Source organism: Teichococcus aerofrigidensis (genome assembly GCF_054073225.1).
On the sequence record NZ_JBSXMU010000026.1, the window covers coordinates 1 to 43,996 of the forward strand.

Genomic DNA, 43,996 nt, shown 5'->3' on the forward strand with positions numbered 1-43,996 from the left:
GGCGAAGCCCGGCCGCAGGGCATGATGGCCCCAGGCCGCGGGCGCCCCGGGCGCCCCGCCGGCCCCGGGCCGGCGGGGCATCCGCCGCCCGCCTCAGTCGGCGCGGGCGCCGGACTCCTGGACGACCTGCCGCCACATCGGCCGTTCCCGCGCGACGCGGGCCGCGGCCTCCTCCGCGGTGCCGGACAGCGCCAGGGCGCCGCCCTGGAGCAGCCGCCGCTGCATCGCCTCGTCCCCGCCCACCTGCCGCATCGCCGCGTTGATCCGCTCCACGATGGGTGCCGGCGTGGCGGCCGGGGCGACGAAGGCGCCCCAGACGCTGATGACGAAGCCGGGCACCCCGGCCTCGCTGATGGTGGGCACCTGGGGCAGGGTGGGCCAGCGCCCGGCACTGGTGACCGCCAGCCCGCGCATCCGGCCCTCCTGGATCAGCGCGATCTGCGAGGCGAGGTTGTCCAGCACGATATCGACATCCCCCGCCAGCAGCGCCGGCACCGTCTGCGCCGCGCCGCGATAGGGGACATGCGTCGCCTTCATCCCGGTGCGGCTGAACAGCATGCTGCTGGAGAGATGCGTGGTCTGCCCGATCCCGGTCGAACCGTAGGTGATGCCCTCGGGCTTCCTCCTGGCCCAGTCGAGGAACTCGCCGAGCGTCTGTGCCGGATTGTGCTGCGGCGCGACGACGGCGACATTCGGCGTCTCCCAGGCGAGGCCGACCGGCATCACGTCCTTCTCCGTATCGAAGGGCATGCTGCCGAACAGATACTGGTTGATGGCGAGGATGCTCACCGTGGCGGCGCCGAGGGTGTGTCCGTCCGGCGCGGCCTTGGCCACGGCGTCGATGCCCAGATTGCCGCTCGCGCCCGGTCGGTTCTCCACCACCACCGGCTGCCCGAGCAAGGCGCCCATGCGCTCGGCGTAGAGGCGGCTGATGACATCGGTCGAACCGCCGGGCGGGAAGGGGACAATCAGGCGGATGGGCCGCTGCGGCCAGCCGACCTGGGCCAGGCCGGGGCGGACCAGGGCGGGGCAGGCGAGGGCCAGGGGCGCGGCGAGGCTGGCGCGCAGCAGCGCGCGGCGTTGGGTCATGATCCGTCTCTCCCGTGCCGCGCCGTCGTTGCGGCGCGGAGAGGCAGGATCGGTCAGAGCGGAGAGGGCGTCCAGCCCTCGCGCTCAGGGGCGGCCGAGGGCGCCGCCATCCGCACGGAAGAGGTGGCATTCGGCAGGCGGAAGTTCGAGCGCGCCCGTCTCGCCCTCGCACGGCGCCGTGCCGGATTCGAGCCGCGCCGTGATCAGGCCGCCATCCGGCAGGCGCAGATAGGCAAGCTGCTCGTCGCCCAGCTCCTCCACCACCTCGACCGGACCGGAGAGATCCGGCGCGCCGCCGGCCAGGCGCAGATGCTCCGGCCGGATGCCGAGGGTCAGCGCCTCTCCGGCCCGGGCACCCTCTCCGGCGACCGGCACGGCGAGGCGGCCGCCGCCCGGCAGGAGGACCTCCACCGCGCCGTTCCGCATCCCCTCGGCCCGGACGGGCAGGAAGTTCATCCGCCGGCTGCCGATGAAGCCGGCGACGAAGAGGTTGCGGGGATGGCGATAAAGCTCCGTGGGCGCGCCGGCCTGCTCGACGCGGCCCGCGTTCAGCACGACGATCTTGTCGGCCAGCGTCATCGCCTCGACCTGATCGTGGGTGACGTAGATCATCGTCGTTCGCAGCGACTGATGCAGCCTGGCGATCTCGATCCGCATCTGCACCCGCAGCGAGGCATCGAGATTGGAGAGCGGCTCGTCGAAGAGGAAGACGCGCGGCTCGCGCACGATGGCCCGGCCGATGGCGACGCGCTGGCGCTGCCCGCCGGAAAGCTGCTTCGGCAGGCGCTCCAGCAGCCCTTCCAGCTCCAGCCGCTTCGCCACCGCCTCGACCCGCGCGGCGATCTCCGCCTTGCGCGCGCGGCGCGTCTCCAGGCCGAAGGCGATATTCTCGCGCACGGTCATGTGCGGATAGAGCGCGTAGGACTGGAAGACCATGGCGATGCCGCGCGCGCGCGGCGGCGCCGCGGTCACGTCCTCGTCACCGATCAGGACGGCGCCGCCGCTCACCGTCTCCAGCCCGGCGACCAGCCGCAGCAGGGTCGACTTGCCGCAGCCCGAGGGGCCGACGAAGACGCAGAACTCCCCGTCGGCGATGTCGAGGTCGATGTCGCGGATGACCGTCTGGCCATCGAAGCTCTTGCGGACCCGGCGCAGGGACACTCCGGCCATGTGATGATTCCCGATCCTTGGTGTCAGCCCTTCACCGCGCCGGCGGTGAGGCCCGAGACGATCTTGCGCTGGAAGGCGAGCACCAGCGCGACGATCGGCAGGGTGACGATGACGGAGGCGGCCATCACCAGCCCCCAGGGCAGTTCCTGGCGGCTGCCGCCGCTGAGCAGGGCGATGGCGACGGGCACCGTGCGCGTCTCCGCCGAGAGGGTGAAGGTGAAGGCGAAGAGGAACTCGTTCCAGGAGACGATGAAGGCCAGCAGGGCCGTCGGCACCATGGCGGGCCAGAGCAGCGGCAGGAAGACCCGGCGCACCACGGTGAGCGGCGAGGCGCCGTCGGCATAGGCCGCTTCTTCCAGCTCCTTCGGCAGTTCGCGCATGAAGGTGGTGAGCACCCAGACGGTGAAGGGCAGGGTGAGGACGAGATTGGCCAGCATCAGACCCGGAAGCGTGTCGTACAGGCCGAGGGCGCGGATCAGCTCGAACATGCCGGACAGCACGGCGACCTGCGGGAACATCGAGACGCCGAGGATGGTGAGCATCAGCGCGCCGCGCCCGCGGAAGCGCACGCGGCCCAGCGCATAGGCCGCGGCCACGGCGAGCAGCATGGAGAAGCCGACAACGGCCACCGCCACCAGCACCGAGTTCAGCACCGTGCGGCCGAAATTCTGCTGGGTGAAGACCAGCGCGTAGTTGCGGGGGTCGAGCGCGGCCGGAAACAGGCCGGGGATGAAGAGCTCGCTGCCCGAGCGGAAGGAGGTGACCAGCGCGTGGTAGAAGGGGAACAGCGCGAAGAGGATGATGGCCAGCAGCAGCAGGGCGAAGGCCAGCCGGCCGGCGAGGCGGGCGGCGTTCATCGGCCCGCCTCCCCATCCAGCCGAAGCCGCCCGAGCACCACCACCGACAGCGTCAGGAGGGCGATGACTAGGAACAGGAGGGTGGAGGCGGCGGAGCCGTAGCCGACATCCTGGAAGTCGACCAGCTGCTGCCGCGCATAGACCGACATGGACATGGTGCCGGCGGAACCCGAGGTCAGCACATAGACCAGGTCGAAGACGCGCAGCGCGTCGAGGGCGCGAAAGATCAGCGCGACGACCAGCGCCGGCCGGATCAGCGGCAGCGTGACGCGGAAGAAGACGCGCACCGGATGGATGCCGTCGACGCGCGCCGCCTCGTAGCAGTCGCCGGGCAGCATCTGCAGCGCGGCCAGGATCAGCAGCGCCACGAAGGGCGTGGTTTTCCAGACATCGACGATGACCACGGCCCAGAGGGCGAGGTCGGGATCGGCCAGCCAGGCCACGGGCGCGTCGATCAGGCCGAGGGCCAGCAGGGCGTGGTTGATGACGCCGAACTGGTCGTTCAGCATCCAGGCCCACATCCGGGCGGAGACGATGGTCGGGATGGCCCAGGGGATCAGGATGGCGGCGCGCACCAGGCCGCGCAGGGGGAAGCGGGCGTTGAGCGCCAGCGCGACGATCATGCCCAGCACGGCCTCCAGCGAGACGGAGACGAGGGCGAACCAGATGGTCCGCCGCACGGCGCCCCACCAGGCCGGATCGGCGAGCAGGCCCAGCCATTCCCCCTCGTAGCGCTCCAGGTAGTTGGCGAAGCCGATGAAGCGGTAGCCGGACAGGTTGCCAAGCTCGGCATCGGTGAAGCTGAACCAGATGGTGCGGAGCAGCGGCCAGCCGGCCACCGCCGCCAGCACGATCAGGGTCGGCGCCAGGAACATCCAAGCGGCGCGGATGCGGATGCGCGCCAGGCCCAGGGCATCGTCGTGCCGCGTCATCACCAGCCCCGCCGGCTCAGGCGCCGCAGGTCATGCCGCATCGCCGCCACGGCGGCCGCGGCCGTCATCCGGCCCGAGAGCGCCTCATGCGCGCGTGTCCAGAAGGTGTGGGACACCCGGTTGTACTTGGTGCCGGTGACGCGGGAGGGCCGCGCGGCGGACTGGCTGAAGGTCGCGTGAAGCGTCCGGAAGAAGGGATTGGCCGCCAGGATCTCGGCATCCTCGTAGAGCGCGGGGAGGGTCGGGTTGTAGGCGGCGACGATGGCGCGGCGCTTCTGCTCCTCCGGCCCGGCCAGTGACATGACGAGGTCCGCGGCCTCGTCCGGATGCCGCGAATAGCGCGAGACGGCGAGATTCCAGCCGCCGAGGATGCCGACGGGCCCACCCCCCTCGCCATGCGGCAGGGCGGCGATGCCGGTCCGGCCGCGCACGGGGCTGTCCTCGCCCTGGGCCAGGGCCCAGGCATAGGGCCAGTTGCGCATGAACACGGCGTGGCCGGACTGGAACACGCCGCGCGCCTCCTCCTCGGTGTAGGTCAGCGCGCCTTCCGGCGTGATGTCGCCGATCCAGCTCGCGGCGAGCGCGAGTGCTTCGGCGGCGCGCGGATTGTCGATGGTGATGCGGCCTTCCGCGTCGACGATGGTGCCGCCGCCGGAGCTGGCGATCCATTCCAGCCCGTTCACCGTCAGCCCCTCATAGGCGCGGCCCTGGAAGACATAGCCCCAGAGCCCGGCCTCTCCCCCGGCGCGCTCGGCGCGCTGGATCAGTCGCGCCGTTTCGGTCATCTCCTGCCAGGTGGCGGGAACCGGGCGGCCGTGCTTCTCCAGCAGATCCTTGCGGTAGTAGAGGACGCCGGCGTCCGTGTAGAGCGGCATGGCGATCAGCCGGCCGTCCACGGTGTTGTTCTCGACAATGGCGGGGAAGTGGTTCTTCTCTGCCCCCCCGCTGTAGGGCTTCAGATCGATGAAGTGGTTGGCGAGGATGCCGGGCCAGACGACATCGATCTGATAGACGTCGATCTGCGAGGCGCCCCCCGCGAGCATCATCTGGTAGAGCGCCAGCCTCTCGCTCGCGGAATTCGGCACCGAGACGATCTTCAGCGTGTGGCCGGTGCGCTTCGCCCAGGCCTCGGCGCCGTCGCGGCACAATTCCAGTTCCTGGCCGAGCGCGCCGCAGGCGATGGTGATCTCCGCGGCGGCGGCGCGGTGCGCGGGGCCTGTCACGCCAAGGATACTCAGCAGCAGGCCCGAAAGGATGGCAGCGCGGATGCGCGGCATCGGGGCTCCTCCCTGGATCTTTGCCGGATGGTCGCGGCAGGACCGAAGGAAGGTGTTGCCCATCCGGAAGCGGGGCGGCGACGCCACGCCCGTGCCCAACGGCTAGCCGCGTCGCGGCGAGGATGCAACCCCGCCGCAACGCCGCCTGGCTCAGTCGATGCGGATCTGCGCCTTGCGCGCCACCGCACCCCAGCGCTGGGTCTCGCTGGCGACGAACTTTCCGAAGATCTCGGGATCGCTGCCGACCGGCGTGATGCCGAGTTCCTGGAAGCGTGCCGCGACCGTCGGCGTGGCCAGGGCCGCCTTGGCCTCCTGCTGCAGCCGCGCGACGATCTCGGGCGGCGTGCCGGCCGGCGCGAAGAGGCCGTGCCAGGACAGGCTTTCGAAGCCGGGCAGGGTTTCGGCGATGGCCGGGATGTCCGGCGCGGCCGGGCTGCGCTGGAGCGAGGTGACGCCGAGGATGCGCAATTTCTGGTCCCGTGCGAAGGGCCAGACGGAGGAGAAGTTGTCGAAGGCCATTGGCAGCTCGCCGCCGAGCAGCGCCGTCACGATCTGCCCGCTGCCGCGATAGGGCACGTGTTCGGCCTCGGTGCCGGTCATCTGCGCGAAGAGCGCGCCGGCGAGATGCACCGAGGTGCCGACACCGGAGGAGCCGTAGTTCAAGTCGCCGGGCTTCTTCTTCATCATCTCGATCAGCTCGGCCACCGTCTTCGCCGGCAGGTCCATGCGGACGGCGAGGGCGTTCGGCTGCGCGGCGAGCTGGGTGATCGGCGCGAAGTCCTTCAGGTTGTCATACGGCATCTTCGCATAGGTGGCGGGGTTGATGGCGTGGCTGCTGATCGTGCCGAGGCAGATGGTGTAGCCATCGGCGGGGGCGCGCGCGCAGGCCTCGCTGCCGATATTGCCGCCGGCGCCCGGCCGGCTCTCCACCACGAAGGGCTGGCCGAGCGCCAGGCCCATGGGCTGTGTCACCAGCCGCGCCACGGTGTCCGAGGTGCCGGCGGAGAAGGGCACGATGACGCGGATCGGCTGGGTGGGATAGGCGCGCTGCTGGGCCTGTGCCGGCCACGCGGCGGCGCCCAGGAGGGCGGCCAGCGCCAGGGTTCTGCGGGACAACAGGGCATTCATGGACTTGCTTCCTCCATCGGTCCTGCCGCCGGGCGGACTTGCCCGGGGCGAAAGCCGGGAGGCGCCGGTGCGCCGAAATGTCATCGGCCTCGCCGGCATCGCTTCCTCCCGCAACGGTTGCAATTCTCCGCTTTACAAACCTGGCGGACTTGGCGCCGGGCCGGATGGGCGGGTCGCAGGGCGGTGATGCATAGGCGAGTTGTCAGACATCATGCAAGACGATGCATGAAAGAATGTCGGCGGTTCGGTGACGTCATCAGGCCGCGATCAAAAAAAACTGAGACGAAGACGAATTTTCTTGCTCAACGGTCGACTTCAATTTACCTTGTGCAAACTGCATGGCATGCGCTTATAGTGCCGTTGGCGATCGAACCGTTCGCTGACCCATCGTCACGCAGGATGCAGGGCCTTCATGCTCCGCTTTACCCCTACGACGCGCCGGCTCTCCGACAAGATCCTCCTCGCCTTCCAGCAGGCCTGTGCCCAGGGCGAGATCGCGGTCGCGCGTCAATTGCTGGAAGTGCTGGAGCACAGCCTTCACCGCAACCCTTCCGACATCAACCGCCGCCAGGGGCTGGAGGCGCTGGTCGAAGCGCATCACCAGCTCTGGTTGATCCAGCATGGCGGAGGCAAGGCCGTCGCCGACATGGCGGCTGGCTGACAGCCCTCTCCGGGCATCGGGGGTAGGGGCAGGGAGGAGAAGCCCTCCCTTTTGCCCCCGATAATCGCTCCGATCTAGAACTGCGGCATCGGCGGCAGCGGGTCCATCGCCGCGCCGAACCAGCGCTCATAGATCCGGCCCAGCTCGCCGCTGTCCACCAGCCGCTTGATGAAGTCGTTGCTGAAGTCGCGGAGCGCCTCGTCCTGCTTGCGGAAGGCCATGCCATTGGCCTGCGCGCGAAGCGTGAACTTCGGCTCGATCTCCAGCTTCGGATAGTTCTGCCGAAGCTGCGCCAGCACGGTGCTGCTGGCGCCGATCGCCTGTGTCTGGCCCGAGATCAGGGATTGCGTGGTCGTCGCATCGTCATCGAAGCGCATGATGCGGATCTCCTTGGGCGCGATCGCCATCACCGCGAGATCCTGCGTGCTGGCCCGCGCCACGCCGACGCGCACGCCCTTCAGGTCGTCGGGGCCGGAGATGGCGGCCGACTTCGGCGCCAGGATGTAGGTGGTGAAGGCGCTGTAGGGGTGCGAGAAGAGCACCTGCTTGGCGCGTTCCTCGGTGATGCCGAAGGTGGCGATCAGCATGTCCACCTTGTTGGTCAGCAGGAAGGGGATGCGGTTCGGGCCCGTCACCGGCACCAGCTGCAGCTCGACGCCGAGTTCCTTGGCGAAGAGCCGCGCGACATCCACGTCGTAGCCCGCCGGCTTCTGCTCGGCATCCGTGCCGCCGAAGGGCGGGTAGTCCGTGAGCACGCCGACGGAGATGCGGCCCCGCTGGCGGATCTCCGCCGGCGTCGCGGCCTGCGACGGCCGCGTGAGGGCGGGCAGCAGCGCCACGCTCCCGCCCGCCGCCAGCAGGCTGGCCAGGCGGCGGCGGCCGATCCGAAGCGTCACGTCCATGGCTCGTCTCCTTGTCCCTGTTGTACCGCTCACCGTGTCGCCACGGCGAGCTTCCTCTCCATGCGCCGGCTGTAGGCCGAGAGCGGCCAGCACAGCAGGAAGTAGATCAGCGCCACGAGCCCGAAGATGATGAAGGGCTCGAAGGTGGCATTGTTGATCACCTGCGCCGCGCGGGTCAGCTCGACGAAGCCGATGATCGAGGCGAGCGAGGTCGCCTTGATGAGCTGCACCAGGAAGCCCACGGTCGGCGGGATGGCGATGCGGAAGGCCTGCGGCAGCACGATGTGCCGCATCTGGTTCCAGTAGCGCAGGCCGAGCGCGGCCGAGGCCTCCCATTGCCCGCGCGGCACCACCTCGATGCAGCCGCGCCAGATCTCGCCCAGGAAGGCGCTGGCATGCAGTGAGAGGCCCAGCACCGCCGCCCCCCAGGGATCGACGTCGAAGCCGAAGATGCCGGGCACGAAGAAGGCCAGGAAGAGCTGCATCAGCAGTGGCGTGCCCTGGAACAGCTTGATGTAGCCGATGGCGAGCCAGCGCAGCGCGGCGAGGTGGCTGGTGCGCATCAGCGCGATGGCGAGGCCGCCGAGGCAGCCGCCGAGGAAGGCGGCGACGGAGAGCAGCAGCGTCCAGCGCACCGCCAGGAGGATGAACCAGAATTCGTTGAGGCCGAACTCGCGCATGCCCGCCGCCTCAGCGCGTCGCCGGGCGGCGCAGGAAGGCGCGCTCGATCACGGCGAAGATCCCCCAGAAGATCAGCGACATGGCGAAGTACATGCCGGTGACGACGAAATAGACCTCGAAGCTGCGGAAGTTGCGCGCCTGGATGTCGTTCGCCGCCGCGGTCAGCTCGCTGGCCGCGATCGCCGAGCAGACGCTGGAATTCAGCATCAGCAGGATGAACTGGCTGGTGAGCGCCGGGTAGATCGCCTGCAGCGCCGGCTTGAGGATGATGTGGCGGAAGATCTGCATGGAATGCAGCCCGAGCGCCCGTCCGGCCTCGATCTGCCCCTTGCCGATGCTCTCGATGCCGGCGCGGATGATCTCGATGCCGTAGGCCGCGACGTTGATCACCATCGCCAGCAGCGCGGCCTGGTCGGCCTCCAGTCGCAGGCCGATGGCCGGCAGGCCGAAGAAGACCAGGAAGATCTGGATCAGGAAGGGGGTGTTGCGGATCAGCTCGATATAGGCGTCGAGCAGCCAGCGCAGCCAGGTGGGGCCGCTGGTCTTGCCGAGCGCGCCGAGGATGGCCAGCACCAGGCCGATGGCCATCGAGGCGGCGGAGAGCCAGAGGGTGCGCAGCGCGCCGGCCAGCAGCTCGTCCCAGGCGGCGAAGACCTGACCGAACTCGAAGACATAGGTCATCCGGCCGCCTCTGGCCGTGGGGCCGCCGCCCCTGGACTCTGGCCTGGCATCGGCCGTCCCTCCTGATCCGTTCCCGTGCCGGCCTTCGGGGAGCCGGTCCGCCGCCGAGGCTGGACCGGAACGCGGCGGCTGGCAAGGCGGCCGCATCGGCTGTTGGCGGAAGGGGGGGCGAGGCGCTAATCCGCTCGGCATGACCCTGCGCATTCGCCTGCTGGCCGATGACCTCGCCGGAACCCTGGAGACCGCCGCGCGGTTCACGGGCGCGGCCGGCCCGGTGAGCTGCGGCTGGAGCACCGCGGCCCTGCCCGAGGCCGCCGGACTTGACGCCCGCACGCGGGACCGCGCGCCGCATCTGGCCGCCGCCCGCTTCCGGGCATGGGCGCCGACCCTGGCGGAGGGCGAGCTGGCCTTCCACGTCCTGGACGCGCGGCTGCGCGGCAGTCCGGCGGCGGAGATCGCGGCGCTGTTCGGCAGCGGCCCGTTCCGGCGCGCCATCCTGGTGCCGGATGCCGGGCCCGGCCTTCAGGCCGTGGCGGGGCTGCGCGACGCCCTGGCCGGTGCCGGGCTGTCCGCCGCCCTGGCCATGCCGGGCGATCCGGTGCCGGAGGGCGCCAGCCTCTGGCTGGTCAGGGACGCCGCGGAGCTGCAGCAGGTGGTGGCCGCCGGGCGCGCGATCGAGGGACCGGTGCTGTGGTCCGGCGGCCTCGCGCTGGCTGCCGCCCTGGCCGACCTTCCGCCTTGCCCGGTCCGTCCCGTCCTGCCGCTGCTCGGCCTGCTCGGCGCCCTGCATCCGATGAGCACGGCGCAGTTCGCCGAGGCCTCGCCCATGTCCATGACGCTGGCCGACAACGAGAAGCCGGAACGCGTGCAGCGGCGCCTGGAGCGGCACGGCGCCGCCTTCCTGCGCCTGAACCTGGCGGCCACGACCTCGCCCGGCGAGGCGGCGCGGCGCGCCGAGCTGGCCTTCGGCGCGCTGCTGCGCCGCCTGCCGCCGCCCGCCACGCTGCTGGTCAGCGGCGGCGATACGCTGCGCGGACTGGCCGGCGTGCTGGGGGCGGAGTCGCTCCGGGTCGAGGGGCTGATCCCGCAGGGCCTGCCCTTCCTGCGGCTGCGCGGCGGCCTGCTGGACGGGACCGGCGTGATCTTCCAGCGCTCCGGCGTGGGGCAGCCCGGCCTGCTGCGGGAACTGGCGACCGCGGCGGAGCCGCCCAGCTAGACGACGGCGGAGCCGCCCGGCTGAACAACCGCGGAGCCGTCCGGCTGAACAGCGGCGGAGCCATCCGGCCGGGCGATCAGAACGGCGACACGCCGAGGAAGGACATCAGCCCCCAGGTCGCCGCGCCCAGCATCAGCACGCCCAGCAGGTAGTCGGCGACCTGCCGCCGCAGACCGCCGCCCGGCGGCCTGGCGGGTGGCCTGGCCGCTGCCGGCTTGCGCCGGCCCGCCTTGGCGGGCTGTGCGGCCTTCTCGGTCCCGGCGGCGCGGCGTGGCGCCTTCGCCGGCGACTTGGCGGAAGCGGCGCGGCGGCGCGGCGTGGTGGAACGGGCCTGGGCCTTGCCACTCATCGGGGACGGTCGCTCCGCGTTGTCAGTCTCGGCATGGCAAGCTCATCGATCCGGTTCGCGGCGGCCCGGCGGCCTGCCGCCATCAGGGGTGGCCGGGGTTCTACGCGCAGGATTCCAACCTGTTAAGGGTCCGCGGGCCGGGCCTTCCGGGCGGCCGCCCGGAGTGCCATGGCGAAGGCCTCGGCCGCCGGGGAGAGTGAGCGGCCGGCGGCAGCAGGACCCGCCGCGCCATCCCCGGCTCCGGGGTCAGGCGGGCCAGCGCCTTGGTGGCGCGGACCGGCTTGCATGGGGACAGTCTGAGGAAGGATCGGATCATTTCCATTGTACGATGACCGGCCGCTTGGCATGTCTGAAGTCCCGCCGAGACTTCCGGCGTGGCAAAACGGGAGGATCGCGATGCGACGGATCATCGGCACGCGCCGGCTGCTGCTTGGCGCGACCGCGGTGGCCCTGCTGCCCGGACGGGCCGACGCCCAGGCGGAATGGCCGGCCCGGACCATCCGCATGGTCGTGCCCTTCGGCGCCGGCACCAGCACCGACATCATGACCCGCCTGGTCTCGCCGCAGATGTCGCGCGGCCTCGGCCAGCCGGTGGTGGTGGAGAACCGGGCCGGGGCCGGCGGGGTGGTCGGCAGCGACGCGGTCGCGAAGTCCGCGCCGGATGGCTACACCCTCTGCATGGGCAGCATCGCCTCGCATTCGGTGAACATGTCGCTGATGCCCTCGATCCCCTACGACGTCCTGCGGGACTTCACGCCGATCTCGCTGGTGACGACGGCCCCGAACCTGCTGGTCGTGAATCCCTCGGTCCCGGCCAGGACCCTGCCGGAGTTCCTCGCCTGGGCGCGGACGCAGCGCGGCGTCAGCTACGCCTCGGCCGGGAACGGCACCTCCTCGCACCTGGCCGGAGAGCTGCTGAAGCTGCGCAGCGGCGCGCCGCTCGAGCACGTGCCCTACCGCTCCGGCGCGCAGGCGGTGACCGATGTCATCGCCGGCAACGTGCCGATGACCATCTATCAGGTGACGGCGGTGCTGCCCTTCGTGCGGGACGGCACGCTGCGCGCCCTGGCCGCCACCTCGGCGAAGCGGCTGGAATGGACGCCGGATGTGCCGACCGCGATGGAGCAGGGGGTCGAGGATTTCGACGTCAGCGCCTGGCACGGTCTCTTCGCGCCTGCCGGCCTGCCCGGCCCGGTGCGCGACCGCATCTTCGCCGCGCTGCAGGCTGCGCTGGCCTCGCCCGAGGTCCGTCCGCGCCTGGTGGAGCAGGGGCTGGAGCCGGTCGGCCTGCCGCCCGACGACTTCGTGCCCTTCCTGCGCGCCGACATCGCCAAATGGGCCGAGGTGGTGCGCATCTCCGGCGCGCGGGCGGATTGAGCGCCATGGAGATGCTGAGGATCGGCTGCGGCTCAGGCTTCTCGGGCGACCGGCTGGACGCGCCGGTGCCGGTGGTGGCGGCGCTGGTGGCGGCCGGCGGACCCGCGGCGCTGATGCTGGAGGTCCTGGGCGAGCGCACCCTGGCCCTGGCCCAGCGCGACCGGCGGCACAATCCGGAGGGCGGCTACGAGCCGGCCCTGGAGGCGCTGTTGCGGCCTGTCCTGCGCGACTGCGTGGCGCATGGCATTCCCATCGTCACCAATGGCGGCGCGGCCAATCCGGCCGGCGCCGCGCGCGCGGTGCTGCGCCTCGGCCGCGAGCTGGGCCTGGGGGCGTTGCGGGTCGGTGTCGTCGAAGGCGACGACCTGCGCGGCACCGATGCGCTGGATGACCTGGAGCCCTGGGAAGGCGACGAGGGGGCGGTGCTGGACCCGTCGGCGGTCATCGCCGCCAATGTCTATCTGGGCGCGGCCCCGATCGCCGAGGCGTTGCGCGGCGGCGCGCAGGTGGTGATCACCGGCCGCGCCGCCGATCCGGCGCTGGCGCTCGGTCCGATGCTGGCGCATTTCGGCTGGGCCGAGGACGACTGGCCGCGCCTCGCCGCCGGGACCGCCTGCGGCCACCTGCTGGAATGCGGCAGCCAGGTCACCGGCGGATACTTCGCCGATCCCGGTCTGAAGGAGGTGCCGGAGCCGCACCGGATCGGCTTCCCTATCGCCGAGATGCGGGAGGATGGCGGCTTCGTCATCACCAAGCCGCCGGGCAGTGGCGGGCTGGTCGATCTGCGCACCGTGAAGGAGCAGCTGCTCTACGAACTGCACGACCCCGCCGCCTATCTCACCCCCGATGTCACGCTGGACGTGACGGCGGTGGAGCTGGCCGAGGAGGGCCGCGACCGGGTCCGGGTCAGCGGCGCGCGGGGCGGGCCGCGGCCGGAGCGGCTCAAGGCCACGGTCAGCCTGCCGGGCGGCTGGCTGGGCGAGGGCGAGATCTCCTATGCGGGGCCCCATGCCCGCGTCCGCGCCGCCCTGGCCGGCCGGACCCTGCGCGACCGGCTGGCGCTGCTCGGCATCGAGGGGCGCGTGCGCGTCGACCTGATCGGTGTGGTCAGCGTTCTGGACGGGGATGCCGGCGTGCTGCGTGAGGCTGCGGCCCTGGCGCCCAAGGATGTGCCGGAGGATGTCCGGCTGCGCCTCGCTGTCGCCACCGACACGCGCGAGGCCGCGGAGCGTGCGGCGCGCGAGGTGCTCTCCCTCCTGTGCTGCGGGCCGGCGGGCGGCGGCGGTGCCAGGACCCGCGTGGTGGACCGCATCCGCACCCTGTCCTTCATGGTGCCGCGCGAGCGGGTCCGGCCACGGGTGTCGTTTCTCGGGCTGGAGGATGTGGCATGAGCCGGCGGGTGGAGGTGCCGCTGCACCGCGTCGCGCATGCGCGGGCGGGGGACAAGGGCAATCGTCTCAACGTGGCGGTCTTCGCCTATGATCCGGCGCTGTGGCCGGTGCTGGCGCCGCAGCTGGACGAGGCCAGGATCCTGGCGCTCTTCGCGCATCGGGGCGCGACCCGCGTGCGGCGCTACGACCTGCCGCGCCTTGGCGGATGCAATTTCGTGATCAACGACGTGCTGCAGGGCGGCGTCAACGGGGCCCTGAACCTGGACGGGCACGGCAAGACGCTCCCCTTCCGGCTCCTGGGCCTGACGGTCGAGGTGCCGGAGGCGGCCCTGGGCGGAGGGGAAGTCTCCCGGCCCGGCCCCTCATGAGCAGGGGCGAGGTGGTGTAAGCCGGAACAGGGTGGAGTTTGGCTGGGGAACCTGGATTCGAACCAAGACTGCCCGAGTCAGAGTCGGGAGTTCTACCGTTAAACTATTCCCCAACGGGTCCGTCGGAGCGGGTCCGGCGGCGTGGCGGGGCACTTAGCATTGCCGTCCGGACGGATCAAGTCGTGTGGGCGCGTGTTTCGCGGCGGGGAGCAAAATCGCTTGCCCCCGGGGCCGGCTCGCCGGATCATGGGGCAGCTGGCCCGGGCGCTGCCGCCATGGCGGCGCCAGGGAAGCCCCGAACACCATGCCAGATCTCATAGCCAATCCTGCCGTCGCCTCGACCCGCCCCTCCTGTGGTACCGCCGGGGGTGTCTTCGCCGCCCTGGATCTCGGCACCAACAATTGCCGGCTGCTGGTGGCGACGCCGACCCCCGCGGGCTCCTTCCGGGTGCTCGACAGCTACAGCCGGGTCGTCCGGCTGGGTGAGGGGCTGGCGCAGCAGGGTCGCCTCTCCGAGGGCGCGATGGAGCGGGCCCTGGCCGCCTTGCAGGCCTGCGCGCAGAAGCTGCTGCGCCGGCCGCTGCGGCGGTTGCTCGCCGTCACCACCGAGGCCTGCCGCCAGGCCGCGAATGGCGCCGCCTTCGTGGCCCGCGCCCGCGAGACCACCGGCCTGCCCATCCGCGTCATCTCGGCGCGGGAGGAGGCCGAGCTGGCGATGGAATCCTGCGCGCCCTTGCTGCGCGCGCAGGATCGGCGGGCGCTGCTTTTCGACATCGGCGGTGGCAGCACCGAGATCGCCTGGATCCGTGGCGCTCCGAACGGCCTGCCCGAGCTGATCGGCTATGTCTCGCTGCCGATCGGCGTCGTCACCCTGGCCGAGCGCGCCGGCCTCTGCTGCTACACGCCGGAGGGCTTCGACCGGGTGGTGGAGGAGGTGGCGGCCGAGCTCGCCCGCTTCGACCGGGTGCATTGCATCGGCCAGGAAATGCGCGCCGGCGGCGTGCGGCTGATGGGCACCAGCGGCACCGTCACCACCCTGGCCGGCGTCGCGCTGTCCCTGCCGCGCTATTCCCGGCCCCTGATCGACGGGCGCGTGCTCGATATCCAGGAGGCCGATCAGGCGTTGCGGGACCTCTTCATGCTCGGGCGGGACGGCCTACGCGAGCATCCCTGCGTCGGGCCGGAACGGGCGGATTACGTCCTGCCCGGCTGCGCCATCTATGCCGCCATCCGCAGGGTCTGGCCCTCCTCCTGCGTCACCGTGGCCGATCGCGGCCTGCGGGAAGGCATGCTGCTGCGCATGATGCGGCAGGAGCGTCTCCCCTCGCGCCGCGTGGCGGCACAGGCCCATCCTTTCAGGCCGGCGGCATACCCGGCCTCCTGATCCCCGTCGTTCCAAGGACTGGACATACCGTGAAGTCGCCGACCGAGGGCGCCCGTGGCCTGACCACCCGCCTGCGCACAGCCAAGGGCCGCAGCACCGCCAGCCAGCGCTGGCTGGAGCGGCAGTTGAACGACCCCTATGTCCGCGCCGCCAAGGCGGCCGGATGGCGGTCCCGGGCCGCGTTCAAGATCCTGGAGCTGGATGAGAAGTACCGGCTGTTCCATCCGGGGCAGCGTGTGGTGGACCTCGGCGCCGCGCCGGGCGGCTGGACGCAGGTCGCGGTGCAGAGGGTGGGGGAGGGCGGCAAGGTGGTGGGCCTCGACCTGCTGCCGATGGACGAGATCGCCGGCGCCATCCTGCTGCAGGGCGACTTCCAGGAGGCGGAGGTGGAGCAGCGCGTGCTGGAGGCGCTGGACGGGCCGGCCGATCTGGTGCTGTCCGACATGGCGCCCAACACCACCGGCCACAATGCCACCGATCACCTGCGCATCCTCGGCCTGATCGAGCTGGCGCTGGACTTCGCCGGGAAGGTGCTGACGCCCGGCGGCGCCTTCGTCGCCAAGGTCTTCCAGGGCGGCACCGAGCGGGAGTTGCTGAACCGCATGAAGCGGGACTTCGCCACGGTGCGGCACGCCAAGCCGCCAGCCAGCCGGAAGGACAGCGCCGAGATGTATGTGGTGGCCCAGGGCTTCCGCGGCGCCGGTGGCGGCTAGGGAGAAGGCCGGCCTCCGGCGCGGCCATGCCCCGGCGCAGGGCAGGGCCGCGCCGGCGACGGGCGCGCCGCGCTTGCAGCGGGGCGCGATTCTGGTCTAGGGGGACGCGCCAAGGCTGCGGAACGCGCCTCAGAGTTCTGCGAAAGGCTCCGCCATGGCATCCGAAACGACCACGACCAACGGCCCCGCTCAAGGCGGCGCCGCGCCGCGCCGCACCCTGATCGCGGAGGCCTATGCCTTCGACGACGTCCTGCTGGTGCCGGCCTATTCCACCGTCCTGCCCAGCCACGCCGATGTCCGCACCCGGCTGACCCGGGACATCTCGCTGAACATGCCGGTGATCTCCGCCGCCATGGACACGGTCACGGAAGGGCCGATGGCCATCGCCATGGCGCAGGCCGGCGGCATCGGCGTGATCCACAAGAACCTCTCCCCCGAGGAGCAGGCGGCCGCCGTGCGCCAGGTGAAGAAGTTCGAGAGCGGCATGGTGGTGAACCCGGTCACCATTCATCCGGACCAGACCCTGGCCGATGCCCAGGGGCTGATGGCCACCCACCATATCAGCGGCATCCCCGTGGTGGAGCGGGAGAGCAAGCGCCTCGTCGGTATCCTGACCTATCGCGACGTGCGCTTCGCCACCGACCCCGGCACCCGCGTCTACGAGCTGATGACGCGGGAGAACCTGGTGACGGTGACGAGCGACGTCTCGCCCGCCCGCGCGCGGGAACTGCTGCACAAGCACCGCATCGAGAAGCTGCTGGTGGTCGATGACCAGTACCGCTGCACCGGGCTGATCACCGTCAAGGACATGGACAAGGCCCAGGCCAACCCCAACGCCGCCAAGGACGCCATGGGCCGGCTGCGCGCCGCGGCGGCCACCGGCACCGGCGAGGACGGCCTCCGCCGCGCCGAGCTGCTGGTCGAGGCGGAGGTGGATGTCGTCGTCGTCGACACCGCGCATGGCCATTCCGCCGGGGTGCTGAAGGCGGTCGAGACGATCAAGCGCCTGTCCAACAGCGTTCAGGTCATCGCCGGCAACGTGGCGACGCCCGAGGCGGCGCGGGCGCTGGTGGAGGCCGGGGCCGACGCGGTCAAGATCGGTATCGGCCCGGGCTCCATCTGCACCACCCGCATCGTCGCCGGCGTCGGCGTGCCGCAGCTCACCGCGGTGATGGAAGCCTCCGCCGCCGCGCACGAGAAGGGCGTGCCCGCCATCGCCGATGGCGGCGTGCGCTCCTCGGGCGATCTCGCCAAGGCCATCGCGGCCGGCGCCGATTGCGTCATGATGGGCAGCCTCTTCGCCGGCACGGACGAGGCGCCGGGCGAGGTGTTCCTCTACCAGGGCCGCTCCTACAAGGCCTATCGCGGCATGGGCAGCCTCGGCGCCATGGCGCGCGGCTCGGCCGACCGCTATTTCCAGGCCGAAGTGCAGGATCAGCTCAAGCTCGTGCCCGAGGGCATCGAGGGGCGCGTCGGCTACAAGGGCCCGGTCGGCAATGTCATCCATCAGCTGGTGGGCGGCCTGAAGTCCGCCATGGGCTATACCGGCAACGCCACCATCGCCGAGATGCAGCAGAACTGCACCTTCCGCCGCATCACCGGCGCCGGCCTGCGGGAATCCCACGTGCATGACGTGGCGATCACGCGCGAGGCGCCGAACTATCGCCAGGATGGCTGATCCCCGCGCATGACACCCGCAGCGCGGATCGCCGCCACGGTGGCCTTGCTGGGAGAGGTGGCGGCCGCGCCACGCCGCCCGGCGGACGCCACCGCCAATGCCTTCTTCCGGGAACGCCGCTACATCGGCAGCGGCGACCGCCGGTCCGTGGCCGAGCGCGCCTGGGGTGTGCTGCGCCAGCGCCTGCGGCTGGACTGGCATCTCGCCGCCGGCGGCATGCCGGCCACGCCCCGCCTGCTGGTCATGGCCTATCTGCTGCTGGTGGAGCGCTGGGACCGCCAGGGCGTGCTGCAGGCCTTCCCCGGCGGCCGCTTCCACGCCGGGCCGCCCGATCCGGGCGAGATGAGTGTCATCGAAGCCCTGGACGGCCACCCCCTCATCGACCCGGAGATGCCGGAGGGCCCGCGCCACAACCTGCCCGATTGGGCCCTGCCGGGCTACCGCGCGCGCTTCGGCGACGAGCTGCCGGCGGCGGCGGCGGCGATGGACGAAGCCGCGCCGCTCGACCTGCGCGCCAACCTGCTGCGCGGCACGCGGGAGGAGGCGAGGGCGGCACTCGCCGCCGAGGGCATACCGGCCGAGCCGATGCCCTGGTCGCCCTGGGGCCTGCGCGTGCCGGACCGCCGCCCGATTCTAGCCAGCAAGGCCTTCACCGAGGGCCTGATCGAGATCCAGGACGAGGGCAGCCAGCTCATCGCCCTGCTGACCGGCGCGAGGCCCGGCATGCGCGTCGCCGACTACTGCGCCGGCGCCGCGGGCAAGACGCTGGCGGTGGCGGCGATGATGGGCAATCGTGGCCGCATCACCGCCTGCGACGTCTCGGCCACCCGGCTGGAGGGCGCCGCGCGCCGCCTGCGCCGCGCCGGGGTCGACAATGCCGAACGGCACCTCCTGGCGCCGGGCGATCGCTGGGCCCGGCGCCGCGCCGGCCAGTTCGACCGTGTGCTGGTGGATGCTCCCTGCACCGGTGCCGGCACCTGGCGCCGCAACCCCGACGCGCGCACGCGGACCACGTCGCGCGATCTCGGGGAACTGATCACGAAGCAGCGCGCGATCCTCGATACGGCCGCCGAACTGGTTCGCCCCGGCGGCAGGCTGGTCTACGCTACCTGCTCGGTTCTCCCGGAGGAGGATGGGATGCAGGTGCAGGAGTTCCTCTCCCGCCATGCGGGTTTCGTGGCGGTGCCGCTCGCCGAGGCGTGGCGCGAGACCATGCCGGAGGCGGGGCCGCCACCCTGCGAGGGGCCCTGGATGGAACTGGCCCCTCACAGCCACGGCACGGACGGCTTCTTCGCCGCCGTCCTGCAGCGCCAGGCCTGACGAGGCATCGCCGATAGGAGAGGAGGCAAGCGGGATGATCAACATCCGCCGTGCCCGCCCGGCCGATGCCGCCGCCATCGCCGCCGTGCACGTCGCCACCTGGCGCACCTCCTATCCGGGGCTCCTGCCGGACACCTACCTCGCCACGCTCTCCGTGCAGCGCATCCTGCCCTTCTATCAGCGGGCGCTGGTCGAGCGGCGCGATGGGGAGGCGATGTTCGTGGCGGTCGCGACGCCGGCCGAGACGGGAAGCGCGCCGGCCGTCGTCGGCTTCGCGCTCGGCGGCCGCTGCCGGCACCCCGGGCTGGCACAGGGCGAGATCGAGTTGCTCTACGTCCTCGATGACTGGCGCGACCTCGGGCTGGGGCGGCGCCTGATGCGCGCGACGGCCGCCCATCTTTCCGCCATCGGCTGCGGCTCGGCCATGCTGTGGGTTCTCAGCGAGAATCCCTCGCGCTGGTTCTACCGCCATCTGGGCGGCCGCAACGTCGGCGCGGACGAGATCCACTTCGCCGGCCGATCGGTGCGCCGGACGGCCATGCTCTGGGACCCGATCGAGCTTCTCCTCGCCGCCACGGCCCGTGCCGACCGAGCTTAGGCCTGGGGGCGGCGCCGGTCCGGCCGAGTGGGCCTGTGGCATATCCGCATCACTCCTTTGAAGCTTTTGCGCCACACCCTCCGTCATGGTTGACGCTGGGCCTCGCTGCCGGTTCTCTTGCAAGAAGAAGGGGTTGCGAGGAGTCTCACCGCCATGGGCCGCGCCTGACCATGAACACGATCACGCGCGCGCAACTGGCCGAGGCCATCTATGCGCAGGTCGGTTTGTCGCGAAACGAAAGCGCCGCCCTGCTCGAGGACGTGCTGGAGCGCATCTCCGCCGCCCTGGAGGGGGGGAAGGCCGTGAAGATCTCGGCCTTCGGGACCTTCTCGGTGCGGCAGAAGGGCATGCGCGTGGGCCGCAACCCGAAGACCGGGGTCGAGGTGCCGATCATGCCGCGCCGCGTGTTGTCCTTCCGGCCAAGCCAGGTGTTGAGGGCCCGCCTGAACGGCGAGACCGTGTCCGCGATTGACGAGTCCTGATCCCGCTTCGCCCCGCCGGCCCTTGGCCGCGCCGAAGCGCTGAGGAATGCCAGCGATGAACGATGGGGTGACGCCGATGCGCGAGGATGCCGACACGCCGGGCCGCCTGCGTAAGGCGCCCACGGCTTTCCGCACCATCAGCGAGGTGGCCGAGGATCTGCAGATCCCGCAGCATGTCCTGCGGTTCTGGGAGACCAAGTTCCCGCAGCTCAAGCCACTGAAGCGCGGCGGGGGCCGCCGTTACTATCGTCCCGAGGATATCGCGCTGCTGCGCCGGATCGGCGATCTGCTCTACACGCAGGGCTACACGATCAAGGGCGTGCAGCGCCTCCTGCGGGATGCCGGGAGCGATCTGCCCGAGGCCGACCTGCCCGAGGGCGAGGGGCCGGGGGACTCCGCCGCGCCGGGCCTGCGATCGATCCTGGCCGAGCTGGAAGGCCTGGCGGAGGAGTTGCGGACCCTGGCCACGCCGCCTCGCTGAGGGCAGCAGGGCCCGACGCCATTTTTCCCCGGCGGCGAGGCTTGAGGCAGCGGGGCGCCGATGCTATGCCCGGCCGCAACGGAACGTAGCGCAGCCTGGTAGCGCACTTGTCTGGGGGACAAGGGGTCGTGGGTTCAAATCCCGCCGTTCCGACCATTCCCCGCCATCCCGACCACATCAGGATCCGGCCTGCCGCCGCCGTCAGGCGACCAGATCGCGGGCCGCTGTCCTCGCGATGCTGGCGGCCCGGGCCGCATCGGCCACCGCCGTATCGATCGCGCGGATATTGCCGGCCACCATCGCCACCGCTTCCGAGGCCTGGCGAATGTTGTCCGACACATCGCGGGTGACCGCGTTCTGCTCCTCCACCGCCGAGGCGGTGACGGCGACGGATTCCCGGACCAGGCCGACCGAGTCGCGGATGGTGCCGATGGTCGCCGCCACGTCCTGCGCCGTTCCCTGGATGGAATCGATTTCCCGGCTGATCTGCTCGGTGGCGCGTGCGGCCTGATTGGCCAGGTTCTTGACCTCGCTCGCGACCACCGCGAAGCCCTTGCCGGCTTCTCCGGCCCTGGCCGCCTCGATCGTCGCGTTCAGTGCCAGCAGGTTGATCTGCCCCGCGATGTCGCGGATCAACCCGACGATCCCGTTCATGGCCTGCGAGGCGCTGGCCATCGCCTCCGTGCTGCGGCTGACCGCGACGGTCTGGTCATGCGCGTTCTCCGCCGCCTGGCGGGACTGGCTCATGCTGCGCGCGATCCCGGCGATCGAGGCGGCGAGCTGCTCCGCGCTGGCCGCCACCATCTGGACATTGCCGAAGGTCTGGCCGGCGGCCTGCCCCGCCGAGCCGGCCTCGCCGTTGCCGCGGCGGATCGCCTCCTCCACCTCCTGGAAGTTCTGCTCGATCAGCGTCTTCAGCCGGCCCAGCAACTGGCGCTGGGCGCTGATGTCGCTGGCGAACTTGACGACCTTCGTGGGCTTTCCGGCCTCGTCCAGGATCGGGTTGTAGGCGCCGTTGATCCAGATGTCCCGGTCGCCCGCGCCGATGCGGCGGAACTGGCCGGCCTGGGGGCGGCCCGCGCGCAGCGCATCCCAGAGGGCGGCGTAGGCGGGGCCGGCGCTCTCCGAGGGATCGACCAGCAGGCGGTGCGGCTTGCCCCGGATCTCCTCCAGCCGGTAGCCGACCAGCGCGAGGTAGTTCTCGTTGGCGTCCACCACCGTGCCGTCCAGGGACAGCTCCACCACGCATTGCGAGCGCCGGATGGCCTCGAGCTGGCCGCGGTAGTCGAGGTTCTGCAGGCGGATGGACGCATCGGCCCATTCGACGACATAGCCGGCATTGGCCTCGCCACCCGGAAGCGGCGAGACGATGAGGTCGAAGCGCCAGGAGGCCACGCTGATCGTCGCGCGGTGGCGCTGCCGCAACTGGCCCAGCAGCTGGCGCTGATGCGCCGGATTCCTGTGGAAGACGTCGATACTGCTGCCGACCAGCCGGTCCAGGGCGAAGGCCGGAAGCGCCTCGCGGAGTTCGGCCTCGGCCCGGGACAGGAGGGCCTTCAGCGCCGGGTTGATATGGAGGATCCTGAGATCCCGATCGGCAACCATGACATTCTGCTCAAGGGCGTCGAGGGCCATGAGCCGCAGATGGTCGCCCTTGTGCTGGCGGGACCGGAACATCGTAGCGGATCCTTCGTGGGGGCTAACTCCCGATGCCCCGGTATGGACCCGCACGGGTTAAGGAAGGACTTCGCGGCCCCCGGTCACAGGCCGGAAAACAGATCCGTCGACAGGTAGCGCTCGGCGAAGGACGCGGCGATACCCACGATCAGCCGTCCCTCCATCTCGGGCGCCTCGGCGAGTTCCAGCATGGCGTGCAGCACCGCGCCGGAGGAAATGCCGATGGGCAGTCCCTCGGTGCGAGCGCAGAGCCGCGCCGCGGCGAAGCTCTCGCGCTCGGTGACGCGGCGCACCGTGTCGATCTGCGCCAGGTCGAGCACGGCCGGGCGGAAGCCGGCGCCGATGCCCTGGATCTCGTGCGGGCCGGGATCGTCGCCCGAGAGGACGGCGGATTCGGCCGGCTCGACGCCGATGACGCGCAGCGCCGGCCGTCGCGGCTTCAGCTGGCGGCTGATGCCGGTCAGGGTGCCGCCGGTGCCGACCCCGCCCACCACCGCGTCCACCTCGCCCGCGGTGTCGGCCCAGATCTCTTCCGCCGTGGTCGCGGCATGGATGGCGGGGTTGGCCGGATTGTCGAACTGCCGCGGCATCCAGGCCTGCGGCGTGCCCGCGACGATGGCCTCGGCGCGGGCGATGGCGCCGGTCATGCCCTGGCCGGCCGGGGTCAGCTCCACCTCGGCCCCCAGCAGGCGCAGCATCTTGCGCCGCTCCACGCTCGCCCCGTCCGGCATGGTGACGATCAGCCGATAGCCGCGCGCGGCGGCGACGAAGCCGAGGGCGATGCCGGTATTGCCGGAGGTCGGCTCGACCAGCACGGATTCGCCCGGCCGGATCAACCCGTCCCTCTCGGCCTGCTCAACCATGGCGAGGCCAATCCGGTCCTTCACCGAGCCCAGCGGATTGAAGAATTCCAGCTTCATCGCCAGCCGCGCGCGCAGCCCCCGCGCCGCCTCGAGGCGGGGCAGGCGGACCAGCGGCGTCTGGCCGATGGTGTCGAGGATGCTGTCATAGATGCGGCCCGGCTTCGGCGAGGTTGCGGCGCCGGTGCCAGGGAGGGTGTTTCCTTCGGGCATAAGCGGATTATATCACGGATCGGAAGCGTGGTTCAGGGGTGATTCGATGCTGCTGCGGCGAGATCGGGCGATGACGGCTGTCTCCATCGTATTGGACGTTGCATTTCACGCGGGCCGGGGCAGCACGGTGCCCGCCGGCGACATCGCCGACCGGTTGAGCGAGGCGCGGCGCGGCATCGAGCCGGTGCTGCAGGCCCTGTCCCGCGCCGGCATCCTGGGCAGCACGCGCGGGCCGAAGGGCGGCTACCGGCTGGGCCGCGCCGCCCGCGACATCACCCTCGCCGATGTCGTGGCCGCCGTGCTGGCGCCGGACGGAACGCCGGAGCCGGAGGCGGCGCCGACCTCGCCGCTGCAGGCCCGGGTCATGCTGCCGCTCTGGACCGAGCTGGAGGGCGCGGTGATGGAGGAGCTGTCGCGGCTCAGCGTGGCGGAGCTGCTGCGACGGGCCGCCGCGGCCGGCCTGCGCCGCCCGACCCCCGAGGCGCTCAATTTCGCCATCTAGGTCCGCCCGGGAGAAGGCCTTCCGGCTCCCCAAGCTTTTCTTGCGCTGCCGCCAAGGCCTCGTCATGCTCCGCAGCAACAGGATCGAAATTGATCCACGGAACGGACGAGAAAGCGGAGAGAGCCTCGGGTGCACGAAACCATCCTGGAGACGACAGGCCTGTCCAAGGAGTTCCTTGGCTTCAAGGCCGTCAGCGATGTTTCGCTGAAGGTCAGGCGCGGCAGCATCCATGGCCTGATCGGCCCCAACGGTGCCGGCAAGACCACCTGCTTCAACCTGCTCACGAAGTTCCTGCCGCCAACCCACGGGGCCATCCGCTTCGACGGCCGGGACATCACCAGCCTGAAGCCGGCCGATGTGGCCCGGCTCGGCCTGGTGCGGAGCTTCCAGATCTCGGCGGTCTTCCCGCACCTGACCGTGCTCGAGAACGTTCGCGTCGCCCTGCAGCGCGAGCGGGGGGCCAGCTTCGACTTCTGGCGGTCGGATGCCGTCCTGCGGCGCTACGACGCCCGGGCGCGCGAACTGCTGGAGGATGTCGGCCTGTCCGGCTATGCCCACCTGACCGCCGGCCAGCTTCCCTACGGCCGCAAGCGCGCGCTCGAGATCGCCACCACCCTGGCCCTCGACCCGGTGATGATGCTGCTCGACGAACCCACCGCCGGCATGACGGCCGAGGACGTGGACCGCATCGTCGCCCTGGTGAAGCGGGTGGCGGAGGGGCGCACCGTGCTGATGGTGGAGCACAACCTCAAGGTCGTGGAAGGGCTGTGCGACACCATCACCGTGCTGACCCGCGGCCGCGTCCTGGCCGAGGGCGGCTATGCCGAGGTTTCGCGCAACCCGGAGGTCATCGCCGCCTATCTCGGCGCCGATCCCGGCATCTCGGGAGGACAGGCGCATGGCTGATCCGTTGCTGAAGGTTGAGAACCTGCAGGCCTGGTATGGCGAGAGCCACATCCTGCACGGTGTCGGCATCGAGGTGCGCGAGGGCGAGGTGGTCACGCTGCTCGGCCGCAACGGCGCCGGCAAGACCACCACGCTACGGTCCATCATGGGGCTGGTCGGCCGGCGCAGCGGCAGCGTGCGCTTCGAGGGCCGGGAGATGATCGACGCGCGCAGCGACCGGATCGCCCGCGCCGGAATCGCGCTCTGCCCCGAGGAGCGCGGCATCTTCGCCAGCCTCGACGTGACCGAGAACCTCCTGCTGCCGCCGGTGGTCCGGCCGGGGGGGATGGATCTCGAGGCGATCTACACGCTCTTTCCCAACCTGAAGGAGCGGGCCCGCAGCCCGGGCACGAAGCTGTCCGGCGGCGAGCAGCAGATGCTGGCGATCGCGCGGATCCTCCGCACCGGCGCGCGGCTGCTGATGCTGGACGAGCCGACCGAGGGCCTCGCCCCGGTCATCGTGCAGCAGATCGGCCGCACCATCCGCGAGATCAAGCAGCGCGGCTTCACGGTGCTGCTGGTGGAGCAGAACTTCCGCTTCGCCCAGACCGTGGCCGACCGCCACTACGTCATGGAGCATGGCCGGGTCGTGGACGCCGTCAGCAATGCCGAGCTCGCCTCGTCCATGGACCGTCTGCACGAGTATCTCGGCGTCTGAGTGCCCGGCGCCGGGGCAGAGGTTCCCGCCACCAGAAGTATGGACGATGCCGTGCCTGACGGGCCGGAGATGCCCCATGCCACCCGCCCCGCGGGTCTCAACAGGGGAAAAAAAGGGAGAGTCCGATGACACAAGACCGCCGCAGCCTGCTCAAGACCGCCGCCGCGGCCGCGCTGTTGCCCGGCCTCGGCGCCGGGCTGGCCGCCATGCCCCGCCCCGCCCGGGCGCAGCCGACGACGCTGAAGATCGGCGTGCTGAACGATCAGTCCGGCGTCTACCGCGAGGTGTCGGGCCCCACCTCGACGGCCTGCGTCCGCCAGGCCATCCAGGACAGCGGCATCGCCGCCAAGGGCGTCACGGTCGAGGTCGTGCAGGCGGACCACCAGAACAAGGCCGATGTCGGCTCGACCATCGTGCGCCAGTGGATCGACCGGGACGGCGTCGATGTCATCGTCGACGTGCCGAATTCGGCGGTGGCGCTGGCGGTCAACGGCATCGTCCGCGAGAAGAACAAGGTCTATCTGAATTCGACCGGCGGCACGACCGAGCTGACCGGGCGCCAGTGCAGCCCGAACACCGTCCACTGGACCTACGACACCTACATGCTGGCGCGGTCCACGGGCGGCGCCATGGTCAAGACCGGCGCCGACAGCTGGTTCTTCATCACCGCCGACTACGCCTTCGGCCACGACCTCGAGCGCAACACCACCGGCTTCATCCAGGCCGCGGGCGGCAAGGTGCTGGGCTCCGTGCGGCATCCGCTGCAATCGACCGATTTCTCCTCCTATCTGCTTCAGGCGCAGCAGAGCCGGGCCAAGGTGATCGGCCTCGCCAATGCCGGCACCGACACCATCAACAGTGTCAAGCAGGCGGCGGAGTTCGGCGTCACCCGGCGCGGCACCAAGATCGCCGTGCTGCTGATGTTCATCAACGATGTGCACAGCCTCGGCCTGAAGGCGGCGCAGGGGCTGGTCTGCACCGAGAGCTTCTACTGGGACCTCAACGACCGCACCCGCGCCTTCACCGAACGCGTTCGCGGGAGCCTCGCCGGCAACTACCCGGCCATGTCGCATGCCGGCTGCTACGCCTCGGTGCTGCACTACCTCAAGGCCGTGGCCGACATGGGCGCCCCGGCGGCCAAGGCCAGCGGCACCGATGTGGTCGCGCGGATGAAGGCCATGCCGACGGATGACGACGCCTTCGGCAAGGGCCGCATCCGCGAGGACGGGCGCAAGCTGCACCCGGCCTATCTCTTCGAGGTCAAGACCCCCGAGGAATCCCGCGGCCCCTGGGACTACTACAAGCTGCTGCAGACGACGGAGGCCGAGGAGGCCTTCCGCCCCCTCGCAGAGGGCAGCTGCCCGCTGGTCCGTAGCTGATCCTGCGGCCGGGCGCCCGCGCGGCCGGCCATCCCGCTCTCTTCTCGCCCAGGAAGCCCACCGGTGTTCGAAGATCTCCTGTTCCAACTCGAACTCGGCTTGCCGCAGGTCGTGCTCGGGCTGGTGAACGGCGCCTTCTACGCGCTGCTCTCGCTCGGCCTCGCCGTCATCTTCGGCATGCTGAACGTCATCAATTTCGCGCACGGCGCCCAGTTCATGATGGGTGCCTTCGTCGCCTGGATGCTGCTCAACTGGTTCGGCATCGGCTATTGGCCGGCGCTGATCCTCTCGCCGCTGATCGTCGGCGCCTTCGGCGTGCTGCTGGAGAAGACGATGATCAGCCGACTCTACAAGCTCGATCATCTCTACGGCCTGCTGCTGACCTTCGGCCTGGCGCTGATCATCGAGGGGATCTTCCGCAACGAGTTCGGCTCCTCCGGACTGCCCTATTCGCCACCCGCCTCGCTCGCCGGCCCGCCGGTCGATCTCGGCTTCATGTTCCTGCCGAAGTACCGCCTCTGGGTCGTCGCCGCGGCGCTGGTCCTGAGCCTCGCCACCTGGCTGGTGATCGAGAAGACGCGGCTCGGCGCCTATCTGCGCGCGGCGACCGAGAATGCCGCGCTGGTCCAGGCCTTCGGTGTCAACGTGCCGCGGATGGTCACGCTGACCTATGCGGCGGGCGTGGCGCTCGCCGCCTTCGCCGGCGTGCTGGCGGCGCCGATCTACTCGGTCAATCCGCAGATGGGCTCGAACCTCATCATCGTCGTCTTCGCCGTGGTGGTGATCGGGGGCATGGGCTCGATCCTGGGCTCGGTGCTGACCGGCTTCGGCCTCGGCCTGGTCGAGGGGCTCACCAAGGTCTTCTATCCCGAGGCCTCCTCCACCGTGATCTTCGTCATCATGGCCATCGTGCTGCTGGCGCGGCCGGCCGGCCTGTTCGGGAGGGCCTGAACCATGGCCAGCCATGCCAGCACCATCGCCGCGCCGGTGGCGCAGGACGCGCCGGGCCTGCCGGGCCTCTCCGCGCTCGGCTTCAACCGGGCGCAGAGCATCGCCTTCCTGATCCTGCTCGCCCTGCTGATCGCCGGGCCGTTCTTCCTCTACCCCGTCTTCCTGATGAAGTTGCTCTGCTTCGCCCTCTTCGCCTGCGCCTTCAACCTGCTGATCGGCTATGTCGGGCTGCTCTCCTTCGGCCATGCCATGTTCTTCGGCATGGGCGGCTATCTCGCGGCGCATGCGGCCAAGGTCTGGGGCTTCACGCCGGAGCTGGCCATCCTGACCGGCGGCGCGGTGGGGGCCGGGCTCGGCGTGGTCGCCGGCTGGATCGCCATCCGGCGGCAGGGCATCTACTTCGCCATGATCACCCTGGCGCTGGCGCAGATGGTCTACTTCTTCTGCCTGCAGGCGCCCTTCACCGGCGGGGAGGACGGCATTCAGCGGGTGCCGCGCGGGGCGCTTCTCGGCGTCATCGATCTCGGCCGGGACATGAGCCTCTACTGGGTCGTCGCCGCCGTCTTCCTGGCCGGCTTCCTCTTCATCAACCGCGTGGTCCATTCGCCCTTCGGCCAGGTGCTGACCGCGATCCGCGAGAACGAGCCGCGTGCCATCTCCCTCGGCTACCGGGCGGACGACTACAAGCTGATGGCTTTCACCCTCTCGGCGACGCTGGCCGGCATCGCCGGTGGCACCAAGGCGCTCGTCTTCGGGATCGCCACGCTGACCGATGTCTACTGGGCCATGTCGGGCGAGGTGGTGCTGATGACGCTGCTGGGCGGCCTTGGCACGGTCTTCGGCCCGGTGGTCGGTGCCGCCGTCATCGTGACCATGCAGAACTACCTGGCCGAGTTCGGCGCCTGGGTGACGGTGATCCAGGGCGGCATCTTCGTCGCCTGCGTGCTGGCCTTCCGCGCCGGGATCGTGGGTGAGCTGGCGCGGTTGCTCAAAGTCCGGCTCTAACACTTAGCGCGGAGGGGCGAGACCGAGCCGCAGCGCCTGGTCGGCGATCAGCGCCAGCCAGGCGGTGAAGACCGCGCCCTGCAGCACCCAGGCGGTGTTGCCGTTGGCGAGGCCGGTGACGATCGGCGTGCCGAGGCATTGCGCCCCGGCCACCGCGCCCACCGCCGTGGTGGCGATGGCGAGCACGACCGCGACGCGCAGCCCGGCCTGGATGACCGGCAGGGCGAGCGGCAGCTCCACCCGCGCCAGGATGCGCCCCGGCCCCATGCCGAGGCCGCGCGCGGCGTCCAGCACGGTGGCCGGCACGGCATCCAGCCCGGTCACCGTGCTCCGCATCACCGGCAGGGCGGAGTAGAGCACCAGGGCCAGCAGCGTCGGCGCCGCGCCGAAGCCGAGCAGGGGCAGGGCGAGCGCGATGACCGCCACTGGCGGGATGGCCTGGGCCAGCGCGAAGGCGGCGTCGAAGACCGGGCGCAGCCGGCGCCCCGCGCCGCGGGTGCAGGCGATGCCGGCGCCGAGCCCGATCAGCGTGGCCAGGGCAGCGGCGCCGAGCGCCAGCAGCAGATGTTCGAAAAGCAGCGCGAACCAGCCCTGGCTCTCCCAGACGGGCCGGGCGATCTCCGGGAACAGGGCGCGCCACAGGCCCGGCAGGCGCGGCGCCGCCCAGAGGGCGAGAAGAAAGCCCGCCAGGTTCACGCCCAGCCCCGTCAGCCCCGGCCGCCTCATGCCGCCCGCACCAGATCGGCCCAGTACAGGGTGCCGCCGCCATGCGGGCCGTCGGGGAGGACCGCCACCCGGTCGGCGCCCAGCTCCAGCATCAGCAGCAGCGCCTGCTTCAGGCTGGCCCCGGCCGGCAGCACGGGCAGGTCGTCCTCCGCGTCCTCCGGCTGTGCCAGGGCCTGGGCCGGGAGGGTGGCGAGGCGGTGGAAGGCCATGCTCTCCTCGCCGAAGAGGCGGCGCACGCTGCGCTCGCCGTCCTGCTCCATCACCTGGGCGGGCCGGCCCTGCGCGATCAGCCGGCCATCCTCCAGCACGGCCAGGAGGTCGGCCAGCGCCAGCGCCTCCTCGACGTCATGGGTGACGAAGAGGATGGTCTTGCCGGTCTCCCCATGGATGCGGCGCAGCTCCCGCTGGAGGTCGCGCCGGGTGCCGGGATCGAGCGCGGAGAAGGGCTCGTCCATCAGCAGCACCGGCGGATCGGCGGCGAGCGCCCGGGCCAGTCCCACGCGTTGCGCCTGGCCACCGGACAGCTCGTGCGGATAGCGGTCGCGGAAGCGGGCCGGGTCGAGCCCGACCAGCGCCAGCAGCGCATCCACCCGCGCGGCGATGCGCCCCGCCTCCCAGCCCAGCAGGCGCGGCACGGTGGCGATGTTCTCCGCCACCTGCCAGTGCGGGAACAGCCCGACCGACTGGATGACATAGCCGATCCCCCGGCGGAGCGTTTCCGGCTCGATCCCCGCCACGTCGCGTCCGCGCAGCAGCACGCGGCCGGCCGAGGGCTCGGCCAGCCGGTTCACCATCCGCAGGAGCGTGGACTTGCCCGAGCCGGATTCGCCCAGCAGCACGCAGAGCCTGCCCTCGGCCACCTCCAGCGTGACATGGTCCACCGCCGCCCGTTCGCCATAGCGCCGGGTCACCCCCTCGAAGCGGATCACCGGCCCGGACTCCCCGCCGCGCCGAGCCGGGCCTGCAGCGCCGCCAGCCCCGCATCCACCAGCAGGGACAGGGCCACGACCGGCATCACGCCGAGCAGGATCAGATCCGTGGCGAGCTGGCCGATGCCTTGGAAGACCAGCCGTCCCAGCCCGCCGCCGCCGATCAGCGCCGCCAGCGTGGCGAGGCCCACCGCCTGCACCGCCGCCAGGCGCAATCCGCCGAGGATGACGCCGAGGCCGAGCGGCAGGCGCAGGCGCAGCAGGATCTGCCATGGCGTCATGCCCTGGCCCCGGGCGGCGTCGACCAGCGCGGGGGGCGCGACCCGCAGCCCCGCCAGCAGACCGCTGGCGAGCGGCAGCAGGAGATAGGCGGCGATTCCGAGCGTCGCGGGGGCGGCGCCGATGCCGCCGATGCCCCAGCTCCGCAGCGCCGGCCAGGTGGTGGCGAGGCTGGCCAGGGGCGCCATCAGCAGGCCGAAGAGGGCGATGGACGGCACCACCTGGAAGCCGTTGGCCAGGGTCATGAGCGCCATCTCGAGCCGCGGTCGCCGCAGGGCCAGGAGCCCGAGCGGCAGTGCCACCAGCAGCGCCAGCCCCAGCGCACCCCCGGCCAGCGCCAGATGGCCGACCAGCGCCGTGCGCAGCTCCTCGCCCCGCGCCTGACCCTCGCGCACCACCGACAGGCCGTCGAGCAGGCCGAGCGCCAGCAAGAGGCCGCCGCCGACCACCGCCAGGGCCAGGAAGCGGGACGGAGTCGCGCCCCGCCCGGCGGCGCAGCTTCCGGCACCGAGGGCCAGCAGCAGAACGGCCAGCCAGAAGCCCGCCGCCGGCATGGCGCGGGCCATGCGGGGCGCCTCCCCGAGCACCGCGCCGGCGCCCAGGCCGATCGCGCCGAGCAGCCCGGCGAAGGCCAGGGCGGCGGAAAGCTCGGCCCAGGGCAGGCCGCGCCCGCGCCGCGAGAGCAGCACCATGCCGAGGCAGCCTGCGAGGAAGCAGGCCACCGCGATGCCGGTGCCCGCCTGCATCGGCAAGGCCACGGGCCGGGGGCTCAACAGGCGGTTGGGCGCGAGGGAGATCCAGCCCAGCAGGAAAGGGCAGAGGGCGGCGAGCGCGGCCAGGATGGCCACCGCCAGGGCCTCGCGCGGCGGCGCGGGCCGGGCGCGGTCTTCCGGCACCGCCAGCGCCAGGGGGCGCGGCATCTCAGCGGGCCGGGCCGAGGCCGCCGAGATGGGCGCGCGCCACCTCCTGCGCCGGCTGGCCCTCGACCACGATGCGGGCATTCAGCGTTTGCAGGGTCTCCAGGCCGAGCGAGGCGAAGACCGGATCGAGCCAGGCGGCCAGCTCCGGCAGGCGCTCGGCCACCGGGCGGCGCACCACCGGCGCCGGCCGGTAGACCACCTGCGCCCCCTTCGGATCGTCCAGCACCACGAGGTCGAGCGCCTGGATGGCGCCGTCCGTGCCGTACACCATGGCGGCGTTGACGCCGTTCAGCCCCTCCGCGGCGGCGCGCATGGTGACGGCGGTGTCGCCGCCGGAGAGAACCAGCAGCCGCTCCGGCGGCAGGGTGAAGCCATAGGCCTTCTGGAAGGCGGGAAGAGCGGCCGGACTCTCGACGAACTCGGCCGAGGCGGCCAGCTTGAAGGCCCCGCCGGCGGCGAGATGCCGTGCCAGATCCGCCATGCCGGCCAGCTTCGCCTGCCGCGCCAGGTCACGCCGCACGGCGATGGCCCAGGTGTTGTTGGCCGCGGCCGGGCGCAGCCAGACGAGGTTGTTGCGCTCGGCATCCAGGGCCCGGACCTTGGCCGCACCCTGCTCGGCGTCGTGCCAGGCCGGATCGGTTTCCATCTGGAAGAAGAACGCGCCGTTGCCGGTGTATTCCGGATAGATGTCGACCTCGCCGGCCAGGATCGCCTCGCGCAGGATGCGCGTCGGGCCGAGCTGAAGGCGCCGCCGCACGGCGACCCCCTTCGCCTCCAGAACCTGCGCGATCATCTCACCGAGGAGGGCGCTTTCCGTGTCCAGCTTGGAGGCGACGGTGACCGGCCGCCCGGTCTGGCCCCGGGCGGAGCGTGACATCGGGGTGAGCAGCCCCAATGGTAACCCGGCGGCCAGCGCGGCGGTCAGGAGGGTGCGGCGGGCGGGGCGGGAAGGGTTCACCGGGTGCTCTCCGATCGTTGGCCCACCGGTCGGCCTCCTTGGGGGACCCTCTTGGGAGGCCGATGGGCATCATGACAGCGGCAACGCCTGAGCCGCCCGATGGTGGCGGCCCGTCATGCTGCCGGCTGGACGCGGCCGCTGCCAAGCCCGCGCGGCGGTGCGCCCTCCGGGGCGCGGCACACGTTTCCGGCACCGATGGGCACCGTGAGAGGCGGGGTTTTCCCTTGCGCTTTCCGGCGCCTGCGGCCTCAAACTGGCGGTATGCGCGCCAGTCCGCTTCTGTGCTCCCTGCTGCTGTCCGCCCTTTGCCCGGTACTGGCGCCGGCTCAGACGCTCGTCCAGACACCCGCGCCGGAGGCGCGACGGGGCGAGGTGGAGCGGCTGCTGGACGCCCTGCCAGCGGCGCCCGACGAGACGGCGGGCCGGGCGCTGGAGGCCCGCATCCGGGGGCTCTGGGCCCAGCAGGCCTCGCCGACGGTCGCGCTGCTGATGCGGCGTGGCCAGCGCAACCTGGAGACCGAGGCCGCCGGCGACGCCGTCGAGGATTTCGATGCCGCCCTGGTGCTGCAACCGACCTATGCCGAGGCCTGGCTGATGCGGGCGCAGGCGCTGCTCGTCCTGGGCGACCTCGCGGCGGCGACACAGGACCTGCGCCAGGCCCTGGTCCTGCAGCCGCGCCACTTCGGCGCCCTGACCCTGCTCTCGATGGTCCGGGAGCAGGCCGGCGATCGGGAGGGGGCGCTGCGGGCCATGCAGGAGGCCGTCTCCCTGCATCCCTGGATCAGCGGCGGGGCCGAGCGGCTGCGCGCCCTGCGCCGGCGGGCGCTGGGCGAGGACGCCTGAGCCGCCTGCCCCCTACTTCACCGTCGCGACCCGCAACGCATTGGTGGTGCCGGGCGTGCCGAAGGGCACCCCGGCGGTGACGACGATCTCCTGACCGCTCTGCGCGAAGCCCTCGGTCTGCGCCGCGCGCACCGCCTTCTGCACCATGTCGGTCATGCTGTGCGGCTCGTGCGAGAGCAGCGGATGCACGCCCCAGATCACCGCCATCCGCCGCGCCGTGGCCTCGCTCGAGGTCAGGCCCAGGATGGGACAGGCGGGGCGCTCGCGCCCGACGCGCAGCGTCGTGGACCCGGTGGCGGTGAAGGTGGCGATGGCCTCGGCGCCGATCGTCTCCGCGACCTGCCGTGCCGCCGCGGCGATGGCGCCGGCGGAATTCTTCTCCGGCGCCGGCCGGGCGGCATCGGTGATCTGCCGCCAGCCGCCGTCCTGCTCCACGCGGGAGAGGATGCGGTCCATCATGTTGACGGCCTCGTAGGGGTATTGCCCGGCGGCGCTCTCGGCCGAGAGCATCACCGCATCGGCGCCGTCGAACACGGCCGTGGCGACGTCCGAGGCCTCGGCGCGGGTGGGCGCCGGCGCGGTGATCATGCTCTCCAGCATCTGCGTCGCGACGACGACGGGCAGGCCACGCGCCCGCGCCTCGCGCACGATGCGCTTCTGGATCAGCGGCACCTCCTCGGGCGGGCATTCGACGCCGAGATCGCCGCGCGCCACCATCACGCAGTCGGTCTCGCCGAGGATGCCCTCCAGGTTCTCGACCGCCTGCGGCTTCTCCATCTTCACCATGACCCAGGCACGGCCATCGGCGATGCGCTTCGCCTCGGCGACATCCTCCGGGCGCTGCACGAAGGAGAGGCCGATATACTCGATGCCGAGCGGCAGCACGAAGTCGAGGTCGGTGCGATCCTTCGCGGTCAGCGCCGGGATCGGCAGCGCCACGTCCGGCACGTTGACCCCCTTGCGGTCGGAGAGCGGGCCGCCGACCAGGATCTCGGTCTCCAGATGATCGTCCCGCTTGTGCAGGACGCGCAGCCGGAGCTTGCCGTCGTCCAGCAGCAGGGTGGTGCCGATGCGGGCGGCATCGATGATCTCGGGATGCGGCAGCTGCACGCGGCGCACGTCGCCCGGCGTGGCGCTCAGGTCGAGGCGGAAGTGCTGGCCCGATTGCAGCTGCACGCGGCCGCCCTGGAAGCGGCCGACGCGGAGCTTCGGCCCCTGGACGTCGGCCAGGATGCCAATCGGGCGCCCTACCTTCTTCTCCAGCGCGCGGATCATCTGGATCCGCTGGGCGTGGTCCTCATGGCTGCCATGGCTGAAGTTGAGCCGGAAGACGTCGGCGCCGCCACGATAGAGACGCTCGATCACCTCCGGCGTGGAACTGGCGGGGCCGAGCGTGGCGACGATCTTGGTGCGGCGGCGGCGGCGAAGCGGAATGCGCGGCGGCAAAGGCGGAAATCCTTCTGGAAGTCGGGCCGGAGGCGGATCGGGGCCTCAGGCGATCAGGATGGCGCGGAAATCATTGACGTTGGTCAGGGTCGGGCCCGTCACGATGGTATCGCCCAGCGGGCTGAACAACCCGTGACTGTCATGTGACGCAAGCAGCGCCCGCGCATCCAGCCCGGCGGCGGCCGCCCGCGCCAGCGTGTCGGGCGTGGCGATGGCGCCGGCATTGTCCTCCGAACCGTCGATCCCGTCGGTGTCCCCCATCAGCGCCCAGAGCCCCGGCGCGCCGGTGGCGGCCAGGGTAAAGCCCAGCAGCGCCTCCAGGTTGCGCCCGCCCCGGCCGCTCCTCTGGCCGGGGCGGAGAGTGACGGTGGTCTCGCCGCCCGAGAGCAGCACGGCGGGGGCGGGCAGGGGGTGGCCATGGGCGCGGACGCTGCGGGCGATGCCGGCCAGCACGGTGCCGAGCACGCTGGCCTCACCCTCCAGCGCGTCGCCGAGCAGCAGCGGCGTCAGGCCGAGCGCGCGGGCCTCGGCGGCGGCGGCCTCCAGCGCCCTCTGCGGCGCCGCGATCAGACGGAAGGTGGCGCGGTCGAAGCAGGCGTCGCCGGGCTTCGGCGTCTCCCCGGCGGCGGCCTCCAGATGCGCGGCCACGGCAGGCGGGAGGTCGATGCCGTAATGCGCCACGATGGCGCGCGCCTCGGCGAAGGTCGAGGGATCGGGCACGGTGGGGCCGGAGGCGATCACCGCCGGGTCGTCGCCCGGCACGTCGGAGATGGCGAGCGTCAGCAGCCGGGCCGGCGCCGCCGCGGCCGCCAGCCGTCCGCCCTTGATGGCGGAGAGATGCCGGCGGACGCAGTTCATCTCCTGGATGGTGGCGCCGGAGGCGAGCAGGGCGCGGTTCACCGCCTGCTTGTCCGCGAGCGTCAGGCCGGCCGCGGGCAGCGCCATCAGTGCCGAGCCGCCGCCCGAGATCAGCGCCAGCACCAGATCCTCGGGGCCGAGGCCCTGGACCGCGGCCAGCACCCTCGCCGCCGCCGCCTCGCCGGCCGCGTCCGGCACCGGGTGGCTCGCCTCCACCACCGCGATGCGGCGCGTCGGCACGGCATGGCCGTAGCGGGTGATCACCAGCCCCGACAGCGCCACCTCCGGCCAGGCCGCCTCCACGGCCGCCGCCATCACCGCCGCCGACTTGCCGGCGCCCACCACCACCACCCGCCCCGCCGGGGGAGCCGGAAGGTGGCCGGCCAGGATGGCGCGCGGATCGGCGGCGCGGACGGCCGCGTCGAACAGGCGGCGCAACGCGTCGCGGGCGGTGTCGTCGGTCCAGCTCATGCGGCATCCCCCGGGAATCCTCGCCGCCATACTGGCCCGAAGCCCCGCCGCACGGAAGGCGGGGGGCTCAGGCCGCCGTGCCGAGCCGGGCGGCGACCTCGGCGGGCGGCAGCCGAACCAGCGCCTCATAGTCGCCGAGCAGGGCCTCGGTCATGGCGGAGGTGGTGAAGGTCCTGTCGCCGATGGCGCGCACCGGCGTCACCTCGGCCGCCGTGCCGGCCAGGAAGGCCTCGCTGGCGCGCGCGATCTCCTCCGGAGCGATGCGGCGCTCGACCACGACGATCTGCCGGCGCCGCGCCAGCGCCATGACGCTCCGCCGCGTGATGCCGTCGAGGAAGCAGGACGGCTCCGGCGTGTGCAGCGCGCCGTCCATGACGAAGAAGATGTTGGCGCCGGTCGCCTCGGCCACATCGCCCTTGAAGTCGAGCATCAGCGCGTCGTCGAAGCCTTCCTCCTCCGCCGCGTGCTTGGCGAGCGTGCCGATCATGTAGAGGCCCGAGGCCTTGCTGGCCGTGGGCGCGGTGTCCGGCGCCGGCCGCCGCCAGCGCGCCATGCCGAGGCGGATGCCGCGCAGGCGGTCCTCGCCGAAGAGGTTGGGCCAGGCCCAGGCGGCGATGGCGAGATGGATGCGCGTGTCGCGCGCCGCGATGGCGAGCCGCTCCGAGCCGCGCCAGGCGATGGGGCGGAGATAGCCATCGCTCAGGCCGTTGCGGGACAGCACCTCCCGGCAGGCGGCGTCGATGGCCTCGGCGGACCAGGGAATCTCGAAGCCCAGCAGGCGGCCGGAAGCCAGCAGCCGCTCGGTGTGCGCGCGCAGACGGAAGATATTTCCGCCATAGGCCCGTTCGCCCTCGAAGACCGCGCTGGCATAATGCAGCCCGTGCGACAGAACGTGCAGGCCGGCCTCCCGCCAGGGCACCATCCTGCCATCGAACCAGATCCAGCCGTCACGATCGTCGAAGGGGACCAGACTCATGTTCATGCTCCTTGAACCATTGAATAAGAAATTTTATTTCCTTATCAGATGAAGGGGTAAAACTATCGGCAATAATATGTCAACAAATCTGACCAAACGGGGACGCATGCCAGGAATGCCCGAGACACCGGACGCCAAGCCCGTTGGCGCCGGCCGCCAGCTCCTTTTCCTGCGCGAGGAGGAGTTGCGGCTGGCGCAGGATCTGCTTTTCTTCGGCTATCGCGACTTCACGGCGGGGCCGGACGCGCTGCTGGCCGAACTCGGAATGGGCCGCGCACATCATCGTGTGCTGCATTTCGTCGGCCGCCGTCCCGGCATCACCGTGGGTGACCTGCTGGCTATTCTCGGCATCACCAAGCAGTCGCTGGGCCGGGTGCTGACGCCGCTGGTCGAGGAGGGCTACGTTGTACAGACGCCGGGCCGGAACGACCGGCGCCAGCGCCTCCTCTCCTTGACCGAGGCGGGGCAGGCGCTGGAACGCCGGCTGTTCGAGCGGCAGAAGGAGTGGGTGATGCGGGCCTATCGCGAGGCCGGGCCGGTGTCGGTGGAGGGCTTCCGCCGGGTGATGCGCGGCCTGATGGGTGAGGATGCGCGGACGCAGCTCGACCGCGCCCTGCCCGAGACCCGGCCGGTGCCGCCCGGAGGCGCGGGATCGAGGAAGGTCGCATGAGCCAGCCTGGCAGCGCGCCGGCCGCCCTGCCGGCCGCGGGCGCCGAACCGCATCTGCTGGTCGTCGATGACGATGCCCGGCTGCGCAACCTGCTGCAACGCTTCCTGGCCGAGCAGGGCTTCCGCGTCACCGCCGCGGCGGACGCCGCCATGGCCCGGCAGGCCCTGCAGTCCATGGCCTTCGACCTGCTGGTGCTCGACGTGATGATGCCGGGGGAATCCGGCCTGGAGCTGACCGAACGCCTGCGGCGCGAGGGGCATGAGGTGCCGATCCTGATGTTGACCGCCGCCGGCGCGCCGGACGACCGCATCGCCGGCTTCGAGCACGGCGCGGACGACTATCTGGCCAAGCCCTTCGAGCCGCGCGAGCTGGCGCTGCGCATCCGCACCATCCTCAAGCGCGCCGCGCCGGCGCTGCCGGCCAACCTGCCGCTGGCCCCGGTGCAACTCGGCGCGCACTGGTTCGACCCGGAGCGGGGAGAGCTGCGCGGCCAGGACGGCACGCAGCGCCTGACGGGCGGCGAGGCGGCGCTGCTCTGCGCCCTGGCCCGACGCGCCGGCGAGGTGCTGACACGCGAGGAGATCGCCGCCGCCCTGGGCACGCCGGAGGCCGGCGAGCGCGCCATCGACGTGCAGGTCACCCGCCTGCGGCGAAAGATCGAGCCCGATCCGCGCGAGCCGCGCTTCCTGCAGACCGTCCGGCACCGGGGCTATGTGCTGAGGCCCGGAACCTGAGCGCGATGCGCATGATGCCGCCGTTGCGCCGCCTGCTGCGGGCGCCGCTGCGGGCCCTGGGAGCGCCGCTGCGGCTGATCCTGCCGCGCGGCCTGCTCGGGCGCGCCCTGCTCATCATCCTGCTGCCGCTGCTGATCCTTCAGGGCGTGGCGCTGCAGCTCTTCTATGGCGGGCATCTCGACGTCATCTCGCGGCGCCTCGCCGGCGGCGTCGCCGGCGATGTCGGCATGGTGGTCGAGCTGCTGTCGCGGCATCCGCTGGAGAGCGAGCGGGGCTGGATCTTCCGCGAGGCCGCCTGGCGGCTCGACCTGTCGCTGGCCTTCGAGCCGGGGGCGGTGATCGCGCCCGGCGCCGCGCGCCAGAGCTGGCTGCCGATCCTGCCGCTGGAGGGGGACCTGAACCAGGCGCTGCAGGAGCGCGTCGGGCTTCCCTTCGACACTGACTGGCAGAGCGACCCGCGCAGCGTGATCATTCGCGTGCAGATGCCGGACGGGCTGCTGCATGTCGAGGCGCCCCGCAAGCGCCTCTTCTTCGGCACGCTCTACCTTTTCGTCATCTGGCTGGTGGGCACCTCGCTGCTGCTCTTCATCGTCGCCGCGCTGTTCATGAAGAACCAGGTGCGCGCCATCCGCCGGCTGGCCAGCGCGGCGGAGGCCTTCGGCGTCGGGCGGGAGGTGGGGCCCATCAAGCCGGAGGGCGCCCGCGAGGTGCGTCAGGCGGCGGCCGCCTTCAACCAGATGCAGAGCCGCATCCGCCGCTTCATCAGCCAGCGGACCGAGATGCTGGCCGGCATCAGCCACGATCTGCGCACGCCGCTGACGCGGCTGCGGCTCGGCCTCGCCATGTTGCCGCCCGGCGCCGAGGAGGACGCGGCCGCCATGACCGAGGATGTGGCGGAGATGGACCGGATGATCGCGACCTACCTCACCTTCGCGCGCGGCGAGGGGCTGGAGCAGTCGCAGCCTGCCGATCTGGCGGAGATGGTGCGCGACCTCGCCGAACGGGCCCGCAAGGACGGCGCGGCGGTGTCCGTGGACACGCCGGAGGCGCTGGTCCTGCCGGTGCGGATCGACGCGCTGCGGCGCTGCCTCGGCAACCTGCTGGACAATGCCCGCCGCCATGCCCGGCGCATCGCCGTGGCGATCGACGAGACCATGCGCCAGGAGGGCGGGCGGGCACCGGGGCGTTGGGTGCAGATCACCGTCGACGATGACGGGCCCGGCATTCCCGAGGTTTCGCGCGAGGAGGCGTTCAAGCCCTTCACCAGCTTCTCGAGCGGCGGTACCGGGCTGGGACTGGCCATCGCGCGCGACATCGCGCGCGCCCATGGCGGCGATATCTCCCTTGAGGCCAGTCCGCTCGGCGGGCTGCGGGCGCGGGTGCGTCTGCCGGCATGAGGTAGGGGCGGCCCCGGGGCGGGGCGCCCGGGGGCCCGGGCGATTCAGCCCGGCTTGGACATGAGACCCTTCACCTCGTCCATCGCCTCGGCGAAGCGCCTGTTCAGCAGGCCGAGCGCCTCCGCGTTCGACTTCTGGATCAACTCGGCGATCTCCTGGATGTTCGACACCGCCTTACCGTAGGTGGACTTCAGCAACTCGGCCTGGCGCGCTGCCTTGTCCTGCGGGTCGCCCTCGGCGGTGACGCTCTGCATCGCCTGGGTCATCTCCTGCATGGACTGCTGCAGGATCTCCATATGCCGGCGGGCGACGGCCTGGGCGCCCTCGATCGCGATCCGGTTAGCCGCTGAAAGGGCCTCGAAGTTCCGACGCTGCGCCGCCGCCAGGGCCTCGGCATCGGGCATGGCGGGGAGCCTGAACTCCGAGAGCATTCGCATGATGTCCGTCTCCGGGCCCGAATTCTTGGCGTCAGACATGGTCGCGTCCCTTCTCTGTTCCTGCGGGTCTTGTGTGCCGGCCATCTCCGCCAGGAGGCGGGATGCCCTTAGGCGGCGGCGCCTCCCGCGGCGGCGGCCTCCTCCGGCTGGGCGCCGCCCAGGCGCAGCAGGCGGGCGGCGCGGTCGGCCTTGTCCAGGGCGCGGTCGAGCGCCGCCATGGTCGGGCCGAGATCCATGCTGTCGTCGCGCTCCCAGGCGTGCAGGGTGGCGAGCCAGACGGTCACCAGCCCCTTGGTCCGCAGCAGCCCGGCGGGGCCGCAGGCGCCGAGCCGCGCCGCCTCCAGCATCCAGGCCATCGAGCCGGCCAGGACCGGGGCCAGGGCGAGGGCCAGGGCCGGGTTGCTCCGCATCTCGCGCCCCAGGCGGAGAATGCCGGCGCGGTGCGGCTGCAGCAGGTCGATGCGTCGCATGAGGGCATCGAAGAGGAGGTCGCGCGGGGTCCCGTTGGGATTGAGGCCGGCATCGCGCAGAACGGCCTGATCGACGAGCCGCGCATGCAGGCAGAGCAGGGCGAACTTGCCGGGCACCCGTCCGCGCAGCGCTTCCAGCGTGATGCCCGCGCGCCCGGCCAGATCCTGCAGGCCGAAGCCGTTCCAGCCGCGCTCGGCCACCAGCGGCCAGAGGGCATCGATCAGCGCCTCGTCGCGGATCGGGGATTGCGTGTCGTTCATGCAGGGAGTGTGGGCCCGCCGGCCGGTTTCGCCAATGGGGCGTCCGGCCGGAATGCCCGGGAAAATCGCCCGGCCTATCCGGCCAGTTCGCGCGAACGCTCGGTGGCGGCGGCGATGGCCTCCGACATCAGGCGGGGCCAGGCCTCGGGTGCCATCAGCACGGCGAGCGCCCGTTCGGTGGTGCCCTTGGGGCTGGTGACGTTGCGGCGAAGCTCGGCGGCATCCAACGGGCTGGCAGCTAGCAGCGCGCCGGAGCCGGCGACGGTGCGGCGGGCCATGCGGCGCGCCAGATCCGGCGGCAGCCCCTGGGCGACGGCGGCCTGCTCCATCACCTCGGCGAGCAGGAAGACATAGGCGGGTCCGCCGCCCGAGACGGCGGTGACGGCATCGAGCAGGCCTTCCCGCTCCACCCAGGCGACCTCGCCCACCGCCGCCAGCAGCGCATCGGCGAGTTGGCGCTGGGGTTCGGTCACGCCCGGTCCGGCGCAGGCGCAGGTGAAACCCTGCCGCACCGCCGCCGGCGTGTTGGGCATGGCCCTGACCAGCCGGGCGTCAACTCCGAGCAGGCCGGCCAGCCCCGCCACGGTCTTGCCGGCCATGATGGAGAGGAACAGGGTTTCCGGCCCGGCGAGGCGGGCGAGGGCGGGCAGCGCCGCCTCCGCCTGCTGCGGCTTGGTGGCCAGCACCACGGCGGCCGGGCGGAACTCCGCCGGCAGCGCCGCGGCCTCGGCCAGGCGGGTGACGCGGCCGGCGAAGGCGGCGGTCGCCTCGCCATGCGGCTCGATCACCACCACCCGCTCCACGCCGCGCTCCAGCCAGCCCTGCAGCATGGCGCCGCCCATCTTGCCGCAGCCGATCAGCAGGATCGGCGGCAGCGGGGCCGGAGGGGCGGCGGCCTCCTCGTTCATGCCTCGCCGACGCAGTCGAGCATGGCGGCGGACAGCGCCTCGGCCGGCGGCTTGCCGCCCCAGAGCACGAACTGGAAGGCGGGGAAGAACCGCTCGCATTCGGTGATGGCGATGTCCACCATGTCCTCCAGGCTTTCCGCGCTGGCGCCGGAGGCGCCGCGCAGCAGCACGGCATGGCGGTAGACGGGGGTTCCGTCATCGCTGTCGATGCCGAAATGGCCGATCCAGAGCTTCTCGTTGGCGAGCGCCAGCAGTTCGTAGAGCGGGCCGCGGCGGTTGGCCGGCACCTTCAGGTCGAAGGCGCAGGTGAAATGCATGGCGCTGATCTCCTGCGACCAGGAGAAGAACAGGCCGTAGTCGCACCACTTGCCGGGAACCTCCACGGCCATCTCGCCATCGGAGCGGCGTTCGAACACCCACTCATTGGCGGCCACGATCTGCTCCAGGACGTCGAGCGGGTTGATTGCACGCTCGCGGTCGACGGTTTGCAGGCCGGACATCGCGGCACCTCCTTCCCGGGTCGAGGGGGACAGGGCCACCCAGATCTTGGGTGAAGCCAAATGCCCGCACCACAATGGATTGCTTATCGCGCCGGCAATTCCCGCCGCAAGAGCGAAGAGACGAGTCTCCTGCTGCGGCGCAAGGTTTTTTTGGCGCTGCAGCATGCCGGTGACACAGGCCGGCCATCCCGCCGTGGCGTGGGGCCTGGATACGGGGTCGGGAAGCCCTAAGCTGGCCGGCATGTCCGCCGACTCCGCCAGCCTGGCCGCCCCCGCGCTCGCCGCCCGCCGTGAACGGGGCATCGGCCTCGCCTGCGCCCTGGGCGTGCTGGCGATCTGGACCGGCTTCATCCTCTCCGCCCGCCTCGCCACCCAGCAGAGCCTGCTGCCCTGGGACCTGGCGGCGCTGCGCTATCTGGGTTCGCTGCCGGTCGGGCTGGCCATGGCCGCGGCCTTCGGCTTGCCACGCCTTCCCTGGCGCCGCACCCTGGCGCTGATGGCGACCGCCGCCTTCGGCTTCCCCTTCGCCGCCTATGTCGGAACCCGCTACGCCCCCGCCGCGCATGGCGGCGTGCTGATGACGGGACTGCTGCCCTTCGCCACGGCGCTGCTGGCGGCCCTGGTGCTGGGCGAGGGCTGGAGCCGGCGGCGCCTGCTGTCGCTCGGCGTGGTCGGGCTGGGCATCGGCCTGCTGGCCCTGGGCAGCCTTGGCCTGCATCCCGGCGCCTGGCGGGGGGATCTGATCTTCCTGCTGGGCTGCCTGTCCTGGGCGGCCTTCACCGTCATGCTCCGGCTGTGGCGCGTGCCGGCCCCCGCCGCGGCCACGATCCTCGCCCTCTACCCGCCGCTGCTCTACCTGCCCCCCTGGCTCCTGCTGCGCGGCCTGCCGTTCGAGGGCGTGGGAGGGCTCACCCTGGCCTATCACCTGGTCTACCAGGGTGTCCTGGCCGTGGCGGTGGCGGGCTTCCTCTTCACCCGGGCCGTGACCGCGCTGGGGGGCGCCACGACAACGACCATCACCGCCCTCGTGCCCGCGCTGGCGGCGCTGCTGGCCTGGCCGCTGCTGGGCGAGCCGCTGGGCGCGGCCGGGCTGCTCGGCGTCGTGCTGGTCTCGGCGGGCATGATGCTGGGCGTCCTCGGCGGCGAGCGCTGAGCCGTGCAGCGCCTCCTGCTGCTGCCCTTCGCGCCGCGCCCGGGAGACCCGGACGGCAACGCCGCGCGGATCGCCGCCGCCCTGCGGCAGGCCGCGGGGGCCGATCTGCTGGTCCTGCCGCGCGCTGCGCTGACC

At 71.7% G+C, this 43,996-nt stretch carries 46 protein-coding genes and 2 tRNA genes; 24 read left to right on the forward strand and 24 right to left on the reverse strand.

Annotation, left to right across the window (positions count from 1 at the left end):
- Positions 1 to 93: 93 nt before the first annotated feature.
- From ACVMLK_RS08120 to ACVMLK_RS08145, 6 genes are all read right to left on the reverse strand, one after another.
- Positions 94 to 1,089, reverse strand: coding sequence for a Bug family tripartite tricarboxylate transporter substrate binding protein (locus ACVMLK_RS08120; protein WP_457486122.1), 996 nt, complete (start codon positions 1,087 to 1,089; stop codon positions 94 to 96).
- Between the two features lie 84 nt (positions 1,090 to 1,173).
- Positions 1,174 to 2,259 carry an ABC transporter ATP-binding protein gene (locus tag ACVMLK_RS08125; RefSeq protein ID WP_457486123.1) on the reverse strand — a complete coding sequence of 362 codons (1,086 nt, stop codon included), beginning with the start codon at positions 2,257 to 2,259 and terminating at the stop codon, positions 1,174 to 1,176.
- Positions 2,260 to 2,282: 23 nt separating this feature from the next.
- Positions 2,283 to 3,116, reverse strand: a complete 834-nt coding sequence (locus ACVMLK_RS08130; RefSeq protein ID WP_457486124.1) for a carbohydrate ABC transporter permease — start codon at positions 3,114 to 3,116, stop codon at positions 2,283 to 2,285.
- Entirely contained in the window at positions 3,113 to 4,048 is a 936-nt protein-coding gene (locus tag ACVMLK_RS08135; protein WP_198367900.1) for a carbohydrate ABC transporter permease, read from the reverse strand. Before ACVMLK_RS08135 ends, ACVMLK_RS08130 begins: the two co-directional genes overlap by 4 nt.
- Complete coding sequence (locus ACVMLK_RS08140) at positions 4,048 to 5,325, reverse strand: ABC transporter substrate-binding protein (protein ID WP_457486125.1); 1,278 nt, start codon at positions 5,323 to 5,325, stop codon at positions 4,048 to 4,050. Before ACVMLK_RS08140 ends, ACVMLK_RS08135 begins: the two co-directional genes overlap by 1 nt.
- Positions 5,326 to 5,475: 150 nt before the next feature.
- Positions 5,476 to 6,453, reverse strand: coding sequence for a Bug family tripartite tricarboxylate transporter substrate binding protein (locus ACVMLK_RS08145; protein ID WP_457486126.1), 978 nt, complete (start codon positions 6,451 to 6,453; stop codon positions 5,476 to 5,478).
- A 412-nt stretch (positions 6,454 to 6,865) separates the two neighbouring features.
- On the opposite strand from ACVMLK_RS08145, the gene ACVMLK_RS08150 reads away from it, so the two are divergent.
- Positions 6,866 to 7,114 carry a hypothetical protein gene (locus ACVMLK_RS08150; protein WP_198367897.1) on the forward strand — a complete coding sequence of 83 codons (249 nt, stop codon included), beginning with the start codon at positions 6,866 to 6,868 and terminating at the stop codon, positions 7,112 to 7,114.
- Between the two features lie 74 nt (positions 7,115 to 7,188).
- Here ACVMLK_RS08150 and ACVMLK_RS08155 read toward each other — a convergent pair whose 3' ends face one another.
- From ACVMLK_RS08155 to ACVMLK_RS08165, 3 genes are read right to left on the reverse strand one after another with little or no spacing between them, the layout of a single operon-like run.
- A complete protein-coding gene (locus tag ACVMLK_RS08155; RefSeq protein ID WP_422923649.1) occupies positions 7,189 to 8,016 on the reverse strand; it encodes a transporter substrate-binding domain-containing protein in 828 nt (275 codons plus the stop codon).
- Positions 8,017 to 8,045: 29 nt separating this feature from the next.
- Positions 8,046 to 8,696: an amino acid ABC transporter permease gene (locus tag ACVMLK_RS08160; protein WP_457486127.1), complete on the reverse strand. Its 651-nt coding sequence runs from the start codon at positions 8,694 to 8,696 to the stop codon at positions 8,046 to 8,048.
- A gap of 10 nt (positions 8,697 to 8,706) precedes the next feature.
- Positions 8,707 to 9,378 (reverse strand): amino acid ABC transporter permease, encoded by a 672-nt coding sequence (locus ACVMLK_RS08165; RefSeq protein ID WP_457486128.1) that lies wholly within the window; start codon positions 9,376 to 9,378, stop codon positions 8,707 to 8,709.
- A gap of 190 nt (positions 9,379 to 9,568) precedes the next feature.
- Here ACVMLK_RS08165 and ACVMLK_RS08170 point away from each other — a divergent pair, with 190 nt between their 5' ends.
- Complete coding sequence (locus tag ACVMLK_RS08170; protein ID WP_457486129.1) at positions 9,569 to 10,594, forward strand: hypothetical protein; 1,026 nt, start codon at positions 9,569 to 9,571, stop codon at positions 10,592 to 10,594.
- A gap of 76 nt (positions 10,595 to 10,670) precedes the next feature.
- Here ACVMLK_RS08170 and ACVMLK_RS08175 read toward each other — a convergent pair whose 3' ends face one another.
- Positions 10,671 to 10,943, reverse strand: a complete 273-nt coding sequence (locus ACVMLK_RS08175) for a hypothetical protein (RefSeq protein WP_422923655.1) — start codon at positions 10,941 to 10,943, stop codon at positions 10,671 to 10,673.
- A 396-nt stretch (positions 10,944 to 11,339) separates the two neighbouring features.
- Here ACVMLK_RS08175 and ACVMLK_RS08180 point away from each other — a divergent pair, with 396 nt between their 5' ends.
- The 3 genes from ACVMLK_RS08180 to ACVMLK_RS08190 are packed head-to-tail and all read left to right on the forward strand — an operon-like array spanning position 11,340 to position 14,079.
- Positions 11,340 to 12,320 carry a Bug family tripartite tricarboxylate transporter substrate binding protein gene (locus ACVMLK_RS08180; protein ID WP_457486130.1) on the forward strand — a complete coding sequence of 327 codons (981 nt, stop codon included), beginning with the start codon at positions 11,340 to 11,342 and terminating at the stop codon, positions 12,318 to 12,320.
- 5 nt (positions 12,321 to 12,325) lie between these two features.
- The gene (locus ACVMLK_RS08185; protein ID WP_457486131.1) at positions 12,326 to 13,711 is read left to right on the forward strand and encodes an acyclic terpene utilization AtuA family protein; all 1,386 of its coding nucleotides are present in this window, start codon (positions 12,326 to 12,328) and stop codon (positions 13,709 to 13,711) included.
- Positions 13,708 to 14,079, forward strand: coding sequence for an AtuA-related protein (locus ACVMLK_RS08190; RefSeq protein ID WP_457486132.1), 372 nt, complete (start codon positions 13,708 to 13,710; stop codon positions 14,077 to 14,079). The genes ACVMLK_RS08185 and ACVMLK_RS08190 overlap by 4 nt, the downstream gene beginning before the upstream one ends.
- 39 nt (positions 14,080 to 14,118) lie before the next feature.
- Here the strand turns inward: ACVMLK_RS08190 and ACVMLK_RS08195 are convergent.
- A tRNA-Gln gene (locus tag ACVMLK_RS08195) sits at positions 14,119 to 14,192 on the reverse strand.
- A gap of 191 nt (positions 14,193 to 14,383) precedes the next feature.
- On the opposite strand from ACVMLK_RS08195, the gene ACVMLK_RS08200 reads away from it, so the two are divergent.
- The 8 genes from ACVMLK_RS08200 (at position 14,384) to ACVMLK_RS08235 (ending at position 20,891) form a co-directional block, all read left to right on the forward strand.
- Positions 14,384 to 15,463 carry a Ppx/GppA phosphatase family protein gene (locus ACVMLK_RS08200; protein ID WP_198367888.1) on the forward strand — a complete coding sequence of 360 codons (1,080 nt, stop codon included), beginning with the start codon at positions 14,384 to 14,386 and terminating at the stop codon, positions 15,461 to 15,463.
- Between the two features lie 29 nt (positions 15,464 to 15,492).
- Complete coding sequence (locus ACVMLK_RS08205) at positions 15,493 to 16,176, forward strand: RlmE family RNA methyltransferase (protein ID WP_422923665.1); 684 nt, start codon at positions 15,493 to 15,495, stop codon at positions 16,174 to 16,176.
- Positions 16,177 to 16,330: 154 nt separating this feature from the next.
- The gene (gene guaB, locus ACVMLK_RS08210) at positions 16,331 to 17,854 is read left to right on the forward strand and encodes an IMP dehydrogenase (RefSeq protein WP_457486133.1); all 1,524 of its coding nucleotides are present in this window, start codon (positions 16,331 to 16,333) and stop codon (positions 17,852 to 17,854) included.
- Between the two features lie 9 nt (positions 17,855 to 17,863).
- Positions 17,864 to 19,174 carry an RsmB/NOP family class I SAM-dependent RNA methyltransferase gene (locus tag ACVMLK_RS08215; RefSeq protein WP_457486134.1) on the forward strand — a complete coding sequence of 437 codons (1,311 nt, stop codon included), beginning with the start codon at positions 17,864 to 17,866 and terminating at the stop codon, positions 19,172 to 19,174.
- 34 nt (positions 19,175 to 19,208) lie between these two features.
- Positions 19,209 to 19,772, forward strand: a complete 564-nt coding sequence (locus ACVMLK_RS08220; protein WP_198367884.1) for a GNAT family N-acetyltransferase — start codon at positions 19,209 to 19,211, stop codon at positions 19,770 to 19,772.
- 170 nt (positions 19,773 to 19,942) lie between these two features.
- Positions 19,943 to 20,254 carry an integration host factor subunit alpha gene (locus tag ACVMLK_RS08225; RefSeq protein ID WP_198367883.1) on the forward strand — a complete coding sequence of 104 codons (312 nt, stop codon included), beginning with the start codon at positions 19,943 to 19,945 and terminating at the stop codon, positions 20,252 to 20,254.
- Between the two features lie 55 nt (positions 20,255 to 20,309).
- On the forward strand, positions 20,310 to 20,735 hold the full coding sequence (locus ACVMLK_RS08230) for a MerR family transcriptional regulator (protein ID WP_198367882.1): 426 nt from the start codon (positions 20,310 to 20,312) through the stop codon (positions 20,733 to 20,735).
- Positions 20,736 to 20,814: 79 nt separating this feature from the next.
- Positions 20,815 to 20,891, forward strand: a tRNA-Pro gene (locus tag ACVMLK_RS08235).
- A gap of 45 nt (positions 20,892 to 20,936) precedes the next feature.
- Here ACVMLK_RS08235 and ACVMLK_RS08240 read toward each other — a convergent pair.
- Both ACVMLK_RS08240 and cysK read right to left on the reverse strand, forming a co-directional pair.
- On the reverse strand, positions 20,937 to 22,412 hold the full coding sequence (locus ACVMLK_RS08240) for a methyl-accepting chemotaxis protein (RefSeq protein ID WP_198367881.1): 1,476 nt from the start codon (positions 22,410 to 22,412) through the stop codon (positions 20,937 to 20,939).
- Between the two features lie 83 nt (positions 22,413 to 22,495).
- Positions 22,496 to 23,485: a cysteine synthase A gene (gene cysK / locus ACVMLK_RS08245; protein WP_198367880.1), complete on the reverse strand. Its 990-nt coding sequence runs from the start codon at positions 23,483 to 23,485 to the stop codon at positions 22,496 to 22,498.
- Between the two features lie 46 nt (positions 23,486 to 23,531).
- On the opposite strand from cysK, the gene ACVMLK_RS08250 reads away from it, so the two are divergent.
- The 6 genes from ACVMLK_RS08250 to ACVMLK_RS08275 all read left to right on the forward strand — a co-directional run bounded on the left by ACVMLK_RS08250 (position 23,532) and on the right by ACVMLK_RS08275 (position 28,925).
- Positions 23,532 to 23,987 (forward strand): RrF2 family transcriptional regulator, encoded by a 456-nt coding sequence (locus tag ACVMLK_RS08250; protein WP_422923672.1) that lies wholly within the window; start codon positions 23,532 to 23,534, stop codon positions 23,985 to 23,987.
- Between the two features lie 129 nt (positions 23,988 to 24,116).
- On the forward strand, positions 24,117 to 24,893 hold the full coding sequence (locus tag ACVMLK_RS08255) for an ABC transporter ATP-binding protein (RefSeq protein ID WP_198367878.1): 777 nt from the start codon (positions 24,117 to 24,119) through the stop codon (positions 24,891 to 24,893).
- On the forward strand, positions 24,886 to 25,590 hold the full coding sequence (locus ACVMLK_RS08260) for an ABC transporter ATP-binding protein (RefSeq protein ID WP_198367877.1): 705 nt from the start codon (positions 24,886 to 24,888) through the stop codon (positions 25,588 to 25,590). The genes ACVMLK_RS08255 and ACVMLK_RS08260 overlap by 8 nt, the downstream gene beginning before the upstream one ends.
- A 125-nt stretch (positions 25,591 to 25,715) precedes the next feature.
- On the forward strand, positions 25,716 to 26,969 hold the full coding sequence (locus ACVMLK_RS08265; protein WP_198367876.1) for an ABC transporter substrate-binding protein: 1,254 nt from the start codon (positions 25,716 to 25,718) through the stop codon (positions 26,967 to 26,969).
- A gap of 63 nt (positions 26,970 to 27,032) precedes the next feature.
- Positions 27,033 to 27,920 (forward strand): branched-chain amino acid ABC transporter permease, encoded by an 888-nt coding sequence (locus ACVMLK_RS08270; RefSeq protein ID WP_198367875.1) that lies wholly within the window; start codon positions 27,033 to 27,035, stop codon positions 27,918 to 27,920.
- 3 nt (positions 27,921 to 27,923) lie between these two features.
- The gene (locus ACVMLK_RS08275; RefSeq protein WP_198367874.1) at positions 27,924 to 28,925 is read left to right on the forward strand and encodes a branched-chain amino acid ABC transporter permease; all 1,002 of its coding nucleotides are present in this window, start codon (positions 27,924 to 27,926) and stop codon (positions 28,923 to 28,925) included.
- Between the two features lie 3 nt (positions 28,926 to 28,928).
- On the opposite strand, the gene ACVMLK_RS08280 is transcribed toward ACVMLK_RS08275, so the two are convergent.
- From ACVMLK_RS08280 to osmF, 4 genes are read right to left on the reverse strand one after another with little or no spacing between them, the layout of a single operon-like run.
- On the reverse strand, positions 28,929 to 29,651 hold the full coding sequence (locus ACVMLK_RS08280; protein WP_457486135.1) for an ABC transporter permease: 723 nt from the start codon (positions 29,649 to 29,651) through the stop codon (positions 28,929 to 28,931).
- Complete coding sequence (locus tag ACVMLK_RS08285) at positions 29,648 to 30,580, reverse strand: ABC transporter ATP-binding protein (RefSeq protein WP_457486136.1); 933 nt, start codon at positions 30,578 to 30,580, stop codon at positions 29,648 to 29,650. Before ACVMLK_RS08285 ends, ACVMLK_RS08280 begins: the two co-directional genes overlap by 4 nt.
- Positions 30,577 to 31,779 carry an ABC transporter permease subunit gene (locus ACVMLK_RS08290; protein ID WP_457486137.1) on the reverse strand — a complete coding sequence of 401 codons (1,203 nt, stop codon included), beginning with the start codon at positions 31,777 to 31,779 and terminating at the stop codon, positions 30,577 to 30,579. Before ACVMLK_RS08290 ends, ACVMLK_RS08285 begins: the two co-directional genes overlap by 4 nt.
- 1 nt (position 31,780) lies before the next feature.
- Positions 31,781 to 32,737 carry a glycine betaine ABC transporter substrate-binding protein OsmF gene (gene osmF / locus ACVMLK_RS08295; protein WP_457486138.1) on the reverse strand — a complete coding sequence of 319 codons (957 nt, stop codon included), beginning with the start codon at positions 32,735 to 32,737 and terminating at the stop codon, positions 31,781 to 31,783.
- A 261-nt stretch (positions 32,738 to 32,998) separates the two neighbouring features.
- Here osmF and ACVMLK_RS08300 point away from each other — a divergent pair, with 261 nt between their 5' ends.
- Complete coding sequence (locus ACVMLK_RS08300) at positions 32,999 to 33,580, forward strand: tetratricopeptide repeat protein (RefSeq protein WP_457486139.1); 582 nt, start codon at positions 32,999 to 33,001, stop codon at positions 33,578 to 33,580.
- 12 nt (positions 33,581 to 33,592) lie between these two features.
- Here the strand turns inward: ACVMLK_RS08300 and pyk are convergent, their stop codons facing one another.
- The 3 genes from pyk to ACVMLK_RS08315 form a co-directional block, all read right to left on the reverse strand.
- Complete coding sequence (gene pyk / locus ACVMLK_RS08305) at positions 33,593 to 35,026, reverse strand: pyruvate kinase (protein WP_457486140.1); 1,434 nt, start codon at positions 35,024 to 35,026, stop codon at positions 33,593 to 33,595.
- A 45-nt stretch (positions 35,027 to 35,071) separates the two neighbouring features.
- On the reverse strand, positions 35,072 to 36,355 hold the full coding sequence (locus ACVMLK_RS08310; RefSeq protein WP_457486141.1) for a glycerate kinase type-2 family protein: 1,284 nt from the start codon (positions 36,353 to 36,355) through the stop codon (positions 35,072 to 35,074).
- Between the two features lie 67 nt (positions 36,356 to 36,422).
- The gene (locus tag ACVMLK_RS08315; RefSeq protein WP_457486142.1) at positions 36,423 to 37,331 is read right to left on the reverse strand and encodes a branched-chain amino acid aminotransferase; all 909 of its coding nucleotides are present in this window, start codon (positions 37,329 to 37,331) and stop codon (positions 36,423 to 36,425) included.
- A 115-nt stretch (positions 37,332 to 37,446) separates the two neighbouring features.
- Here ACVMLK_RS08315 and ACVMLK_RS08320 point away from each other — a divergent pair, with 115 nt between their 5' ends.
- From ACVMLK_RS08320 to ACVMLK_RS08330, 3 genes are read left to right on the forward strand one after another with little or no spacing between them, the layout of a single operon-like run.
- Positions 37,447 to 38,001, forward strand: coding sequence for a MarR family winged helix-turn-helix transcriptional regulator (locus tag ACVMLK_RS08320; protein ID WP_198367866.1), 555 nt, complete (start codon positions 37,447 to 37,449; stop codon positions 37,999 to 38,001).
- On the forward strand, positions 37,998 to 38,735 hold the full coding sequence (locus ACVMLK_RS08325) for a response regulator (protein ID WP_457486143.1): 738 nt from the start codon (positions 37,998 to 38,000) through the stop codon (positions 38,733 to 38,735). Before ACVMLK_RS08320 ends, ACVMLK_RS08325 begins: the two co-directional genes overlap by 4 nt.
- Before the next feature lie 11 nt (positions 38,736 to 38,746).
- Entirely contained in the window at positions 38,747 to 40,132 is a 1,386-nt protein-coding gene (locus ACVMLK_RS08330; protein ID WP_370592077.1) for an ATP-binding protein, read from the forward strand.
- 44 nt (positions 40,133 to 40,176) lie between these two features.
- On the opposite strand, the gene ACVMLK_RS08335 is transcribed toward ACVMLK_RS08330, so the two are convergent.
- The 4 genes from ACVMLK_RS08335 to ACVMLK_RS08350 form a co-directional block, all read right to left on the reverse strand.
- Positions 40,177 to 40,608, reverse strand: a complete 432-nt coding sequence (locus ACVMLK_RS08335) for a phasin family protein (protein ID WP_422923693.1) — start codon at positions 40,606 to 40,608, stop codon at positions 40,177 to 40,179.
- Positions 40,609 to 40,676: 68 nt separating this feature from the next.
- On the reverse strand, positions 40,677 to 41,300 hold the full coding sequence (locus tag ACVMLK_RS08340) for a TetR family transcriptional regulator (protein WP_198367863.1): 624 nt from the start codon (positions 41,298 to 41,300) through the stop codon (positions 40,677 to 40,679).
- 74 nt (positions 41,301 to 41,374) lie between these two features.
- On the reverse strand, positions 41,375 to 42,208 hold the full coding sequence (gene proC, locus ACVMLK_RS08345) for a pyrroline-5-carboxylate reductase (protein ID WP_457486144.1): 834 nt from the start codon (positions 42,206 to 42,208) through the stop codon (positions 41,375 to 41,377).
- Complete coding sequence (locus ACVMLK_RS08350) at positions 42,205 to 42,708, reverse strand: type III secretion system chaperone family protein (RefSeq protein WP_198367861.1); 504 nt, start codon at positions 42,706 to 42,708, stop codon at positions 42,205 to 42,207. Before ACVMLK_RS08350 ends, proC begins: the two co-directional genes overlap by 4 nt.
- A 241-nt stretch (positions 42,709 to 42,949) precedes the next feature.
- Here ACVMLK_RS08350 and ACVMLK_RS08355 point away from each other — a divergent pair, with 241 nt between their 5' ends.
- On the forward strand, positions 42,950 to 43,861 hold the full coding sequence (locus ACVMLK_RS08355) for an EamA family transporter (RefSeq protein WP_457486145.1): 912 nt from the start codon (positions 42,950 to 42,952) through the stop codon (positions 43,859 to 43,861).
- Positions 43,862 to 43,996: the final 135 nt, after the last annotated feature.

What these genes read in the sequence shown, in the direction of transcription:
- ACVMLK_RS08120 (WP_457486122.1), bottom strand. Translation starts at nt 1,089, where the DNA reads ATGACCCAACGCCGCGCGCTGCTGCGCGCCAGCCTCGCCGCGCCCCTG.
- ACVMLK_RS08125 (WP_457486123.1), bottom strand. Translation starts at nt 2,259, where the DNA reads ATGGCCGGAGTGTCCCTGCGCCGGGTCCGCAAGAGCTTCGATGGCCAG.
- ACVMLK_RS08130 (WP_457486124.1), bottom strand. Translation starts at nt 3,116, where the DNA reads ATGAACGCCGCCCGCCTCGCCGGCCGGCTGGCCTTCGCCCTGCTGCTG.
- ACVMLK_RS08135 (WP_198367900.1), bottom strand. Translation starts at nt 4,048, where the DNA reads ATGACGCGGCACGACGATGCCCTGGGCCTGGCGCGCATCCGCATCCGC.
- ACVMLK_RS08140 (WP_457486125.1), bottom strand. Translation starts at nt 5,325, where the DNA reads ATGCCGCGCATCCGCGCTGCCATCCTTTCGGGCCTGCTGCTGAGTATC.
- ACVMLK_RS08145 (WP_457486126.1), bottom strand. Translation starts at nt 6,453, where the DNA reads ATGAATGCCCTGTTGTCCCGCAGAACCCTGGCGCTGGCCGCCCTCCTG.
- ACVMLK_RS08150 (WP_198367897.1), top strand. Translation starts at nt 6,866, where the DNA reads ATGCTCCGCTTTACCCCTACGACGCGCCGGCTCTCCGACAAGATCCTC.
- ACVMLK_RS08155 (WP_422923649.1), bottom strand. Translation starts at nt 8,016, where the DNA reads ATGGACGTGACGCTTCGGATCGGCCGCCGCCGCCTGGCCAGCCTGCTG.
- ACVMLK_RS08160 (WP_457486127.1), bottom strand. Translation starts at nt 8,696, where the DNA reads ATGCGCGAGTTCGGCCTCAACGAATTCTGGTTCATCCTCCTGGCGGTG.
- ACVMLK_RS08165 (WP_457486128.1), bottom strand. Translation starts at nt 9,378, where the DNA reads ATGACCTATGTCTTCGAGTTCGGTCAGGTCTTCGCCGCCTGGGACGAG.
- ACVMLK_RS08170 (WP_457486129.1), top strand. Translation starts at nt 9,569, where the DNA reads ATGACCCTGCGCATTCGCCTGCTGGCCGATGACCTCGCCGGAACCCTG.
- ACVMLK_RS08175 (WP_422923655.1), bottom strand. Translation starts at nt 10,943, where the DNA reads ATGAGTGGCAAGGCCCAGGCCCGTTCCACCACGCCGCGCCGCCGCGCC.
- ACVMLK_RS08180 (WP_457486130.1), top strand. Translation starts at nt 11,340, where the DNA reads ATGCGACGGATCATCGGCACGCGCCGGCTGCTGCTTGGCGCGACCGCG.
- ACVMLK_RS08185 (WP_457486131.1), top strand. Translation starts at nt 12,326, where the DNA reads ATGGAGATGCTGAGGATCGGCTGCGGCTCAGGCTTCTCGGGCGACCGG.
- ACVMLK_RS08190 (WP_457486132.1), top strand. Translation starts at nt 13,708, where the DNA reads ATGAGCCGGCGGGTGGAGGTGCCGCTGCACCGCGTCGCGCATGCGCGG.
- ACVMLK_RS08200 (WP_198367888.1), top strand. Translation starts at nt 14,384, where the DNA reads ATGCCAGATCTCATAGCCAATCCTGCCGTCGCCTCGACCCGCCCCTCC.
- guaB (WP_457486133.1), top strand. Translation starts at nt 16,331, where the DNA reads ATGGCATCCGAAACGACCACGACCAACGGCCCCGCTCAAGGCGGCGCC.
- ACVMLK_RS08215 (WP_457486134.1), top strand. Translation starts at nt 17,864, where the DNA reads ATGACACCCGCAGCGCGGATCGCCGCCACGGTGGCCTTGCTGGGAGAG.
- ACVMLK_RS08220 (WP_198367884.1), top strand. Translation starts at nt 19,209, where the DNA reads ATGATCAACATCCGCCGTGCCCGCCCGGCCGATGCCGCCGCCATCGCC.
- ACVMLK_RS08225 (WP_198367883.1), top strand. Translation starts at nt 19,943, where the DNA reads ATGAACACGATCACGCGCGCGCAACTGGCCGAGGCCATCTATGCGCAG.
- ACVMLK_RS08230 (WP_198367882.1), top strand. Translation starts at nt 20,310, where the DNA reads ATGAACGATGGGGTGACGCCGATGCGCGAGGATGCCGACACGCCGGGC.
- ACVMLK_RS08240 (WP_198367881.1), bottom strand. Translation starts at nt 22,412, where the DNA reads ATGTTCCGGTCCCGCCAGCACAAGGGCGACCATCTGCGGCTCATGGCC.
- cysK (WP_198367880.1), bottom strand. Translation starts at nt 23,485, where the DNA reads ATGCCCGAAGGAAACACCCTCCCTGGCACCGGCGCCGCAACCTCGCCG.
- ACVMLK_RS08250 (WP_422923672.1), top strand. Translation starts at nt 23,532, where the DNA reads ATGCTGCTGCGGCGAGATCGGGCGATGACGGCTGTCTCCATCGTATTG.
- ACVMLK_RS08260 (WP_198367877.1), top strand. Translation starts at nt 24,886, where the DNA reads ATGGCTGATCCGTTGCTGAAGGTTGAGAACCTGCAGGCCTGGTATGGC.
- ACVMLK_RS08265 (WP_198367876.1), top strand. Translation starts at nt 25,716, where the DNA reads ATGACACAAGACCGCCGCAGCCTGCTCAAGACCGCCGCCGCGGCCGCG.
- ACVMLK_RS08275 (WP_198367874.1), top strand. Translation starts at nt 27,924, where the DNA reads ATGGCCAGCCATGCCAGCACCATCGCCGCGCCGGTGGCGCAGGACGCG.
- ACVMLK_RS08280 (WP_457486135.1), bottom strand. Translation starts at nt 29,651, where the DNA reads ATGAGGCGGCCGGGGCTGACGGGGCTGGGCGTGAACCTGGCGGGCTTT.
- ACVMLK_RS08290 (WP_457486137.1), bottom strand. Translation starts at nt 31,779, where the DNA reads ATGCCGCGCCCCCTGGCGCTGGCGGTGCCGGAAGACCGCGCCCGGCCC.
- ACVMLK_RS08300 (WP_457486139.1), top strand. Translation starts at nt 32,999, where the DNA reads ATGCGCGCCAGTCCGCTTCTGTGCTCCCTGCTGCTGTCCGCCCTTTGC.
- ACVMLK_RS08310 (WP_457486141.1), bottom strand. Translation starts at nt 36,355, where the DNA reads ATGAGCTGGACCGACGACACCGCCCGCGACGCGTTGCGCCGCCTGTTC.
- ACVMLK_RS08315 (WP_457486142.1), bottom strand. Translation starts at nt 37,331, where the DNA reads ATGAGTCTGGTCCCCTTCGACGATCGTGACGGCTGGATCTGGTTCGAT.
- ACVMLK_RS08320 (WP_198367866.1), top strand. Translation starts at nt 37,447, where the DNA reads ATGCCCGAGACACCGGACGCCAAGCCCGTTGGCGCCGGCCGCCAGCTC.
- ACVMLK_RS08325 (WP_457486143.1), top strand. Translation starts at nt 37,998, where the DNA reads ATGAGCCAGCCTGGCAGCGCGCCGGCCGCCCTGCCGGCCGCGGGCGCC.
- ACVMLK_RS08330 (WP_370592077.1), top strand. Translation starts at nt 38,747, where the DNA reads ATGATGCCGCCGTTGCGCCGCCTGCTGCGGGCGCCGCTGCGGGCCCTG.
- ACVMLK_RS08335 (WP_422923693.1), bottom strand. Translation starts at nt 40,608, where the DNA reads ATGTCTGACGCCAAGAATTCGGGCCCGGAGACGGACATCATGCGAATG.
- ACVMLK_RS08340 (WP_198367863.1), bottom strand. Translation starts at nt 41,300, where the DNA reads ATGAACGACACGCAATCCCCGATCCGCGACGAGGCGCTGATCGATGCC.
- proC (WP_457486144.1), bottom strand. Translation starts at nt 42,208, where the DNA reads ATGAACGAGGAGGCCGCCGCCCCTCCGGCCCCGCTGCCGCCGATCCTG.
- ACVMLK_RS08350 (WP_198367861.1), bottom strand. Translation starts at nt 42,708, where the DNA reads ATGTCCGGCCTGCAAACCGTCGACCGCGAGCGTGCAATCAACCCGCTC.
- ACVMLK_RS08355 (WP_457486145.1), top strand. Translation starts at nt 42,950, where the DNA reads ATGTCCGCCGACTCCGCCAGCCTGGCCGCCCCCGCGCTCGCCGCCCGC.